This is a genomic window from Paenibacillus puldeungensis (assembly GCF_042678945.1).
Taxonomy (GTDB): Bacteria; Bacillota; Bacilli; order Paenibacillales; family Paenibacillaceae; genus Fontibacillus; species Fontibacillus puldeungensis.
Map to the genome: position 1 here is coordinate 1 of NZ_JBHTLM010000025.1, position 57,671 is coordinate 57,671.

Here is a 57,671-nt window from a genome sequence, read left to right on the forward strand (position 1 = left end):
GAACTGAAAGCTAAAGACCAAGCGAGCTAGTTTTTTTGTGAATAAGCCGCTTTTTCTGGTAGTGGGACTTTTTTTGCTTTCTCGCTTCAGTATAACCATATTTAGGAACTTTATTTTCGTATAAAAATACAGCTACTGCACCTCGACCTGGTGCAAACGCTCGCTTGATGAAATAAAGCTCCATTACATCCTCAAGTTGTTGAGGAGTAATGGAGCATCGCACTTTTTCCCATTACTTTTCAAATTTAAGAAACGGATCGGGGATGCTCAGCTTTTGCGCTTCCGCATCGCTGATGCCGGCATACAGCTCGGCCTTGCCGTCAGGGTGCCGGATGAGCCCGCCGCTAAACACAACGTCGACCAAATCCGGTCTCTTTGACGGACCGTCCAGGAAGTCTTTCCGTTCCGCAATGATCTCCATGTCGGTGTAGTCGCCGGTAGTCGGATCAAGCGCGAAAATCATCGGGTAGTAGTGACGCCCTCCCTGATTATCGAAACGAGCGATATGACCCAGCACGCCTATTTTTCCGTTCGAAAGGACGTGTATTTCGTTACACCCACCCCACTCCTCAGCCGAGAACTGGTCCATCAACGGTGCATGTTCCACCAACTCTGCTGTCAACTGACTCAAGTCGTCCACTTTTGTGAAGCCGATTTTTCCTCTTCCTCCCTTCTGTCCTTGCGGCCGGGTAAATACGCCGATCGTTCCGTCCGGCAGCTCCACCAGGCGCAAATCCTTCATTTGGTCGGGGCCTTGAAAGAACGGCGCAAGCTTGGCAATACAAGCACCTTTATAAAAAATCGTGCGCCAGCTTAACGCATGCTCAATCATAGGGTGCGGGAACGTCTGCACACCGCCAAACACGAGCTCCCCGCCGATTCGCGTATAGAACGGGTCCTGCAGCGTGAAGACTGGCGCACCCTCTCTGGGAACCCAGCTCTCCTGCCGCCGGACGAAAAACCGCACTTCCGATTCCTCGCTCTTGCGGTTCTCCGCCCGCCCGGCAATGACCAGCTCTCCTTCGTCCTCAAAAGGCGCCGAAATATTGTACACATCCCGGGTGCCTACGCCGTCGAACTTTATTTTTTCGACCGCTGCCGCTTTGTCCGCCTTATTTCTGTAAGCTTCGATCATGTCACTGCTAAATTGTACGCCGCCGCTTTTATATATCGCCATAACCCCCGCTATCCTTTCGTTTTCGAGTGATTTAATGCATCCATCACCTGCGGAAGACTCACCGATACGGACGCCACGGAATCATCGGATGCCCCGTAGTACATGATCACTTGGTCCCCGCTCACAATTGCGCCGCAAGCAAAAATGACGCTGTGGAAAAAGCCGCTCGTCTCATATTCGGCCTCAGGCACGATAAGCGGCCCCTCCATCCGGGCGATGACTCGATCGGGCTCCTCAAGCGACAACAGGGCCGCGCCCATGCAATACCGCTGACTTTGGTCAGCTCCGTGGTAGAGCAACAGCCAGCCTTCCTCGGTTTTGATCGGAACACATCCGGCACCCATTCGGGTATCGTCCCAATGCCCTTCCCGCAATCCCATCAGGAAGCGGTGATTTCCCCAATGCCGCAGATCCGGCGATTCCGCGATCCAGATTTCCGGCTTGCCAATCCCTTCGGGAACGGGACGATGGAGCATGTAGTATTTTCCGCCGATCGCTTCCGGGAAAATGGCTGCATCTTTATTCGTCGGCGCAAGAATCAGCCCTTCCCTGGTAAACGTGCTGAAATCTTCGGTGGTAATCCAGCCAACAGCGACGCCTCTCTCCGAGATGGCGCTGTAAGTGATATGGTACCGGTCTCCCATCTGCGTAATCCGCGGGTCCTCAATGCCCCAGCTTTCCAGCTCGCCCTCCGGCAAAATGCTCGGCTTCTCATCGATCACAAACCGCTGGCCGTCCCGGCTGCGCGCTACGCGCAAATGAGAGATCGAGGTCAAATACAAGGTATTCCCGCTGCAGTCCCGAATCACCCGAGGATCGGAAAGATCCAGATCGGCATCGCTCTTATCTATAGAAATCGTCTTCATGACGGACTCCACTGAATCCCCGTCCCTGCAGTCCAGATTAAGCACTGGCACCAGGACATGCTGCGGGTCGGTCTGCCGAGGCCGCTCCGCTACTCTCAACAGTAATATAATCTCATCCTGATACCGTGCCACACCGGCGTTAAATACGCCGAGCACCTCCCAGTCTGGATACGAGGGCGTCACATCGCGCGGGGTAATCAGCGGATTGCATGAAGATCGCTGAATCTCTATCATCTGTTCTATCATCTTGTACGATTTCCTCCTCTATTTTTAGTCTTTAATCCCCGTAAACGTAATACCTTCGATAAAATAACGCTGTGCCGCAAAAAACAGCAGGATGACCGGCAACGCCACAATCGTGGACATGGCCATCAAATAATTCCACTGAGGCGCTTCATTGACGCCTCCCATAAAGAAATACATTCCCACATTCAGCGTATAGAGCTTCATATCGTTCAAATAAATCAGCGGTCCGAGGAAGTCGTTCCAATAACCCCGAAACGCAAAAATAGCAACTGCCAGCAGCGCCGGTTTGACCTGCGGGAGCATGATGTAGAAAAACGTTTGAAGAAAGTTCGAGCCGTCAATTTCCGCCGCATCGTCCAATTCCCTAGGAAGCGTCATAAAGAATTGACGGAGCAGGAAAATGTAGAACGGTCCCCAGGCCGTCCAAGCGCGAAGCACAAGCGGATCGAATTGTCCGATCAAGCCGAATTTTTGCCAGATCAAAAACGTTGGGATCAGCGTCACGTGAAAAGGCAGCATCATCGTTGCCAGCAGCACAAGAAAAATAATTTCGCTGCCGGGAAAACGAAACCGGGCAAACCCATAGGCGACAATAGTCGTACTCGCCAGCTCCGCGATAATCCCAAGAGCTACGATAAACACCGTATTGAACAGAAACTGGTTAAAAGGCATGGCCGTCCACGCTTCGACAAAATTCTGCCATTGCGGCGGGTCCGGTATCCACTTTGGCGGCCAGGCAAAGATATCCCCCTCAGCCTGCAGCGCGGTGGAAACCATCCAAAAGAACGGAACCAAAATGACTACAGCCAGCAAGGAAACGATAATATAGGTCAATGCCTTGTTGAAGAGCTTTATTTGTCTGCCGGAAACAAAACCCGAACGGGCAGTCGTCGTATTTGCCATGTGTGCACCTCCTCTTTAGCGTCGTACATCTGTTTCATAGTGAACCCAGGCCGGGCTGGAACGGAAGACGAGCAAAGTGAGAATCAGGATAATAATGAACAGTACCCAGGCAATGGCCGAGGCTTCGCCCATATGCAGCTGCGTAAATCCGCGCTCATACACGAGCTGGTTCATAAATTTGCCCGCCGATGTCGTCGGCCGAACAAACATCGCCACCGTGAAAATTTGCAGCGCCCCGATCATGCCCATAATGACCTGCAGCAATATGACCGGCGAAATTTGCGGAACGGTAATATTTTTGAATTTGGCAAAGCGGCCCGCGCCATCGATTTCTGCAGCCTCGTACAGCGATCCGGGCACTCCCTGCAAGCCGGCCAGAAAGACGACCGTGTTCGTTCCGAAGATCCCCCATAAGCTCATAATGACAAAGGCCCCAAGCACATAAGTCGGATCCCCGAACCAATTGGGCTTATCGATGCCAAACAGGTTGAAAATCGGCGACAGTGCATAGTTGATAATGCCGGACTCGCTGTTGAACATCCATCTCCACAGCAAAGCCACAGCCACCTCCGGCATGACGGCCGGGAGAAAATAGATCGTCCGATACATGCCGATCCCCTTAATTTTTTTGTTCAGCAGCATCGCCACCAGCAACGCTCCGATTACGCCGATCGGCAGAGAAAAGGCCGCATAAAGCAGCGTGATTCGTATGGACGGCCAAAATTCCACATCGTTCGTAAACAGCTTGACATAGTTGCCGAGCCCGACCCACTGTGTTTTGCCGAATATTGAGGATTCGGTAAAGCTTAGATACAAGGAGTCAAGCAAAGGATACGCCGTAAAAATGATGAAACCTACGAGCCATGGGGAAACGAGGGCCAAACCAAGGGCCTGCTTTTTCTTCCAGCCCAGTCTTGAAAAAACGAAATAGATCACACTGCTGACCACGAGCAAGAAAGCTGGCACCAATAACCATCTAACCAGCGTCGCGACATGGTTCTCCATACCGTTTCCTCCCTTCTACGAAAGTGAGAGACACCTGCCTTCAAAAACAAAGAGAGGCAGGCACTGCCTCCCTATTCAGGTTCATGATGTTATTTCAAAGCACTCTCAAGCAAAGGCTTGACCTTTGGAATCAGCTTTTCCGGATCGGCGCCTCCGTTGACGATCGGATCCATCAGCTGCGTCGAATACACATTATCCCAGTTCGGATATTTTTCCGAATAGCGGTAAGGTCTTGCATACTCCATGGAAGCGATGATCGCCTCCAGCGATTGGGCTTTTTCCGGGTGCATCTTTTGCAGGGTTGCCAAATCAGCCAGCGACGAGCGCGGCGGCATGATCTTCCAGTGATGGATGGCATCGGTCAAATCAAGCAAAGCGTCAAACGCTGCATCCGAATGTTTCGTTTTTGCGTTGATCCCCATGCCGAGGATGTCGGCAAACGTAGCATGAGTGCCTGTCGGTCCCGCCGGAACCATATAGGCCTGCACGTTTTTCACCGTTGAATCCAGGTCGTCGGCAGCGCCGCCCATGAACATGGCTACCTGGCTGTTGCGGAACATCTTGTCGAAGCCGCGGTCACGAATAATTTGCTGCGTCGGAACCAGTGGTCCCTGAATCAAATCGCTATAAAATTTGAGCGCCTTCACGGCTTCCGGAGAATCGATCGGCGACTTGCCGTCCTCCGTAATGACCTCGCCGCCATTTTGCCAAATGAACATTTGTGAAGGCGGCCAGCCGTTTAACGAAAAGCCCCATTGAGCGGTCGATTTGGCATCAAAACCGGCTTCGCCCGGATGCTTGCCGTTTTTATCGATCGTCAGCTTTGTAGCCGCATCAGTGAATTCCTTCCAGGTCCAGTTTTTGTCCGGATAACTTACTCCCGCTTTATCAAAAAGTGCCTTGTTGACGTAAAGCACCACCGGCTGCTGAAGCCAAGGAAGGCCATAAATTTTATCGCTGTTCATAAACGGCTGAAGCGAAGCTTTGTAGTAATCGTCGATTTTTGCCGCAGCGTGGCTGGACCCTTTCAAGCGATCCGTAATATCGAGCATAACGCCTTGAGCTGCAAACTGAGCCGCCCGCTGTGCGTTAACCCAGAACAGATCGGGACCGGAATCCCCACTTAATTGCGTAATGATCCGCGTGTCAAATTCCGCCGGGTTGGAATCCTGAATGATGGTGTAGGTCTTCGACTTCTTGTTTAGATCGTCCAGAATCTTCTGCAGCTCCTTGGCTTCATCGGCGCCGGCCCAGGTCGACAAATGAATCTCTACCTTCTTTGCGGCTCCGGAATCCCCGGCATTGCCCTTCTGATCTCCTTTGGCCTCTCCACCACCATTGCCGGAGCATGCGGTCAGCGCCATAGACAAGGCAAGAACCAAGACCATTGCAAATGAGAAACTCTTTTTCAAATGAATGACCTCCCTGAGTAAATGATTTTTTGTGTTAGGAACACCTAACGACACGCTGTATGTCGATCCTTAATCATTCGTTATCTCCCTCTTCCCTCCTCCCATTAATTACTCACTTGGAAAATGACAAATCCTTAAAAGTAATTATTTTGTAACGTTATTATTTGGATTACAAATACATTATCTTCTCATTTGGCAGCGCTGTCAAGTATGTTTTCCCGAAAACAGAGACGGAATTTCGTTATTTTAAAGTCGTTATTTACATTACAAAAATAATAATGTATATTAATTTTGTAACGTGACAAATTATCAATATTGAAGAAGCTGTAGAGAGGATAAATGAGATGAGTAAAAAAGTCGTTATGCAGGATATTGCAGACCGGTTGAATATATCCAAAAATTCGGTCTCTCAAGCGTTGGCCGGAAAAGACGGGGTCAGTGAGGAGACAAGAAGAAAAATTATCGAGACCGCTGAGGAGATGGGCTATCGCTATCCGAAGAAGGAATCGGATGACGATCAAAAACAAGTCAAGACCATCGGACTCATTGCCTCTGAATTCGCTTTTTCGATGAAGAACTTCTTTGGAGAGATTTATTTGTCCATCGAGCGAGAGGCTCAGCGCCACGGGATTAAACTGCTGATTCAATCCGTTACCCCGGAAATGCGGGATCGGCTGAGCCTCCCTTCATTTATAGAGGATAACCAGGTGGACGGCATTTTGATCCTTTCTCATGTCAGTACCCCCTACATTGAAAAGGTGCTGGCCCAAGACATTCCAACCGTCTTGATTGACCACCATCACCCGCTGCTGCAAACCGACGCGGTGCTGACGAATAACCGGTTCGGCGCCTACACCGCCGTTAAGCATCTGCTCGATCTGAATCATCGTGACATCGCCGTGATCGGTCACGTCGACATGTCCCCCAGCTATCAGGAACGCTGGGAGGGCTACTTGCTCGCTCTAAGAGAGCATGGCCTGGAGGCTCGGGAGGACCGGATGTTCATCCGCGTCAGCGAGGACGAGGCTTCTATCGACATGATTATTCGAGGTATCGCGGAGCAGCCGACCGCCTGGTTTTGCTTGAACGACGGGTATGGGTTTTACGTATGCTCCTCGCTGCGCAACCTGGGAATTCAAATTCCGGATAAGGTGTCGGTATGCGGATTCGACAACACCCATTTCTCGCAAATGTCCGTCCCGAAAATTACGACGATGGATATCGATCTGCCACTATTCGCTCACAAAGCCTTTGCCCAACTGCTTTGGCGCATCGGCCACCCGGACGAAGTCTACGAGGAAATACTGCTGCCCACCCATTTGCTTCAGCGTGAATCTACGGCAAAATGCAAACGTTAAGCGGCTGCAAACAACAAGTGCGAGCTCCAGGATCATTTATCCCGGCTGCTCGCACTTTTTTTTAAGGATCACTTATACAAAATATCTCCGCGCAAGGTTTCCACCTTTTCGATCGCCTGCGAAATATCCTCCTCCGACACACTGTAGTGGGCCAGCGCCGCCCGTAGATGTCCGACGATCGCATTGAAATGGACAGGCTCCAAATGCATCCCCTCATGTGCCTTTGCCATCGATCCGCCGGTGTATTGATTCGGCCCGCCCAGCGCAAAGCTTATAAATTGGGTCTGATGCTTTCGCTGTTTGTCCATATCCGTATGCTCGAAAAATTGTGAAACGGTCTGATCGGCAAGTACCAAATCATAAAAATAGTCCACTACTTTGGCAATAGCCGGCTCCCCGCCTACTTTCTCATAGATTGATGGCATTTGATCCGCAGCTCCCTTACTTTTTTGCTAATAGTTTATCCAAATATTGCCATAAACATTCTATTGCGATGTGAATTGTGTTGGGTGGAATAATGTGGACATATTGGGGAAATAGTACTCACATAAATTGAGGAGATGTGGGTCCTTTGAACGCCAAAAAACTATGGATCAGCTTAGCAACGGTGATTATCCTGTCTTTTGCCATATTGGGGTACTACGGCGGGGAAATTTACCACTCTATGCCCCCGATTCCGAAAAACGTGGTAACCACGGACGGAAGAGTTGTCGCTACAAAGCAAGATATTCTGAATGGTCAAAATGTGTGGCAATCCATTGGCGGCCAAGAGGTTGGCAGCATCTGGGGGCACGGCGCTTATGTCGCTCCCGATTGGTCTGCCGATTGGCTGCACCGGGAGTCGGAGCTTATTTTAAACCGCTGGGCTAAAGTTACCCCGCCAGATACGTATGAAAGTCTTGATGATGAAACGAAGGCAGTACTGCTGACCCGGCTAAAAAAAGAGATGCGCACAAACACCTATCAGCCGAACACCGGCAACCTGGTCATATCTGCTGACCGGGCGTTCGCCTATGACGAATTGAGTCGGCATTACACTTCTCTATTCGGAAATGATCCTGCATTCGATAAGCTAAGAGACAGCTATGCGATTCCCCGAAACGCGATTACAGACCCGGCCAGGCAAAAAGCGTTAAGCGCCTTTTTCTTCTGGGCTGCTTGGTCTTGTTCTACGGAGCGACCGGGCGATACGATTACGTATACCAACAACTGGCCTCACGAATCGCTAGTAGATAATAACATGACTGGGTCTATGGTTATCTGGTCAGTTGTGAGCTTTGTGCTGCTTCTGGCAGGCGTTGGTGCCTTGGCTTGGTATTATGCGGCGCAGAAGCATCATGATGGCGAGGAGCTCTTTCCGGACAAGGACCCGCTTCTCGGGTTAGCGCCAACCCCTTCCATGAAAGCAACGCTCAAGTTTTTTTGGGTCGTGACCGCTTTGGTGGTGGCCCAAGCCGCACTCGGGGTCATCACCGCCCATTATCAGGTAGAAGGCAGCAGCTTCTATGGAATTCCGATTGCAGAGTGGATTCCTTATTCGGTGACAAGAACATGGCACACACAGCTCGGGATCTTCTGGATTGCCACAGCCTGGCTGGCGACCGGATTGTTTGTAGCTCCGGCCGTATCCGGTCATGAGCCTAAGTTCCAAAGAGCCTTGATCAACTTCCTATTCGTTTGCCTGCTCATTATTGTTGTTGGCTCCATGGCCGGTCAATGGTTTGCAATACGGCAAAAACTGGGTTATACGACGAACTTCTGGTTCGGACACCAAGGCTACGAATATGTGGATTTAGGCAGATTCTGGAAAATCTTCCTGACCGTCGGCCTGTTCCTATGGCTCTTCCTGATGGCCCGTGCCATTTGGCCTGCGCTGCGGCGCAAACAGGAAGGAAAGCATCTGCTCGCTTTGTTCCTGCTAGCATCAACAGCCATTCCCGTGTTCTACATCCCCGGTCTAATGTGGGGACAGCATACGCATCTGGCTATAGCCGAATATTGGCGTTGGTGGGTTGTTCACCTCTGGGTGGAAGGATTCTTCGAGGTATTCGCCACCGTAGTGATCGCGTTCCTGTTTACGCGAATGGGGCTTTTGCGAATATCGACGGCTACTAGCTCGGTCTTGTTCTCGACGGTCATTTTCCTGTTCGGGGGCATCATCGGGACGTTCCACCATCTGTATTTCAGCGGGACGCCGATCGGAGTGCTTGCCTTCGGGGCTGCATTTAGCGCGCTGGAGGTTGTTCCTTTATGTCTCATCGGCTTTGAGGCCTATGAGAATCTGACGTTGACCCGGGCAAGACCATGGGTTAAAGCCTACAAATGGCCAATTCTCTATTTCGTAGCGGTGGCCTTCTGGAACCTGGTGGGTGCCGGATTGTTCGGCTTCTTCATCAACCCGCCGGTGGCGCTCTACTATATGCAGGGCTTGAATACAACCCCCGTACATGGTCACACGGCTTTGTTCGGGGTATACGGCACCCTCGGCATCGGACTGATGCTATTCTGCTTAAGGGGTCTGACTTCAAACAAAGAGTGGAAAACCGGTGTACTCCGTTTTTCGTTCTGGGCCATTAATATTGGCCTCGCTCTCATGGTGCTGCTCAGTCTGCTGCCGATCGGGCTAATGCAAACCTGGGCCAGCGTCGAGCACGGTATGTGGTACGCGAGATCCGCAGAGTTTATGGGCAGAGGGATCATTCACAATTTTGTGTGGATGCGCATCGTTGGGGATACGATATTTACGGCGGGGCTGTTGTCTTTAGGCTGGTTCGTCCTGGGACTCAAGACAGGTTGGTCTCTGAAAGACGATAGGGTTTCTTATTTAGGCGATAAAGGAGCACCGGCTAAAAAATAACGTTTCTCTACCGAAGCCAAGTGAAGTATTCATGTGGCTCTTCGGTAGCTTTTCAATTTTTTCATAAGAGGTTCTCAGCAAGCAGGTCCAATTTCTCCTTGAATTCCACAAAGCGGATAAATCGATCCTCTCGGAGGTATTCTTTCTGATCGATGAACATGAGCATCGTTGGAACTGAAAATACTAAAAATCGGCCCGCAACCTCCGGAACCTGATTGGCATCGATGTGTCCCAGGAAGATGGGCGGATAATCATCCAGCAGTTCCCCAAGCTTTGGCAGAATGGCGTGACATACGCTGCACTCGGGTCTGCTGACGTACAGAAAGCTCAGCTTATGATTTTGCAGAAACTCCTCCACCTGCTCCATCGAAGTTAACTCGTAGATTTCTTTCATCAAACCACCTCATTTCAAAAAAAACGGCGAAGCGCTAACTAATATAAGCGTCGCCGTTTTTTCTGATATTTATCTTAATTAGCTGCTAGTTTCATGATTTTTTCCTTAAGAACACCCTTCGGATTAACACCGATCATCGTATCGACCAGTTTTCCGTCTTTAAACAATAGCAAGGATGGAATGCTCCGGATACCAAACTGGCTGGCCAAATCGCTCTCCTCATCGACATTTACTTTAGCAATTGTGGCTTGCCCCTTCACTTCACCTGCCAATTCCTCGACAATCGGTGTTTGCATTTTGCACGGACCACACCAAGGCGCCCAAAAGTCCACCAACGTAACCCCCGATTGAATTTGATCCTGAAACGTTTCTTTCGTTAATACTGCTGTTCCCATGAGAAAAACCTCCTGTATATTTTGGAATATTTGCGACTGCTTAAATATTACGGTTCAACTATTCAATTAATTAATTGAATTATAATACGGATATTCACTATCGTCAAGTGGCTCAACATCCCACTCTATCCTTATACACATATCATACTGTTTGTTCTCAGTCACAGTACGGCATGTCTCATAGCAGCCCTGCGTCTCTGTACGACATGCATACTAGTCCCCTGCCTGCACGGTACCTCTAGATGTAAAAAGTACAGTTATTTCGCTCCATATCCCCAATTTTTGTGAAATAGATGTAAAAAGTACATTTAAACCAGCCCATATGGCATCTCGCGGCGCTTTGAGCGAATTTAGCTGCACTTTTTACATTTACTTCCTCACATTACGAGAAACCACAATAAATAACTGTAGAAAATACATTTAAACCATCGCGAGGTGCTGGCAACACTCCACAATACCTCACAACGCTTCACAACACGGTACAGCATCCGAGATGATGGCACCAAAAAAACACAGCTTGAATAGCTGTGTTTGCTCACTTTGCAGTCACTATGCGCTATGCTTAAATTAGTCATCTTCCTCAGCCCGCCACTCCTGCACGCCTTCTGCGATGCGGTAGGCTTTGAATCCCTTCTTCTGCATCGTTTCTACCGCTTGCGAGGTGTATACACAATATGGGCCTCTGCAATAGGCTGCTATCTCAGTATCACGAGGAAGGTCCAAAAGGTACTGATCTAATTCCTCCAGCGGTACCGATATAGCTCCATCAATATGCTCAAATTCATATTCTTCTTTGGGGCGTACATCTAGTACAAGAATCGTCCCCTCATTCATTCGCTTCGACAATTCCTCTTTCGAAATCGATGTTACGTCATGATATTGTTTGAGCATGTCCTCTTTGAGCCGCGGAACATCCGACAACTGATTCTCACAAATTTTCCACAGTGACATCAGGAAATCAGCCACAGCTGGGGTGGCTAACGAATAGATAACATAATTTTTCTGCTTGCTGAATTTAACCAGGTTGGCCTCGAGCAAAATCTGCAGATGTCGCGAAACGTTGGCTACGCTCATTCCCGTCTGCTGAGCGATCATCTCTACAGACTTAGGGCCGTTCGAGAGCAAACTTAAAATCTCCAGTCTTCTTTCGCTCGATAAGCATTTCCCGATTCTGGCATACTGCAAAAACAGCTTTTCCTGATATATTTGTACCGCTTGATTATCCTCCATCAAAGTATCCATCCTTTAGTATTCAACTGAATACTTGAATTATAAAATTTCAACCGATTCAATTCAAGTGATCTGTAAGTCTTATCACTCTAAGTCAAGATTGATATCATCACTGTATGTCCAATGACCGTTGACATTCTTCATGTAAATAAGGGCATTATATTTGTAATTGTTATCCTCTACATTTGGGTAAGTATCACTCCATTCTATTACTCCATGAACTACGGCTTCCTTCTCCCCTAAGAATACGACACGTTCACCAGACAATATGTATTTAGAATCGGATTTTTCAAAGTATGTACCGAGCTTCTCCACCCATTTTTTCGAACCTTCGGAACCACTCCATCTCTCAATGGATAAAGGAGAAGTATACTGAACTGTAAGCTCAAGATTTTTTTAATTAGTTTTGTTAATCACTTATGACCCAAAAAAGGCTGCCGCTCTTTTCGGCAACCTTTTTTTGGGTCATAAATTATGTTAATATGTTACGTTCGTTACGTCATGCTCTCCCCATACCCCAACTTCTTCATCAAAGCTCCCTTTGGAAAATTCATAAAGAGCGATGCCCACCGCGGTCGGCAAATTGAGCGAATCGATGAAGGAGCTATGAGGAATGACTACGCCGGTACCATACGTGCTTTCATCCGCCAGCAGCCCGCTCGACTCGTTGCCGAACAGCAGCGAATAATGCGGTTTGTTTCCCAGGTGAACAGCATGCTCCAGTGGTTCCTCACCATTCAGTCTGAAAGCATAAATATCATGTTCAAAATGCTGAGTATACTCCTCCAGACTTGAGAAAAATGAGAAATTCAGCTTAAACAAAGCTCCCATTGAACTGCGGATCGTCTTCGGATCGAATAGATCGGCTGCAGGCCGGATAATAACGATGTCTCGATAATTGAATCCCAGTGCCGTTCTAAGAATTGTTCCCAAGTTTCCTAAATTGCCGGGTCTGCAGAGTATGATGTGGTTCTCATCTGGACGCACCGGCTTCTCATATTTCCGGAAAATGCCGAGTAAATAGCAGTTTTCTTTGGGGCTTAGCTTGTCAATCAAGCGGTCATTGACCGTCCATGGGATATGATAATCATTGCACATTGTCTGAACGTCCGGTGAGTCCGGCGACGGCTGATACTGCGATGAGAAGACGACACGAACGATCTTTTCCGGAACAGAATGGAGCATTTCAATAGTAGGAAACATCCCAAGCGTGTATGAAAATTCATAATCTTTGCGATATGGCTTAAAATTCACGGTTAACACCTCAGTTATCTGTAAAGCACATGATTCATTAGGGCGTTCCAAATCTTGGAGCCTCCCTATTCTCCCTACATTAGTCCTAGATGCATCCTTAAACTGTTAATTCGATCACAACCAAAGATAAGTCCGACAATGGCAAAAAAATAAGCCGAGCACAACGCGAAAGCAGGCCTTCGCATAGCTCAGCTAGGAAACCGTTTTTTTTCTTAACGATTTGCATTATCTACGTAAACTTCAGCCTGATGTCCTCCGGCGTGCTCCTTCGCCTCTCCATGGCCCGGACCGAGCAGATTCAAGACGACGACGCCAACGACAATCAACGTAATGCCGATCACGCTGCCCGCATTGATTTTTTCCTTCCAGATCAATACCGAAATCAGAACCGTAGCTACAGAGCCTACCCCGGACCAAATGGCATAAGCCATATTTAAAGGGATCGTTTTAAAGGTCAGGGAGATGAAATAGAAGGAACATATAAATGCAAGGATACTAATCAGAGAAGGATACAGCTTCGTAAACCCTTGTGACGCCTTTAGCATCGAGGTCCCCACAAGTTCGGTGGCAATGGATATTGCCAGATAAAGATAGGCCATCATTTCTCCTCCTTTGTCCACGTTCTTAACTGCTCGATCACTTGCTGTTTGAGCTCGCCGTTTGGCGGAGCCAATCCAAACATTTCAGCAAACCATAGGCCATCGACGGCCAGCCTAATGATCGTTGCACGCACCGGATCGATTCCATCGTCTGCAAGTTTTTCCTGGATGACTGCGTATTCATCCTGCATACTTTTTAACATCTGGGGGTTCGAAAAAAGCGCTGCCGTAAGCGCTGTGCTAGGATCAAAAACTCCTTCGACGCATTGGTCGGAACTGGCTACATAGGCCCTGGTCCATTTTCCATGGTGATTTGCATCCAACTCTACCCTTTCGCCTAGCTCCGTGACATAGTCACGGGACAGTTTTTCAATCATGCCTGAAATCAATTCCTCTTTGTTAGGAAAATGGTACAGCAGCCCACCTTTGCTGATGCCTGCTTTTTTCGCAACGGCTTCCAGCGTTAATCTCTCCACACCTTCTTCATGCACGATCATTGAAGCAGCTTTTAGAATGAGATCTCTTTTGGAGTCTTTATGTACTGACGACATTTTTGGAATCACCTCTCATCTTTACTATACCGTCCGGACGGTATAATTTCAAGAGGAGAAAGATATATATTTTTTCTCACATTCTTAATTTTACCAAAGGAGTATAATATCACCGAAAACAATATTTTTCCACAATATGGTGATTATAATGGCTAAATTTACAGGAGATACCGCCAAAAAAATTTTAGCTAACGAAATCAATGTGCAAACATTGCTCCACCAACACCCGGAGTACCAAGAAGAGGTACTGAGAGAACTCAGCATCATGAAAGGGAGTTATGATTTAAAGCGAATTCAAGCCATGATGAATAAATATACATCAAGCGCTAAGCTGGCCGGTAACCTCATTTATAAAAGCGGTTTCAACGAAAAAACCGTAAATACTTTTTTGCCCAACATTATTAAAGCCCGAATGGCTCTTCATTTGCTGGAGCATGCGAGCATCGCTGCTTCTGCGCAAAGCCCAACCAAAAACGTACGATTTAATTTGTGGGACGGAATGGTTTTGCAGAGGCTTCTATTCAGCAAGGGCTTTGAAAGAAAGCCGGTATCGCTGGGCCTTTTTAACTTTTGCTGGAAGTTTGTTCTGAACAAAAAAATCCTCATGCCGTTAGTTAACCAAAAGGGGATTTATTGCTTCTACTCTAAAGCGTTGATTCGAGAGCTAATTCGCTTAATCGGGGATAAGAAGTGCCTGGAAATTGCCGCCGGCGACGGAACATTAACCCGGTTTTTGAATGACGCACATGCCCGGTGCAAGGCGACGGACGACTATAGCTGGGAGCACTACATCACCTATCCCGACTTTGTGGAACAGGCCGACGCCAAAGCCGCCCTGTTCAAATATACGCCGGAAGTCGTGCTTTGCTCTTGGCCGGTCCCGCAAAATACATATGAAAAGCATGTTTTCAAAACGAGCTCTGTAAAACTATATATCGTAATAGGAACCAGAAATCCCGCCTTTACCGGGGATTTTGGCGCTTACAACGAGGCGGAGCAATTTACGATGGAATTAAACGAGCGGTTGTCCTCTCTCATTTTGCCGCCGTCAAATGAAAATGCGGTGTATATTTTCAGGAGAAAAGAGCACTGATTAGCGTAGCACCGCCCGTTGATTGCGAGTGGAGTTAAGCCTTATTTTTCACAGGCCCGTACAAATTCTGTGAATAATTTATAATTAAAATCATCGCGCTCATAGCTGAACTCCGGATGCCATTGCACCGCTAACATAAACTTCTGCTCCGGCATAATCACCGCTTCAACGAGGCCATCCTCGGCGATCGCTACGGGCAATAATTGCTCAGACAGCTTCTTAATACCTTGATGGTGGCAGCTATTCACCTGGCAGACTTCGGTTTTGATGATTTCGTATAGCGGGTTGCCCTTCTCGATGAATACGGTGTGGATTGGCTGTGTATAAGGTGGCTCTTGTTTGTGAATGACTTTCCTTTCAATGATCCGCTGCGTGGGGATATCTTGATAGAGCGTCCCCCCGAGCAGGACATTAAACAGCTGCAACCCGCGGCAAATTCCAAACATAGGCTTATCCTGCTCTTTGACGAATTGGAATAGCAGATGCTCCATCTCATCTCTTTCATTGCAGAGCTCCCCGCAGTACTGTTCCTTCTTCTCGCCGTATAGCTCAGGGTTAATATCATGTCCGCCTGTAAAAAGAAATCCGTCGAACGTATGCGCCAAAGTCGCGATCATTTCCCCATCCGTCGTCAGAGGCAGCATCACCGGAATCCCGCCGGCAGCTTCGATTCCCTTCATGTAGCCCGGCAGCATCCAGTAGCTTTCCTTCGCCTCATCATATAACGGCAAAACGCCAATCATCGGTCTTTTCATAATTAGGGCCTCCCTTATTCGAATTCATGTCCACAGGTAAATTTCTTTAAGTTTACCACCAAAAGCAGCTGAAAAAAGCAACAACCGAACGAAAATCCTTCATTGGATTTTCGTTCGGTTGTTGCTTTATCGTATTTATATTTGAACAGGATTACTAATCTTTATACTTATTTAGCGCGTCACTAAAAATTTGATCCAATACTCTAGATGATTTTGCGGACTCCCCCATGTATTGCAAACTCTCAGGGGAAGCCTCATCTACGCTCTGAATTTTGTCCGCATTCTTTAGAGGCACTTTTCCATAATAGACCCCTTTGATGAAGTAAATATCGGGATCGGCTTCTACACCATATATCACGGTGCCATCTTCCGTTTCTTCAATCGCTCCATTTTCTTGAACGATCATTTCAGATCCCTCAGTTATATTTTCATCCGCTGTTTTATAGACTTTATTAATTTTTATCACTGATTTGGTTCCGTAATTTATCACTTCACCCTCAGAAGTTTTGTTTAGAATTCTTTCCATGACATGATCTTTCGTTCCTTTGACGATGAACTCAGCGGAGGTATCTAAATCTTTGAAATCTTGAGAAGCAATGATTTTTGCAGAGGACATGAGATATTTGGTGTGTTTATCGGCCTTACCTTCTTGGCTGTTTAGAAGCACCATGATGGAGACAGCAAGTAAAATCAATAAACCGATGAATCCAAAGTGGTTTCGTTTTTTCACGTCGGCCTCCTCCCTTGCGTTATTAGAAATATATTAATACTATAGACGTTGTTACTCATAAAATCGTTATACCATCTTCAGGAAAAATAAGAAAAACGCCTGACGGCAGTAGATGTATTTTACGCAGCTATTTCCGCATAAATTGAAGCTTTTGGAATTTTAGTTGCATTTCGTACATCTAAAATGAGGCAATTTACCTTGGCAGGTTTGTTTTGCTGATTTTAGCTGCACTTTCTGCATTTAAATGCTCAAAGGTTCTAAATGGGCGGGATTTAACTGTAGAAAATACATCTAGTTTGTAAATCCCCACGATAATTGCTACCGTAAGTAATTTTATACTTTCTGAAATATAATAAAGCTCTTGCCCGTCACATCGGACAAGAGCTTTACGCTTATTTGCCGCCCATCTGCGTTTTATACGCGTCCATCTGCTTCTGCAGCTCGGCCAGCACCTTGTCGTAGCCAGCCTGCTTCAGCTTGCTGCGGAACTCCTCCACCGCTTTGGCCGGATCGCCGGCCTTGCCAAGAACGATCGCCGGGCCCAGCTCGCCAGTCACCTGCGAAATCGCCGTTAACTCCGCTTCCACCGGGGTCTTGTCGAACACGAACTGTCCGTAAACGTACGGCTTTTTGATTTTGTCATACTCGGCATATAACGTTTCTTCGATTTGATCCCAGGTCGAGACGCTCGGAATTTCGAATTTATCGACCCGGCCACCCCAGAAATCGGCGTAAAAACCATCTTTCGCATCGTCGTATCCGGCCGGACGCGTCCGTTTGCCGTCTTTGAGCTCGTATTGTACGCCTTCAATGCCGTAATTGATCAGATGATAAATCTGCTCATTGTTGCGGATGAGGTCGTACGCCATTAGCGCCCGCTCCGGGTTTTTGCTGTGTGCGCCAACCGAGGTGCCGCCGTGTGTAATCGACAGCTCCATCAGGTTGGTGCTACGGGTGCGGGCAAACGGAAACATCTGCAGCTCCGAGCCCGGCTGAGCCTTATCCATATCCACGCGCAAGCCGGAGAACGTCTGTGTATGATGCTGGTCAAGGCCGGACAAACCCGCCTTCAAAGCATCGCGATTGTTGTTCTTGTTGTTAAGCGCATCCTCCCGCCAAAAGCCTTTATCGGCCCAGCTCTTCATCATCGTCGCATATTTCAGAAACACGTCCTCGAACACAGGGCTGGTGACAGTATATCTCTCGTCATAGGACTTCGTTGTGAACACAGGCAGGAAGCCGGTCGAGATCGGCAACTCCAGCTCATCGGTATAAGACTGGGTAAATCCACCCCATGTTTGAGTTCCCGAAGCGGCATCCCAAGGAATAACTTCCGGCTTGTGATCCTTGATGTACTGCAAATATTTCTCGATGCCTTCCCAATCCTTGATCGGCTCGGTAATCCCGGCCTCCTTCGCCCAATCGCCGCGATAGAAAAAACCGTGGTTCACCCATTGGGTATAGTCGTTTTCCGGGATGAGGACGATTTTGCCGCCAAACTTGCTCTCATCCCAGTCCTCCTTCGGAATAGATTTCCACGTTTCCTGCGCATATTTCGGCAAAAGATCGTCAAGGTTCATAAAAGCGCCGCGCTGCGCATTCCCCCAAGTATCCAGCCAATCCGTGCCGATCGTAATCAGGTCTACTGCTTCCCCGGAGGCGAGCGCTAGATTGTATTTCGTCTGCCAATCAGCCCATTCAATCCATTTCCATTCCAGCTCGGCGTTGATTTTTTCCTTCATGATCTTGTTTACTTCCGCAAGCACCTTTTCAAATTGGCCGTTTTTCGGCTTGTCGCCGAGCACCAGGTAGCTGACTTTTACGAACTTCGAGGTGTCCGCTCCCTTGTTTGCCGATGTTCCCTTACCGTTGCTTGCGTTTCCCCCGCTTCCGCTTCCCGCTCCTTCTTTCCCGCCCGAGCCGCACGCCGCCAGCACAAGCATCATGACTCCGACAAGCAACAGGGATAAAGCTTTCTTCCAATGGGTCATCACATTGAGCCCCCTTTTTCAAAAATCATCCTTTTACCGCACCTACCGTAATGCCTTTGATAAAATACCGCTGCACAAACGGATAAAACAGGATCACCGGCCCCGTCGCGACGATAGCCGTTGCCATCTTCATCGATTCGAGGGGCACATCGCGCAGCTCCACGTTGGAGGATGCCGCTGAATTGCGGATAAAGTCCGCACTCGTGATGACGTTGTAAAGAAACAGCTGTAGCGGGCGATATTTCATATCCGCGGACAGGAACAGCATCGAGTTGTACCACTCGTTCCAGTAGCCAAGCGCAATGAACAGGCCTATGGTCGCGAGTGCCGGGGTTGTCATCGGCAGAATGAGTCGCACGAAGATCGTGAAATCGCCGGCCCCGTCGATTTTGGCCGATTCAGTAATGGCATGCGGGATCGAGCGGACGAAATTTTTCATCATGATGATGAGAAACGGACTGAGCAGACCCGGCAGCAGCACGGCCAGATAATTGTCCTTCAAGCTAAGGTATTGCGTGATGAGCAGGTAAAACGGAACCAAACCGCCGGAGAAGAGTGTGGTGAAGTAGATGAAGAAGGAGATCCGGTTGCGGTAAGCAAAATCCGGCCGCTGCAGCGCATAGCCCGTCATGGCCACAAGAAACAGCCCGAGCGCCGTGCCGACCGCTGTGATTCCGATCGTGACGAGATAGGAGCCGAGGATAAGATTCGGGTTTTCAAAGACGATTTTGTAAGCAAATGTGCTGAACTCCCTGGGCCAGAAATTGAAACCAAACCGCTTGATCGCCGATTCCGACGTAAAGGACGTTCCGAGCACGAGCAGGAAAGGCAGCAGACAGCAGATCGAGAAAAAGCCGATAAACACGTAGCCGACGAGTTTAACGAATATGCTGCTGGCATCCGTTCGCACGCTTCGAGTTTCGTTCTCGTTTGCTTCATCCATGCATAACGCCTCCTAGAAAAGAGAGTTGTCGGGGGAAACCTTTTTGACCAGCCAGTTCGCCGTGATGACGACGATAAACCCGAACACGGACTGGTACAGACTGACCGCACTGCCGATCGAGAAGTTGAAATTCGTCATGAGCGCGCGGAACACATACGTTTCGATGATGTCGGTCGTCGCGTACAGCGCCGTGTTGTTGGCCCCGACCAGGTTGAAGAACAAGCCGAAGTTGCCGCGAAGAATCCCGCCCAGCGAAAAGAGCAGCAAAATGATAAAGGTCGGCTTCAGCCAAGGAAGGATGATGTAGCGAATACGCTGAAACGCATTGGCGCCGTCGATCTCCGAGGCTTCGATAATTTCGTTGTCGAGACCCATAATCGCCGCAAAATACACGATGGAGCCATATCCCGTCGATTGCCATAAATAAGTCAGCACGATGATGAAGGGCCAGATGTTGGCGTTGGAGTATGTTTTCACCGGGTCCATGCCGAGCGTTGTGAGAATCCCGTTCAATAGCCCGTAATCATAGCTCAGCACATTGTAGGCGATCAGGCCGATCAGGACCGCCGAGATAAAATGCGGCAGGAACATCAGGGTTTGGGCCGCTTTCTTGAACCATTTCCGGCGAATTTCGTTCAGGAAAACGGCGACAACGATTTGCAGAACGTTTCCGAGCAAAATGAACCCCAGATTGTAAACGACCGTGTTGAAGGTTAGCCGCCACAGGTCGCCGGTCATGACGAGGAATTTGAAATTGTCGAAGCCGACGAACGGGCTTTTGAAAATGCCGTCCGAGTAGTTGTATTTGATAAAGGCCAGATATAAGCCCGGCATCGGCAAATAGGCGAATATGATAAAAAATGCAATGGCCGGCACGCACATCAGCAGCAGTGTTTTGTTGTTCCAGAACCGCTTCCAGCGGCTGCCGGGCAACGTATGCGGCTTCCGCTTTCGCGTCTCTGCAGCAATATTCATCGTTTAGCATCCCTCCTAGAAGTAAATTTCGTTTTGTGAAAGATTTATAGCATAGGCAAATTAATGTAAGGGTTTTCATGAATAGCCTGGTCTAGCAGTTAAAATAACGTTTCATATATCGCCTCCTGTCTTTTTCCTCTAGATCCCCTCACTTACACTTACGCCAGTGAAGTCGGATTCTTAAATAACCGGCTCCAGCCAAGGCAAGGTCATCTGTCTTTGCATTTCCCCTGATCATTTGGGTAATTCATCATATGCAAAATTTTCGCAGCGGTACAGCAGAGTTGATTGGCCCTTGACGAGATGAGCAGCGAAAACTTATCGTTAATGTTCTGAGAATCTGCAAATAAAAAAAGGCCGGCCTAAATACTTTAGGCAAGCCACATTTCCGACATCAGTCGAGCGGTATTCCTTCTTTCGCCAATGCCCTCTTCTGCTCCATTACCTGTTTATATTCGGCATCCAGCCTCTGGTATTCTTCATCGCCGGGCTGGTATTTGCAGATTTCACCAATGAGGAAAGCCAGGCGGTTCTCCAGCATTAACTGATCCTCGAGCCGCTGCATTCCAGCGGAGGACGGTTCCTCCGCGCGTTTTTGGCCTTTTTCCATGTAGGCCCTAAAGCCATATTCCAGCCGCCTGATTCGACCGCCCTCGATGACGAGCAGTTTATCGCAAATTTTCTCCAAAAAATAACGGTCATGCGAAACAACTAGCAGCGTACCGGAATAAGCAGACAACGTATCCTCCAACTGTTCCCGATAGATCAAATCCAGGTGATTGGTAGGTTCATCGAGCACCAGCATATCCTGCTGCTGCATGACCAGCATCGCCAAACGAAATCTCGTTTTTTCACCGGGACTTAGCTCGGATAGCCGCCGCTGGAACAACTGCTCCTCAAATCCCATACTAACTAGCAGGTTTAACGCCCTTTTCTCCTCCTCCCGAAGGTGGAAGCTTTGCTGTACCGCGGCTTTCACCGTCATCTGCAAATCCGGATTCGAAACTTCTTGCGTTAACACCGAAAAATACGATTGAGGACTTACCCAAAGAGCTCCTTCGTCAGTTGGCTCAAGTCCGCCGATCATGCTGATGAGGGTCGTTTTGCCGCTTCCATTGGGCCCAATGAGGCCTACCTTCTCCCCGCGCTGAATGTAAAATGAGCTATCCTTGAACAAGGATCTGCTTCCAAACCGCTTCGCGATTTGGTCTGCGATGACCAGGCGTTTTCCACGTTTTTCGGGCGTGCTCCAATCAAACTCAACCGTCGGTTCCTCTTTAGGCCTGCGAACGCCTTCGATTTCGATTTTCTCCAGCCGTTTGATCCGCGATTTGATCTGCTTATCCATTTTCTTGGCCTTGGCACGGTAAAATTCCTTAACGCCGGCGCGCATTTCCGCCATCTTCCCTACCTTTCCTGCCTCCCGGTGGGCCTTCGACGACCAGTCCTTCAATCGCGCAATTTCCGCGTTGATTTTGTTCTGGTATTTCGTCTGTTCCGCGTAAAGATGCTTCTGGGTCTCCAGTCTTTGCTGCTTTTCCTCGCGATAGGTTGTGTAATTCCCTGCAAAATTCGTTAACGTTCCGTCTTCCAGTTCGACGATTCGGGTCACGGTCTGATCCAGGAAATAGCGATCATGGGAGATGATGATCGTAGTGATGTCATGGCTCCTCAGCTCCTGCACCAGCCACTCGATGCCTTGAAAATCAAGGTGATTAGTCGGCTCATCGAGAATGAGCAAATCCGGGCTTGCGGCCCATACTTGCGCGATGGCGAGCTTTGTTTTTTCGCCTCCGCTTAATCCCTTGGCTCTTTCTGGAGTCCAATCACGCACTTTGTTTAGCCCGAGATGGCTGGATACCTCCAAGAAGCGTTTTTCATCCTTCTCCTCATGTTGATCGGGTTGATCCAGCGTATGGACGAGATACAGCGACGACTGCAATAGATAACCAATCCGTAATCCTTGCGTATGGGGAATGATCTCTCCCCCGTCCGGAGAAAGCTGACCGGAGAGGATGTTCGCTAACGTCGTTTTGCCAGCCCCATTCAGGCCAACCAGCCCAATATGATCCTTTTTCGCAATGTCCAGATTTACCTTTTGAAGAACGGTTTGTTCCCCAAAGCTCTTGCTTATATTTCGACAGCTTAATAATGTCATGTCATCACGGCCTTCCGCTTTTTAGGTTAACGTTGCTTACGGACAACGGACATGTTCAGCCTATGTTTATGCAGCCGGAAAACGGCAAAAAATCCACAGGCTTAGCCTGTGGACTCGGATGATCATATGGAAAAAAGAAGGGCGTAACAGCAAACAAGCCGTATCCCGGTCTTGGGTATGGTAGACCTTCTTTTAGACATACTTATCCTATTTCCGCTCACTCATAGGCTGAGCATCACACATCGTTTATGAACTTCGATGGTTGAATTACGGAATTAGGACCACATGATGTCTAAAATGGATACCTCCTGTGCTTGGAAATTATACACATTATAATAAACTACTTGTAAATAAGCAATGAACTTTTCACGTTATGTGATGCCCGGCTTCAGATTGGCTCCAGCAGTCCCATCTCCAAACAGGCGTCAATCGACAGGGCTTTCTCCCCCTTATCAAACCGGACAAATACCCGGTCCGCTTCGATCTTGACGATTGTTCCCTCTCCGAAAGACCGATGCAGCACTGCCTTGCCGGAGGTAAGCTCCATTTTGCTGCGGATGGCGTTCGGATTAGGCGGAAGCTTCGCCGCACGTTCCAGCTTTACACCGCTTCCCGTGCGAGAATCGCGCTCGCTGCGGACGTTTGAAAATGCTGGCTTGCGTACTGCACCGTTCGTCGTACTGCCTTTTCCAACAGCCGCCATAGACTCATCATCCTCCGGCGGATTCAGAATGTTTCTAACGTCCGTGACGAACTGGGACTCGCTTGTTTCTTTGCCGTCGCGGTTGTTGTAGACGACCATTTCCAGATGCTTCTTCGCCCGGGTCATGCCGACATAGAACAGGCGGACGGATTCTTCCAGCAGTTCCTCCGAATCCGCCTTGAGGTCATCCGAGGAAGGAATGATGCCGTTTACGAGGTCGATCATATAAACCCGCTCGAACTCCAGCCCTTTGGCGCTGTGGAAGGTCGAAAATGTCACTACATTTTGGCCTTTCCGGTGTTTGGCTTTTTTCAATAGCGTCTCCAAATAATTCAGCCGGTTCGCAAAATCCTCCATCGTCTCCAGCCCCACCGCAATCTCCTCCAGCGTGTTCAAAATCCCAAGCAGATATTCTTTGCGGAATCCGAGCCGCTCGCACATTTTTTCCAGCGCCTTCTCATAGCCAAGCCGCCCCCGAATGACACGAATGGCAGGCAGCGGCGGCATACCGTTCATTTGCTGAAAAGTATCCTTGCTGTCCGCGATCAGCTTCACCTGATAATTTTGCAGCGGAACAAATTGCAGCAAATTGTCGAAGACCGATTCGCCATTCTGGATATGCCTTAAAGCCGCCATCTGTTGTTTACTGATGTAGCCGTTGAATTTCAGGTGGATTCTCTCCAAAATGTCCACTCTTCGGTCGGTGTAGGTCATCCGCATAAAGTTTAATATGTCCTCCACGACCCAATGCGAGAAAAAGCGGTTATCCGCATCCTTCATGTAAAAAGGAATCCCCGCCCGGTCAAACTCGTTCATGAGCGCGATTGATGCCGAATTGTTGCGGTACAGCACAGCGACCTCGGACAAATTCTCTACCTTTTGGATTTCTTTGACCAAATACTTGGCCTGATAGATATAGTCGGATAGGCTTCTGATTTTGATCGGCCGGCTGGACGGATTTTTGGTGAACATATTTTTGTCGTAGCGGTTTTTGTTCCGCTTGATGAACTGATTGGACACGTCCACGATGTTGGAAGACGAGCGGTAATTTTGCTCCATAAACAAGGTGACCGCATTCGGATACACCTGCTTGAAGTTAAGCAAGTAAGACGGCTCCGCTCCCCGCCAGCTGTAGATCGACTGGTCATCGTCTGCCACGACGCAAAGATTGCGGTGCCGCTGCACCAGCTTTTCAATGATCGCATGCTGAACGACCGAGGTATCCTGGCTTTCATCGGTGAGTACGTAATCGAAACGCTGCTGGTATTTGCGAAGCAGTCCGTGATCGCGTTCCATGACGTCGTTAGCGATCGTCAGCATATCGTCGAAATCAACGAGCAGCTTGCTGTGCCCCGTCCGCTTGAAGCTCTCATACTCCTGCAAAATCCGCGACGCTTCCGGCACGTCCACCTTGACCAGAGACCATTTGTCCGGCGGAATCATCTTATTCTTGACGTAGCTGATATAAGTAAGCAGCTCCTCCATCTGGTCATCCGTGATATTTTCAGAGACTATAGATCGAAACAAATTCCGCAAAATGATTTTTTTGTGCAGCGGCAGTTGGTCCCGGGCAGCGGTTCCCTCGACCCCCTCCGTCTCCTCCTCTTCCGCCTCCAGCTCGCCTTCGATGATTTGATACGCGATGCCTTTTTTCCAAAAATGCTCCCGCATCACCTCAAACGCCAAGCTGTGAATCGTTGAAAAATCCACGGGCTCCATGTGAGGGAAAAAACGCTTGAACCGCTCCTTCATATCGTTCGCCGATGCCCGGCTGAAGGTGACCGCCTTGATTCTTGAGGGCTTCACCCGCTTGACCTCGATCAAGTAGCCGATCCGCATAATGATAGTGGTCGTCTTCCCTGATCCCGGCGAAGCCAGCAGCAGCAACGGTCCATCCGTTTGTCTAACCGCTTTTTCCTGCACATGATTCAGGGATACGCCCAGTTCGCTTTTGCATCTATTAAAAAATTGTTCAGTAACCTGCTTCATAACCATTTATCTTAACCCTTTCACTAAACCAAATACCAAAAACGCCTGGCGGCGTTCTTTGAGTCACTCCACCTAAGTGTATTTTGTACAACTATTTTCGGACAAATTGCGGATTTCTGAATTTTAACTGCATAACATACATCTAAAATGGACCAAACCGGGTAGAATGGGCGATTTGCCCAATTTTAACTGCACTTTTTACAACTACATCTCTATGACTGCCGTCATGGCAAGAATTAAATGTATAAAATGCACTTACTACGTGCGAGGAGCCTATCCGACCGCAATAAGCGCGTAGTTTTTCTGGCGATTAAAGAATTGTTCAGCGCTCTGTATTATAACATTGGTTAGGTATCCATCGGAAAAGGAATTGTTTGGAGAGGCAAAATAGAGCCGGGAACCTTCAGGCGTACCTACCTGAAATTCACCGGCTCATCCGATCATGATCCCATGTATTTATCTTTCAAACTGAACAAATTCCTCAGGATGGTTGCGAACATATTCGCCGAGCTCTTTTCGTACTACACAAGTTACTTCACAGAAGGCGGCATATAGCGAGAGTATGGATTGTTTAAGCAGAGCATCCTGTTGGATATCCTCCGGTGAAGCATCAAAGGTATCGAAGCTTCTGGGATGATTGTGCCGCCGAAGAACCTCCTCGGTCTCTTTCAGTAGCCGAACAAAGTCTTCAGATCCGGCGTCGCCCAGCCTGGTACCCAATTCGGACCATAGCTTGGGTTGAGCCAAATAGTAAGCACTCCACCAATAAAACTCTGGCGCTGATTTAACCGCATGGTTATAAAATGCGTAAAACATAAAGAGACGCTGCTGACTGGATGTTAATTCAGAATAGGCCTTTGATTTTACGGCAGGGTTTTTGCCTCGAAGCGGCTCCATGATCGGTGCCATGCATGCCCATCCAAGATCGATGGCGTCAAGCGATTTAAAAGACTGTGAATCCATACTCACTAGCAAATAGAAAAACCTCCCATCGCTGTGATTATAAGTGATAGGAGGCGTTTTTGGCTAGAATCGACGATCCAATTAATATATTAAGCCAGGCTATCAACAATTTGTCGCAAAGCCTCGGTCATTGGTGTTAATGGACGGCCAAGCAGTTTTTCGAAATCGTTGCTTTCAATTTCCAGTGTATGCTCGCGAATTCCTTCTTGAATGCTTACGAGCATCGGAATGACAAAGTCGGGCACTCCGGCATTTTTCATAATATCGGCATAAGTTGCGTCATCTACCTGCTGTACAGGTACCTCCTTACCCAAAACCGTACCGAGGGCGGAGGCCAGTTCTTCTTGGGTAAACAGCTTGCCGGACAGCTCATAGATGGTATTCTCATGTCCATCTCCAGCCAGCACGGCTGCTGCGGCTGCCGCGTATTCTTGCTGCAGAGCCCAGCCAACTTTGCCTGCTCCGGCAGACGTCACCCAAGGTGCTCCGGCCAGTACGCCTTGAATACTTGAAGCTTCATTCTCTAAGTACCAATTGTTCCGCAGGAAAGAATAAGGGATTCCGGTTTTCAAAATAGCTTGTTCAGCAGCTTGGTGCGGCGGAGCCAGGAACATCTTCGTATCACTGGCATTGGCCACGCTCGTATAGGCGATAAAGCTAACCTTCGCACGGGCCGCAGCTTCCACCGCATTCGTATGCTGGCGAATTCTCGTTTCATTGTCCCCGTCAGCCGAGATGATCAGCAGTCTGTCGATTCCGGCAAAGGCAGCGTCCAGCGTTTCCGGGCGATCAAAATCGCCATGACGAACATCAACGCCACGAGCGCGAAGGCTTTCGGCTTTCTCCGGATTGCGAACGCTAACCGCAAGTTGACTTGCCGGTACCTTTTTCAACAACGCTTCTACTACTTTAGAGCCTAGTTTACCCGTTGCTCCAGTCACTAACATTTTCATGATTTCATTCCTCCATGTATCGTTGTAATTTAACCCGTTATAACTTTTATAGTTACAACAAGGATATATATAAAAGCTCTTTAAAGAGCTTTTATTTATTTGAACTTGTCGATCAATTGGGCTAATGTCGTTTGCGACAGCCTATGCTCCATCACGGATTGGGCGTCTCTCAATTCCGTTTGGAGAACTTGCTCTATGTTTCGCCCAACCAGGCACTCAATATTCGGTTTCTCATGGATGCGAAACAGTTGATGCTCCTCCGCTACATCCACCGCACGGTATATATCGAGCAGTGTAATATGTTCAGGTTCCTTGAGAAGCGAAGCCCCTCCCACCCCGGGCCTTACATCTATAAACCCTGCCTTCTTTAGCATCCCCATAATTCTGCGGATCACAACGGGATTCGTATTGACGCTGCTGGCGATGAAGTCCCCTGTACAATCATTAGGATTGATTGCGATAAGAGAAAGAGTATGCACCGCAATCGAAAAACGTGAGCTGATTTGCTTCATTTGTATCACCACCGTTGTAACCATTATAGTTACATATGATTTATATGTCAACACCCTATGATGGGTATCGACATGCCGTTATTGCCGCTTATTTTTGGTCAGAAAATCCGTCGCCTGTTTCTCGACCTCGGCCTTCACCTTGTCGATCCCGGCCGCCTTCAGCTTCCTGTTCAGAGTTGCAAAGGCTTTATCCACATTATCGACCGCTCCGATAAAAATCGGCTGAGCATACTGGGTGGACACGTTCGCCATGTTCGCAATTTCTTCCTTGACGTTCTCGGAGTTGAAAGAGAAGCCGAGATACGTAAATGGCTTCAGCCAATCCTCAACCTTATTGTTCAGTTCGATATAGCTGTCCGTCCAGTTGGCCATCGGTTTGAACAAATCCTTATTCACGAACCAGATGCCGGCGGCATCGGGAGGATAGGTGTTGGACTCCGCCGTTACGCCCTCCGGCAGATCAAGCTTGCCGTCACTGGTTACCACATAATTTTTACCTTCAATCCCATAGTAGGCGAGGTATGCATAGGACGGATCTTCCATAATCAGATCCAGAGCTTCGAGCGTACGTTCCGGGTTTTTCGAGTTGGCAGCGATTGCTGCGCCATTGTTGAGCCAACTGGTTTGAGACGCATGCCCGGTCGGTGACAGCATTGGCTTCACATATACATCAATACCCCTCTCCTTGGCACTTGTCATGATCGAAGCGACGTCGATGGAGTTGCCAAACGCAACCGCGGTTTTGCCTTGAACAAAATTGTCCTTGGAGCGCACTTTATTGGCGTACGGATTTTTGTTAATGTAGCCTTTGTCATACCACTTCTTCATCGTCTTTGCCGCATATTTTTGGGCACTCAGGTAAGGCTCCTCCATCATACTGACGATCCTGCCTGTAGGGTCCTCGTTATCAAATGCAATTCCTTCCGCCTTGGGATCGCCGGAATCGACCGGTGCTCCGATCCAGGCGATTTTCTCGTTCAACAGGTATTGATACGGTGTCGGCAGGTCATACTGCGAATCGAGATTCATCGGAATCATCTCTGGAAAATCCTTTTTCACTTCCGCCAGATAAGGTTCAATGTCCGAAAATTTCCTGATTTCCTTCATTCCCGCTTTTTCCATAATATCTTTGCGGAACAGCGCCACATTGACCTTGCGGTCCGGCGTCGAGGTGGGTACCATATACACATTTCCGTTTACTTTGGCGGAAGTCAATGCAGCTTCCGGTAGCTTGGCCATATGCCTCGGCATATAGGTCTTCAGCATATTTTCATCCAGCTTCAGGAAGGCCCCTTTGGATGCCTCGGAGACATAGTAGTTCCAATCGGCAGCGAATACAAAATCAACATCCTCGCCGGAAACCAATAAGAGTGGATATCTGGAGGCGACGTCGCCCCATCCGATATAGTTGATTTCCAGCGTGGCATTGATGTCTTTTTTCAGCTTAGCGTTAATCGCGTCCAGCACTTCCGGCATTCCTTTAGGCGCTTCCCCCAGCAAATATCCAACAATTTTGACTTCTTTGGAGTGGTCGGGTCTATCCGCCTTTCCCGCTGCAGTATCGGTGAGGAATGTTAGCCCGCCATCGTTGGCGGACTGTTTATTTGACCAGCAGGCCGGCAGTACGATCAAGGAAGCCAGCGCGAGAGTCAACGCGAAGAGCATGATTTTTCTGACTCTTTTCAACTTCTGTACCTCCCTTAAGATGACCAGCCTGGAATCACGTTTTCTTATGACACGGCAGTTTTAGGGTAACGGTTGTCCCCATCCCTGGTGCGCTGCGAAAATCAAGTCCATATGAGGGCCCGTATGCCAACTTCAGCCGTTCCTGAATGTTGTGAACTCCATAGCCTCCCCCCTTGCTGCTGTGCGGACGGGTAAAAATATGGCTGAGCTGCTCCTCATCCATGCCAATTCCGTCATCCGACACTTCAAGAACAAGGTCGCCGTCTTGCACCGAGGCACTGATGCGAATCGTCCCTTCTTCGGTCTCGCCTTCCCGGATACCGTGCAGGATACCGTTCTCTACGAGCGGCTGGAGCAAAATCTTGGGAACCTGACAGTCATACAAATCGACGGGAACCTCAATATCTAATCTGATGCCTCCGCCAAAACGCATGTTCTGAATGCTGACATACGCCTCGGTATGCTTCAGTTCGTTTTCCAGCGTAACATATTCTTTTCCATTCGACAGACTCAGCTTGTAAAAAAGGGCCAGCTCCTCAACCACCTCGGAGATATCTTTTCGCCCTGCCTCGATCGCCATAATATTAATCAGATCCAGCGAATTGTACAAAAAATGCGGATTAATCTGTGCTTGCAGCGCCTGTAGTTCCTTGTTCTTCACTTCTCTGCCAAGAAGATAGGTCTCGTCCATCAGGTTAGTAATATTCGTCGCCATATCGTTAAAATTTCGCATCAGTTCGCCGACCTCATCCTCGCTCACAGGGAGCAAGGAGAACTGGAAGTTGCCGTTTTTCATTTTTCGCATATGGGTGATCAACTTCAGAATACGTTTGGTGGCCCGCTTGGTCACCAGATAGGATACCGGCAGCATCAGAGGCACAACGAAAAGAAAGATCCAGATAATCCGGGTTGTTGCCCGTTTGCTTGATTCCAAAATATCCGAATAAGGCACCAGCATCGCGATCTTCATATCGGTATGGGCAATATCCTGCACGCCGAAAAGATATCGCTGGTTGTTCAGCAAATAGCTGTCATTCCAATAATTGATATCATCGGACTTGAAGTGCCTCGTGATCTGTGCGATCTGGGCCGATGTAAAGGGAACTTTTGTCGATGTGCTCAGCACATCTCCCGAGGAGTTGAAGAGCAGCACTGATGCATTCGGGGTGAGCACGGCATGGTTCAGCACCGACTGGATGCCGCTTTTTTTAACTTGTGCCTTGACCATCCCGTTAAACTGCTGAATATTATGAACGCTCGGAATTTTCCGAAGCACGACCAGATCTCCCGAATCTTCCCCCATCTCTACCGTTTTGTCGGGCAGCCAGGTAAAGGCCGCATTGGACTGGGCGAACCGGATGAACCATCTCTCGGTCTCCACCTTCCCCATATTCAGAAAATCGGTGTTTTCCGTCGCCGCAGCCAGGCCCTGTTTCATATACAGCTGCATGAAATCGATATCCTCGTTGTATCGAAACTGATTGACAATCGCGTACAACCTCAGCGCATCCATATGCCACTCATTAACGTCCTCATAGAACTGCGAATCCGTATCGACGCTCTGCTGCACCAGTTTGTTGAAGGCCACAAAATTGAGTACCTCTGTGATGGCCTGGGCTTTGTACTGTAAATAGGAATTGGTTTCTTCCAGCATCTTGCGCGCCATTTGAAGGCCGGTTTCCTTGCTCTCCCCCCGGGTGGCATGAATGTTGATAAAGAGCAGCAGCAGAAAGGGAATCAGAATGACCAGAACGTACGATAAGAAAAGCTTGTATCGGATACCCTTATTTCTTAACGAGAAAATATGCATTCGTTTTTTCATTTCGCTGCGCCCCTCTTATCCTACCTTCTCTCTGAACTCTGTCGGAGTCATACCGGTGTTTCGTTTGAAGAAGGTGGTAAAATAATTCGCATCCGCAAACCCGAGGCGGCTTGCGACCTCGAACAGCTTCATATCCGGATCGCACAGCAGCTCCTTGGCCTTCTGAAGTCGCGTTTCGGTGATGAATTCCTTGATCGTCCGCCCGCACTGTTTTTTGAAATAAGAGCAGAGATAAGTTTCGCTAAGCTTGACATGCTCCGAGATCGCGTGAATGCCAAAGCCTTTTTCGTGAAAATGCGCATGTGTATACTGAATGATTTCCCGGAGCTTCTTTTTCCCGGTTTCCTCGGAATCCGACTCCGGGTCGAGTGAATCTACGGAGGATAGCAAATATTCCTCCAGCAGATCAAGGCTCGGCAGCCGATCAATTTCCTTCCAGATATAGCGCCGTTCCGCACTCTGTGAACGTTCGGCGAGATTGAGCTGGATAGCCGTTTCCATAATGGCCAGCAGCATCTGGAAGAAGGTATCCTTCACCCGCACGATATCCGGGTCGAGCGCTGAACGGGCATGCTGAGTCCAGCGTCCGATCGAAGCCTTGACCTTTTCAATATTCCCCGTTCGCAGGTCTTCCCGAAGATGGCGAATTTCCTCCCAATCGGTAACCAGGGGCACGCTGACCCGGGGAGCATCGGAAAAGATAGGCGAGGCCCCACTGCCATAAAACTGAAGGCATGAGGCTTCAACCGCCTGCTGATAAGCCTCCGGGATATCCAGCAGCGCTTGAGCGGTTCCGCCAACGCCGACACGAATCTCGATGGTGGAGCTGACGATATTTTTTATTTCAGCCTGTATTCGTTCGATGGTTTCTCTGCCGTCTCTGTAAGAGCTTCCGAAATACCCGGGGAAAAGCAGCACGAGAAACTCTTTGGAGTCAAATCCAGCCAATACCTTCAGCGTTTGAAAGAAGGAGTGGCGGTTTATCATATCCAGAATGGTTTCCTGAACGGTTACAGGATTATCCGGGTGATCCGGCGGAATCCAAAAGAGAGATACTGCCACTGCGGTGTAGGGCCCATGAATCGGCAGCAGAAAGGTATCCTCTTTTTGCAGCGCCTCCAAGGCATGACCGGCTGAAGGATTAGTAATCAGCTTGCGTACCATTTCCTGCCGGAGGATCGACAGGCTGCGGTCCAGATCCTGCTGGAGAAAACCAACGGCCTGAAAGTTTTTTTTCTCTTCTTCACACAGCCGAACGGCTTCCTCAACCGTTTTTCGAACTTCATCCAAATTAATGGGCTTTTCAATATAGGAGAAGGCCTTGAGATGAATTGCCGACTTCAGATACTCTTTGTCCGAATACGCGCTAAGGAAAATGATTTTGCTGACGGAATCCTGCTTTCGATAAGCGGTTGCAAACTCAATGCCATTCATCTTCGGCATTCGGACATCGCACAGAATAATATCCGGATGTAATGCCGATGCGACATCCATGGCGGAAAGGCCGTTTTTTGCACACTCTACCTGCGAGATGCCGATTTCCTCCCAAGGCACGTATTTTTTTAACAGTTCACGGGTGCGGCTTTCGTCTTCAATGATAAGCAGTTTCATAAGTGGAGACCCCCCTCCAGAATTCCTCAGTCATGAACTATATCTATATTATAAGAATATAAATAAAAGCGCTTTCTCGAAAGAGAAGAAGCCTTTGATTTCTTTCGATTTTCTTTGATTTTCACATTATTGTACCATAGGCCAACCCGTTATTGGGGCAGGGTAAATTTTACAAAGAAAGGCTAAACAGCGCGATCCGTTGGAAAACACCTTCACGCGCTGTTTACATAAGTTGCATTAAGTTCGTACTGGATTACGCCTTGATCATAGACATGTGGATGCGTGCCCCCATATGATTGGCATCCATCTCCAGCACCGATTCCAGTTCCTTCTTCGCTTCATCCATTCGGCCAAGGCCAAGCAGTCCCAAACCTCTCATAAACCGGCAATGGATTCTGTTTCGTCTGCTGAGATCGTCTTCGAACACGAGAAAATCGGGAAGCGAAACTGCGAAATAGTCAAATTTTACCGTATCGTTCAAATGCTTTTCGGCATAATCAATGAGCTTGTTGAATCTGCGTTTTGCTTGCGAGTGCACGCCCAGCTTCATCCAAGCCAGCCCCTGGTAAAAAATCATTTCCGGCGGCTGATCATTGTAATACATCGCGCTGGCCGGTTCCTCAAGACCCCGAGAGGCTTTTTCAAAGCATGTTTTGGCTTCCTCCCATTTTCCCATTCTTTCGTAGACAAGCCCCATATAATAGTGAATATGATTTTCCTGGGCGCCTTCCAGCTTGCCTTCTCCCAGATTTTCCGGATATACAAGGGCGGCCTGCAATTGGCGAATTGCTTCTTCGTTACGCCCTCCGGCCATATCAAGCTTGGCCATTTCCACATGCCCCAGCACGTGCTGGCCTGTCACCTTGCCTTCTCCGCCTTCCCACGGGTGGAAGTTGCGGCTCTCCAGTGCCCGAAGTGCTTCTTGAGGCCGTCCCAAAATGTTAAGGAGCGTAACATACTCCAGGTACAGGTCATCCCGCTTCTCTACCAACTCCTTATTGGTTTCCAGAGCAGCAAACCTTTTCTCCGGGGAATAGCCCAGTTTCTTGTATAGCTGATCGAGCTCGTAATAGACTCGAGCATCTGCCTTCCGCAGGGCGAATGCGCGTTCCAGAGATTGCAAAGCCCGTTCCGAGTCGCCAAGCTTGTTATAGTAAGCGAGTGCCAAATTACGATGGACCGTCGGAAACTCGCTGTTGGCCTCGCGGGAAGCCTCCCATGCCAGAATGGCGTCATGGTGCCGCTTCTTGTCGTAATACCAGTTGCCCAAATAATAATTCGCCTTGTCATCCGAAGCATCTGTGCTGACCGCATGTTCCAGAGCTAACAGTTCGAACAAAGTATTCGGGAAGCACCGATCCGGCACCGATGCACATCCTGCCTTCCGGTGCTGCTCGGCAAGCTGCTTGTTATCGGCCAGATCGTGCAAGTACCCTAGTCCGTAATGAGCCATCGGGTAAGCCGCTGTCTGAGCATCCGGCACAATTTGGTTCAATACATGTATAGCTTCATCAAAAAGACCAGCAAAGGCATAATCGGAAGCCAGGTTCAGATAATTGTGAACGTCTCCCCGCATCAAGCGATGCAATTCGCTGCGTGCTGCCTCGGCTCCTTCAAGATCGCCAGCTTCGGCCAGTATCAAAACGCGTTCGTAGCCGGCTCCAAAATCCGCGATATCGATCGACAATGTTTCCTGTACGTATGCAGCAGCTTCAGCAAAACGTCCCAGTCTGCGCAGCAGCGCCGCTTTCAAGTGGCGAGCCTTGAAGTTATGGGCATTTCGCACGAGAGACCGCTCCGCAAGCTCCAAAGCCTCTCGCGCCGAGCCTTGGGCAGTGGCGATTTGCGCCAGTGTAAAATAACCGGCATCCTGCCAGGCTCCTGACCAGGTCGACTTATACAAGGCTGCGAACGCTTCTTGATTCCGTCCCTGCAGCTTCAAGGCCAATCCAAGCTGATAAAAAGCTTCCCCGTCGTACGGGTTCGTATTGCGCCAGGTCAGCGATTTCACCGCGGTGCGGAAATGTTGTTCTGCCTTAGAGAACTGCCCTCTCCGCAGCAGCAGCGTACCGTAAGCGATATTAATGCGAATATCGTTCTTGTCACGCTTAAGCCCCTCCAGGTAGTAGGCTTCCGGTTCGAAGGTAGCATGTCTGTACTGCTCCAGATGCAGCCCTGCCAAATAAAGCTGTTCGTTCGTTCGCAGTTCTTCCGGCTCGGGCAGCGGCTTGGCCGCCTCGGGAACTTCTTCAATCGATGGCGGAGCAGGCTTGTACGATACCAGCAGCCGTCCGTCAGCGCTTCGTATGGAAAGGATCAGGTCATGCGCCTCGTCGCCATCTTCCAGGGAGACAACGGACTCAAACGTCGATACCGGAGACAGCAACACGGTTTCCTTGATATAAGTCGTCCGCTTCCCTTTCAGTTCAATGACCGCACCTTCAAGGTTTGCGGTCGCGTAAGCCTGAGCAACCGCCTTTCGTGTCAATTCGTCGATCTCCAGATTGATTGCAGCGTCAATGGAAGCGTTCTTGACCACACCGATATTTTTGTAAGGCATGAAATATTGTGTGAAGGTTTTCTCCTCGTAAGGAGCCAACCAGGTGAAATCCGGCTGATTGTCCGTATAGACTCCGGTCATCAGTTCAATATAGGGTCCGTCTTCATCGGTCAGATTGCGATCCCATGCCTTGCCGAACTCGCCGTTCCCCCAGGTCCACTGCTTCTTGCCGGGCGAAACATGGTGGTTCGCCACATGCAGAAGGCCAGCCCCAACGCCGTGATCATACCCTCCGACAAAATTATAATCGGACTTATAAGCCATGTAGGAGGTCGGCACAGGGATATTGCGATAGCGGGAAATGTCCACGCCGGCGGAGTAGTCGATTTTGTAATAGGTGCCCGTTGCTATGGGGAACCGGGATACGTCACGTTTTCCGTGATCGAAGACAGCCGTTACATCCGGCGGAAACACGGATTGCGTATGATCATTAACGGCAACCGCAGGATTCGCCCACCACAGGAAGGTTTGCGGCTCCGGCGTTCGGTTGTAGAGCCGTGCCGAGATTTCAAGATAGGCCTTGCCCGGATGCAAAGTAAAGCCCGCTGTCACCTTGGTGCCGTACATCCGGTCAATCTCGCTGATCCATACCGTCGCGCTTCCATCCTCATGCGCTTCGAGCTTGTATTCCACAGGCCCATAAGTGTTCGGACGGTGGTGCTGCGGCCAGTTGAATTCGATCCCCCCGGAAATCCACGGACCTGCCAACCCGACAAGAGCGGGCTTGATCACGCGATTGTAATAGACAAAATCATACTGGTTCGTCTTATCGAGAGCACGGTAAATCCGGCCGCCAAGCTCCGGCATCATCTCGATCCGAATAAATTCATTCTCCAAAATGGCCAAGCGGTAATGCTGCGGCCGTTTCTCGTCTTCGATCCGGTCAATCACCGGATGGGGATAAACCTTGCCGGAGCTTCCCTGATACACCCGTTTCTCCAGAAACATAGGATTAGGGTCCGGCTCTCCAACACCGTATGTTGGGATGAAGACATCCTCCTCCCAAATTTGAACCTTCCGGGCGGATTTTTCCGTTCCTGAATACTGTGCCACATGTACCCCTCCTTTTAATGATAGTCTTACTTTACTTCTATAACAGCCTTTCGCCAATTGACTTAATTCGGTTTATGATGGACAATATTCTTATCTTATTATTGAAAATTGGAGAGTGCTCTTTCATGGAAATTCTGCAAAAAAAGCAAGAAGGATTCCCGGAAGAAAAACTGCTGGTGCTGCCGGATTATTTGACAACCGAATTGTCTCAATACGAGTTGACCCGCGGGCTCTTTATCAGCGATATAGGCTATTTCCCTCATGCCAAATATCATTACCGGGACCGCCCCGATGGGTGTGATGCCCACATCCTGATTTACTGTGCGGAAGGTTCAGGGTGGGTGGAAAAAGAGGGGCGTCTCTCCCCCCTGGAGAAGCGGCAGCTCGCTATCATTCCCGCCGGAATGCCCCACCGGTACGGTGCAGACGCCGATACTCCATGGAGTATCTACTGGTTCCACCTTCGCGGGGACCAGGTTCTATCCCATCTGCGGCTGTACGGACTCGAAAACGGTCCGGTACCTGTTCCGCTCGGTCTCGAAGCCCGCATTCTAGAGAGCTTTGAGCTTTGTTACAGCCTGCTTATGGAAAAGCCCTATTCCATGCCGGTCCAGGTTCATGTCTCCCAGACGATCGGTCAACTGCTTGGATCGATCGGCCTTGGAGCCGGGGGCTCCGCCCGTGATCGAAAACGAGAAAACGATCTGGGCCAGGCCATCCGTTATATGAACGACCACGTGCATACGAGTTTGACGCTGCAGGAGCTTGCCCGGCACACCGGGCTTTCCAGACAGCATCTAATCTACATGTTCAAGCAGGAAACCGGCTTCCCGCCAATTGACTACTATTTGCGGCTGAAAATGCAAAGAGCCGGACAGCTCCTAAGTCTGTCCGGCTTGTCGGTCAAAGAAATCGCCGCATCTGTCGGCGTTTCCGATCCTTATTATTTTTCCAGAGTGTTTAAAAAGCTGATGGGAGTGTCCCCTACGGAGTATCGCAACATCCCCAAAGGGTGAGGCCCCCTCCTTCTACTCTAAATCGAACCCGGCTTGAATCCCCCCGGTTCCCAGCGAAACCGAAAGCGACCATTCTATGGTCTGACCGGGTTTGATCACCGGAGCCGTTCCGTTGCCGATGGCACGATCAAGTCGATCATAGTAGCCAATCGATGGTTCCAGCGCAATAACGTTGCGGTCGTTGCCCATTCCTTCATCAACCCATATGCCGAGATAGGGAACCTTCTTCGGATCGGTACTCATACGGAGCCATTCGCCGCTATTCGCTCCGACCAGACCGCACCATCCTTCCTTATGGATGCCGGGAATGTAGTATTTTCGCCCATCCCCCGTCTGTGTTTCTCCGACCATGGACAGTTCTTTCCATGCGTAATGCTTCCCTGTGACTTGCGTATTCCCTCCAAAAACACAGACCATTTCTTGAACGGTAGATGGCAGCACGATATGGGTCGGCTCCGAAACCCAAAACTGCGGATGCGGTACCCAGATAAACGGCAGCGGCTCCGTGCCATGGTTAACGACGCAGTAGTCCATCTGAAGCTGATCTGTTGCTGGAAAGCTCAGCTTCCGCGTTAGCCGATAAGGTCCGGCCACTCCTTCTACCGAGCAAGAGACTTCCCTTTCGGTGAATTCGCAATCCCAGGATAACGGCCACACCTCCCCGTGATCGGGCAGCGAATGCCCTCCATAGCCGGGAGCTTCGCACGGATCAATGGTCGGGAACACCTCGTCCCATCCGCTCATATCCGCTTGACCAAAGGATGAACCATACTTGGGCTGAACAAGTTTTCTTCCGCCGGCATCCACCAGCCATTCTTTATCGGTTGGCTTATAGCAAAGCGAGACGATCTTGGCTCCAAGGCCAGGAATGATTTCCGCGCGAATATACTCCGTTTCCATGACAAACGATGACCAGTTTCGATACCGGGATGTCCCTATCTGTACAGCCAAACTGATCTCCTTCATGAGCGATCAACCTCTGCTCAGAATAAGCTCATATACCGGCGCGATGGAGATATCCCCCAGCTCGGAAATCAGCTCCTTCGCGTTTTCACTCCAACCAGCCATCGTAGTGTTGCTGTTGATGGTGCTTCCTTTGCGAATCGGAGAAATGTACAGATACATCCCTTTCTCGATCAAACGTTCACTGAACTGTTTAAGTCCGATCTCCCAAGTGTTGTTGTTCGAGAAGTTATCGTTGATCAGCTCCCCGTCAATAAAGGCGTAGCCAATGTCTCCTTGATAGTTGATCCGCAATAAGGCTTCCTTCATGCCCTCAAAAGCATCCTTCGAAAATGAGAGCACGGCCCGATCCTTGCTTACCCGCTTGAGATCAAATCGAGCTGCACGGCGTGGTATGCGGAACCGGTAGGCCGTAAACAGCCCCTCCTGCGTCCGCTCCAGCAGTTCTCCTCCGCTGATAAGGGATAATCCGTCAACGCCAGGGAATATGCGGAAGCTGATTTCTTCGGTATCCGTAGTCTCCAGCTTAATCTGGTTGCTATCTACGAGTAAACTTCCGTCGGTCAGGATGACACGCTTGCGACCTAAAATATCTTCCGTCCAAAAATTGAGGCTCTCTTCATCCGTAAGAGTGACCAGCTTCACGCAACGGCCGTCAGCTGCAGTCAAAGTGATCGGTCCCAAATCCCCAATGACAGGGCGAACAACAGTGACGTCCCCGACCTGGAACAGCTTCGCCGCTCCACTGTCCATACTCGCGAAAGACGAAGAAACAAATGCGTATTCAGGCGGCATACCTTTGGGTGAAACAAAGAAATAGTAGATGGTTCCATCTACTTCTATCCGGGTGATCGGCTGCGCCATCGCCAGTTTAAGCATGACGCCGTCCAGATCGAAGCAATAAGGCAGCATCGCGTAGCCATCCTTGCCAAGCGTTAAAGCACCCTTTGCCGGAAAACGAATCTCCTCATGTTCAGTTACGACCGTCACGCCATCCTCAACCACCATGTCATGGGTCTCGGCATGATCCTGATAGTTGTTCAGGAACAGAAGCCCCGAGCCTTCCGAAGCCCGGACCGCATAACGAAGCGTATCCGTGTCACTAGGATCCATCGCAGAGGTGTCCCCCGGTAAAATCGTTTTCGTCAGGCACATCCATTTCTCAAATGTTTGGAAAAAATAGTGCTGCAGACGCGTCCGGTGATACGACTCACGCAATTGGCCAAACTCTCCGATACAAGCGTTAAAATCATACGAAATTTTCGGCGTTGCCAAATCGTTCAGGAACACGTCCCTTTTTCCCTTAGGGTTAGAGCCCCCATGGTACATGTAATAGCCGAGCAGATTGCAGCCTTCTGCTACCTTGATGCCCGTCATCGCCGGTACGCTGATATAAGGGAAGTCGAAACGATATTTGTAAAAAGGTGTCATCCCGCCGCCCATCTCACAGCAGGCATACGGATAATCCTCGGGAGTATACGTCGGCTCAAAGTTGTAGCTCGTAGGAATGGCATTGTTATGCTTGTCGCGGTATATATATTCCGGTGTCGCCGGATGCTCGCGAACCCCTTGATATCTATCAACCTCGTAGTATATCCACGGCCAATGAGAATACCCGCCCCACAGCGGCAGCATCTCGGCGGCGGGCGCGTTAGCTCCTCCCCAGCCCGTGCACGTATATAGAGGCGTTTCAATGCCGGCCTGAATCGCCATTTCCTTAAGCTTCAGCAAGTGAGCTTCGCCATCTTCACCCTGGGTCATCCATTGGTTGCTGATCCCTGTAGTTAAAGCCCACTGCGCAGCGGAGTGGCCGTGCTCGTTCTCAATTTGCGTACCAATGATCGGTCCGCCTTGCTTATACAGCAGCCCTTGTACCTGCAGGCTAATTTGCTCATAGAGCGCCTTGACATACTTCAAATATTCTTCGTTATTGGAGCGCACCTCGAAAGGACGGCCAAACAGCCAGTCCGGCAGCCCCCCGTTGCGCATTTCCCCATGATCAAATGGGCCGATTCGGATAATCACGTACAATCCATGCTTCCCGCACAGTTCCACAAATCGGCGAAGATTCCGGCGCCCCCCCCATTCAAAGACACCTTGGATTTCTTCATGAACATTCCAGAAAATATAGGTGCTGACAATGTTGATGCCGCCCATCTTGATTTTGATAATCTCGTCTTCCCATCGGTTCTCATCATAGCGGCTGTAATGAAATTCACCGCAAATGCCAAAAAAAGGCTCGCCGTTCTTTTGCATAAAATAATTCGTAAATCCTAAACGTTCGCCGGACGGGTTCTCTCCCTGCATATATTTTTTCCCGTAGTCGATTGCTTTTCGGTCCTTGCTCGCATCGATGCGATAAACAGACATGATAAGCTCCTCCTGTACTCTTTACATATAGGAAAAGAGAGAACTCTCCCGCATTCGAGAGAGTCCCTCCAAAAATCGGCAGCACTTCAGCTTATTGCTTCTTACTTGCCAAGAAATCGCCTGCCTGCTTTTCAACCTCGGCCTTAACCTTATCGATACCGGCCGATTTCAGCTTTTTATCGAGCAAGTCAAACGCATCGTCCACGTTTTTAAAAGCACCGATAAAGATTGGCTGTGCGTACTGGGTGGATACGTTTTTAATATTGGCAATTTCGGTCTTTATGTTTTCAGAGTTGAAGGTAAAGCCTAAATACGTCACCGGGGTCAGGTAGTCCTTGATTTTGCTTTGAAGGTCGATATAGCTGTCCGTCCAGGTTGCCATTGGCTTGAACAAGTCTTTATTCACGAACCAGAAGCCGGCGGCATCCGGAGGGTACGTATTCGTGTCGGCCGTTACGCCATCCGGCAAACCAATTTTGCCATCGCTCGTCACTACATAGTTTTTGCCTTCAATACCAAAGTAGTCAAGGTATACATATGACGGGTCTTCCATTAGCAAATCGAGCGCTTCCATGGTACGCTCCGGATTTTTCGAGTTGGCGGCAATCGCTACGCCGTTGTTGATCCAGCTTGTTTGAGCCGCATGACCGGACGGGGACAGCAGCGGTTTCACATAAACATCGATGCCCTTCTCCTTGGCATTCGTCATGACGGAGGCCACGTCAATAGAGTTACCGAACGCAATAGCGGTTTTTCCGTTCACAAAGTTATCTTTGGAGCGCACTTTATTGGTGTACGGATTCTTGTTGATATAACCTTTATCGTACCAGCCCTTCATAATATTCGCTGCATATTTTTCGGCGCTCAGGTACGGTTCCTCCATCATGCTAACGATCTTGCCTGTCTTATCCTCGTTGTCATACGAGATTCCGACAGCCGTAGGGTCTCCGGAATCGGTAGGAGCGAGCGGATAAGCGATTTTCTCGCTCAGCAGATGTTGAAAAGGTGTAGGCAGGTCATATTGCGATTCCAGGTTCATCGGAATCATTTCCGGGAAATCCTTCTTGGCTTCCGCCAGATATGGTTCGATATCTGAGAATTTCTTGATTTCTGTCATTCCCGCTTTTTCCATAATATCTTTGCGGAACAGCGCCACATTGACCTTGCGGTCCGGTGTCGAGGTTGGGATCATATATACATCCCCGTTTACTTTTGCAGCTGTCAAGGCAGCTTCCGGTAGCTTGGCCATATGCTTCGGCATATAAGTCTTCAGCGTATTTTCGTCCAGCTTCAGGAAGGCACCCTTGGAGGCTTCGGAAACATAGTAGTTCCAATCCGCGGAGAAAACAAAGTCTACATCCTCTCCGGAAGCCAGCAAGAGCGGATATCTGGAGGCCACGTCCCCCCAACCGATATAGTTGATTTCCAGCGTAGCGTTGATGTCTTTTTTCAGCTTGGCGTTGATCGCAGCCAGTACTTCCGGCATTCCTTTAGGGGCATCTCCAAGCAGATACCCGACAATTTTGACTTCCTTGGAATGATCCGGCTTGCCATCGGAACCCGCGGTTTGCGCAGTTGCGTTAGACTTGTCTGAGCCGCTCGAAGCATTGTTGCTTGATGAGCAGGCAGACAGCAGCATGGTGATCATCAACACGAGACACACGGATAACAGCGAAAACTTCTTCAGATGTTTCAAGATAAGACCTCCTCTTTTTTTTAGAAGACTTGGTGTTGATATTTATAAATCCCCTTGCGGGAAATTTATCGGGTCCCTTATCCCTTCACGGCACCAATCGTAACGCCTTTGACAAAGTATTTCTGAACAAACGGGAATACAATGGCAATCGGAACTGTCGTGATGACCGTAAGAGCAAGTTTAAAGGTTTCTTTCGGGCTGTTATCTGTTACGTGCTGAGCAAAGGTAGATGACAGGTTAATCGATGACAGCATCTTGTATAACAAGTACTGAAGCGAGACAAGCTGCGTCTTGTCCGTAAACATCATGGCAGTCCACCAGTCATTCCAATAAGCGAGAGCCGTAAACAGCCCTATCGAAGCCAAAGCCGGTTTACTCAGTGGGAGAATCATTTGGAAAAATATCCGGAAATCCCCCGCCCCATCAATACGAGCGGACTCAACAAGCGGCTCCGGAATGCTTCCGGAAATGAAGCTTCTCATGATCAGCACATACATGACGTTGAACATCGGAACAAGAACCAGCACGAGATACGTATTTTTCAGATGCAGGTTGTTGCAAACCCACAAATAGTAAGGAGCAAGGCCACCGTTAAACAGTGTTGTGAAGTACAGGAAGAAGGCCAGTCCATTGCGGTACTTTACTTCCTTCCGATAGAGGACATAAGCGGCCATCGTCGAGATAAACAAGGAAAGCGCTGTACCAATTACGGTAACTGACAGCGAAATTTTAAAAGCGTTCAATACGTCCGCCGGATAGCGGAAAATAAAATCATAAGCTTGGAGGGAAAAGGACCGCGGCCAGAACCAATAGCCTTCCTTAAGCACCGATTCCTCCGAAGAGAACGAGCCCGCCAGCATGACAATAAAGGGAATCAGACAAAAGAGGGCAATGAGCGCCACGATCGTATAGGATATCGCCTCAAATATCCTGTCATTTTTGGACTTTCGTATTTTTACGGATTTATGTTTCACCGCCGGAATAGTGCCGTTCATCGGCTGAATATTCGATTCCATTACAAGATCACTCTCTTTCCGCAGGTTAGAACCTAGAATAGGGCTTGATCAGGCTCATAACGCTTAACTAGATAGTTGACAGTCAGGATGATAACCAAGGTAAGTACGGATTGATAGAAGCCTACCGAAGATGCCATACCAAAGTCTAAAGATCCAACCAGAGAACGGAACACCAGGGTGTCAATAATGTCGGTCGAATCCATTAGAGTTCCGTTATTGCCGATCAACTGGTAGAACATATCGAACTCGCCCCGCATGATCCGTCCAAGCCCCAACAAAATGAGAATGATCATGGTCGGTTTAAGCAATGGCAGCGTAATTTTAGTGATCTTCTGGAACCGGGTAGCGCCATCGATCGTTGCCGCCTCATAAATTTCTTGATCGATGCCGACAATGGCCGCCAGGTACAACACGCTTCCAAAACCGACCCACTTCCACACATACAGTAACGGAAGCAGCACATACCAGTAAGAGGTGTTGGAGTAAATATCAATGGCCTCTAGATGCAAGTGAGTCAGTAACCGATTCACGATCCCGTATTCATAATTCAGAAAGTTATAAACAAAAGCAGATACGGTTACCCAAGAGATAAAGTAAGGCAGAAACATAAAGGTCTGGGCCGTCCGTTTGAACCACTTCTTGGTGATTTCGGAAATAAGTACGGCTGCCAATATAGAGAACACCGTATATGCTCCTAGAAACACCACATTGTAAAGAATCGTATTTTTCGTGACGAGCCAGGCTTTTCCCGAGGAAAAGAAATACTGAAAATTGTCCAAGCCAGTCCATGGACTCATGAATATTCCGTCCCGGTAGTTGAATTCCTTAAAGGCCATCACAACCCCGGCCATCGGCACATAAGCGAAAATAATGAAATATACCGCTATTGGCAGAAACATCAGATACAGCGGCCATCTTGCGCGAAGCTCTCGGATCACGCTCAAGTCCATCTCCCCCATCCTTGTTGCGTTTCTTATGTATTAATTGTATAAAGGAGCAGGGCTCACTTATAGCAGCAAAACCTATGATAACCTTTGAATTCTTACGCTTAGGTACTTGCCTCGCTTACCATCTACCACTAAATGTATTTAGTACATCTAATTCCGGGCAAAATGTGGTTTTTAAGATTTTAGATGTAAAATGTGCATCTAAATTGGGCCACTTTGTACTGGCAGGGTTATTTCATACCTTTTAGATGCACTTTTTACATTTAAATGCTCAATACTTCCAATACGGTGCTGTTTAACTGTACTTAATGCATTTAATAAGTTTACAGAAACTCTGCGATACCCATTTTCCACTTGTTGATCGACACATTTGTTGATTGCCTGTTGATCGCCTACAAGGAATGAGAGTGATGGCCGGTTATTGTTTTATTGTTCCTTATATTAAAAAGAACCGGATACACGCCCATATTGCTTGGCGTTATCCGGTTCTTTGAGTAGAACGGGTGTTCAGTTTTTTGCGACATATCGCAATCGACCATTCTCCTCTGCCAGCTCGTAGATGACAGGGCGTTCCAAAGGCTGGACATTCGGTGAATGGATCGTCATCCGCAAATGACCGTTCAGATCACGAAAAATCATACCATGGCCTCCGTCTTCGGCGAACAATGGCTCCGGGTCCTGTGACCAAGGCCCAGTGACCTTACCGCTGGTTGATCTGGCAATGCCCATGGTGTAGCCTTTTGCACCGCCCGTTGACCAGAGCATGATCAGCTCTCCACTCGCCATTTTGTGCAGAAAAGGACCGTCCGTCACGTATTGCCCCTGCTCCCCCGCCTTGGACCACGGGGCATCTGAAGCGCGAAACAGCAGCTTTGGTTCTCCTTCGGCGGCGTCAAGCCCCGGCTTCAAAGGAACAGCATACATTTCACCATCAGTCACCTGTAGCCATTCCCTGCAAAATACCATCCAGTGCCTGCCATCCTCATCCGTATACAAGGTGCCGTCCAGGCACTCCCAATCCGGAGGAGTAAGGGGACGATCACCCAGGGGACGAAACGGCCCCAGCGGATGATCGGAGATTAAGGCTTCTGTCCCCCGGCAAACATGGTCCGCTTTAAAGGAGGCAAACATCACATATTTTTCCCCGAACGCATACACCTCCGGCGCCCAATAATGATGATCCGACCAAAATCCTGGATTCGGGCGAAATACGGGATAAGGTCCATCCCAATGAATCAGGTCCTCGCTGACATATGAATCGAAGCCGACAGGTTGTCCCGACCAAGCGGTAGAACCTTCTGTCCCGTAGAGATAATATTTTTTATCCGTTGGAACCGTTAGGATATAAGGATCTCTTATATGAATTTCGGATAGCTTTTTAACCATCATTCATTCTCCTCATTTCGGGGATTCCATGGTGAGCTCAAAAGGCTCATTACGGTCACAAACGAGTACCCCATCACGTACGTCAAGGCGAGCAACCTGAACACTGGAACGCCGCTGTTCATAGGTTGACTTGTCCTCCGACGCTGCAGCATTCGTTTTTCCCGGGTGGGTGAAATAGAAGATGTAAGCAGAGTCGCCCGATACGACGACATCCGCATGATGACCGATTCCCCCATCATCCGTTCGGGTGCCCGGTTGATCCAAAATCATGTTGTTTCGTTCCCAATGCTCCATGTCATCGGAACGATAGACGGCCTGCCCTCTCCACTCGTCGATGATCATCCAATAGCTCTCTTTGAAATAAAAAACATTTGGTCCTTCATGTCCGCGATGGGTCAGAACGGGACCAACAACCTCCCACTCGAATAAATCTTCGCTGTCGGCAGCATAAGTAAAAGATCCGTTTTCTTCGTCTTTATACCACATGCGGAACCCGCCATCTTGTTTTTCGTGAATACACGCATCGATCACCCGATTCGAACTAAGCTGCAGCGGACCTTGCAGCTCCCAATTCAGCATATCCTTACTCGTGTAGTGAACAATATGACGTGGACCGGTCCAGTCTATCGGTACTCCCGTAATATAGCTGACATACATGTGATAGATCCCCTGATGCCATAGGATTTCCGGCGCCCAAAACGTATTTCTTCCCCATTCAAAATCAAGCCCGGACAAGGTGCCGCGGTAGAGCCAATTTATCCCTCCGTCCGAGGATACTGCAACACCAAGATCGGTTCCATGAACCCATGCTACACCGGGACCTTCCGCAGATGCTCTGCGGCTCGTATATATCATCCACCATTCCTGTAACTCCCGATTATAAATGACGACCGGATCGGTTGCTCCGTCATATATCGGATCTCTGTACAATGGACTTTCCACTGACTACCATCCCTCTTTTCATTATAGTTAAGAAAAAATTTCCTGAGGATGCACAATCTTATCTTACAGGAATAGCCCAAAGCCCAACATGGGAAGAAGTTACGTTTATCTTTGAAAAATTACGAAAGCACATCACATAACAATTTCATCACACCTGCGCAAAAAAGGACCGGTCGGACCGGTCCTTCACTCAATCATATGGTTTACAAAACTTCACCATTCGTCGCAATTACTTGCTTGTACCACTGGAAAGAGTCTTTTTTCGAGCGTTTCAATGTGCCGTTGCCTTCGTCGTCCAAGTCTACATAAATAAAACCGTAGCGTTTGGACATTTCGGAAGTGGACATGCTCACAAGGTCAATCGGGCCCCAGCTCGTATAGCCGATGAGGTCAACCCCGTCCTTGATCGCTTCCTTCATCTGAGCGATATGCTGGCGGAGGTAATCGATCCGATACGTATCATGAATGGACCCGTCTTCCTCTACCTTGTCGTACGCGCCCAATCCATTCTCAACGATAAAAAGCGGCTTTTGATAGCGGTCGTAAAAATTGTTTAGCGTAATCCGTAAGCCCACCGGGTCAATCTGCCACCCCCAGTCGGAAGCCTTAAGATAAGGGTTCTTCACCCCGCCGAACAAATTTCCTTCTGCACGATCCCCGCCCAGCTCTGACGATACGGTCAAAGACATGTAGTAGCTGAAGGAGATATAATCGACCGGGTACGCCTTAAGAATCTCGTCATCTGAGGCGTCTTTCTCAATCACGATGTTATTTTCTTCAAAGTACCGGGTCATGTAGCTCGGATACTCGCCGCGCGCATGCACATCCGTAAAGAACAGGTTCATCTGGTTCTCATGCTGGCTCTTGCGCACATCCTCCGGATTGCAGGTGGCCGGGTACGTCTCCATCCGGGCCAGCATACAGCCGATCATGGCACCCGGAATGATCTCATGGCACAGCTTTGTCGCTAGGGCACTGGCTACAAACTGATGGTGCAGTGCCTGATAAATCGTCTGCTGTTTATTTTGCACGCGATCAATCACCACGCCCCCACCTGTAAACGGGCTGATCGTCATCATATTGATCTCATTAAAAGTCAGCCAATACTTCACTTTATTTTTGTAGCGGCGAAATACTGTTTCGGCATAGTTCGTGAAATGCCCGATCACTTCGCGGCTTGCCCAGCCGTTATATTTTTGAGTCAAGCCAAGCGGGGTCTCGTAGTGAGCCAAAGTCACCAGAGGTTCGATCCCATATGTGTGCAATTCATCGAACACATTGTCGTAAAATTGCAATCCGGCTTCATTAGGCTGAGCGTCGTCGCCATTCGGGAATATCCGCGACCAGTTTATGGAGATTCTGAATACCTTAAAGCCCATTTCGGCAAAAAGGGCGATGTCTTCTTTATACCGGTGATAGAAGTCAATCCCATGCCGCTTAGGGAATCGTTCGTGGTCCAGCTTACCGGACAAAATTTTGTCAATCTGCTCGGATGTGATTTCAATAGCATGTCCACCGGTTCGCTTTTCTTTAGGCACATAAACTACCATGTCCGCGCTGGACAAGCCTTTTCCATCTTCATTATATGCGCCCTCTAATTGATTGGCTGCCGTTGCACCGCCCCAGAGAAAATGTTCTGGAAATCCTTGAGATGATTTTGGCATGTTCTTTACCTCTTCTCTAAATTGATTACACAACCGTTGTCAGCAGGTAGTCTCCTGGCTTTACTTCCTTCTCTGTGGTCTTCAGCACGTCCAGGTAATCTGCCGTGTTAGTGACAATGACCGATGTTGAAGGATCATACCCGGCTGCTTTAATCTTCTCAACGTCAAAGTTCAGCAGCAGTTGCCCACGTTGAACCTTGTCCCCTTCCTTAACCTGCTTATCGAAAAATTGCCCCTTCAGTCTCACGGTGTTGACACCAACGTGAATAAGAAGCTGGACACCGCCGTCAGAGGTGATGCCGATGGCATGGCCTGTCGGGAAAACCGTTGTGACCACCCCATCCACAGGCGAAACCAACCGGCCTGATTTCGGCTCGATAACAAGTCCTTGCCCCATTGCCCCTGATGCAAAAGCTTCATCGGAAATGCTGTCCAGCGTATGAATATTTCCTTGCAGTGGACTTTCAATGATTTCTTTAGCAAGAAGCGATTTTGCCTCTTTGCTGCACTCTTCTGTAGCCGCAGTTGAGGCAGCAGGTCTTTCTTGAACTGTATCCTTGTCAACAGGATCAGCAAATCCAAGCGTCATGACCAAAAGCATGGCCAGGGCAAAGGCAACGACGATGCCGGTAATCACCCACAGGAACCCAGGTCCGATATAGGACGGAATAGCAAGCAGGCTCGGCAGGGCAAAGGCGAGTCCCTTACCGTGGCCCATCCCAACGATTCCCCCGCCAATTGCCCCGGAAACACAACCATAAATGAACGGTTTTTTTAGTTTCAGGTTGACCCCGTAAATACTAGGCTCCGTAATGCCAAATACTGCAGCAACTGCCGCTGAGCCGGATAAGGCTTTGAGTTGTCCGTTTCTGGTTTTCAGCAATACTCCCGTAACCGCCCCAGCTTGAGCCAGCACTGCCGCAGCCAACATAGGCAACATGGTGTCGTACCCGAGCGTCGTCAAATTGTTGAGCATCACAGGAACAAAACCCCAATGCACGCCAAAGATGACAAATACCTGCCAGAAACCGCCTGCAATCAGCCCCGCCACTAAAGGACTCAGATTATATACCCATGTATAGCCTGAAGCCAGACCTCCGCTGACCGCATTTCCCACCGGTCCAAATAAGAGGAAGGTAAGTGGAACGAGAATAATCAACGTTAGCAAAGGAACAATAATATTTTTTAACGACTGATGAATAAACGAATTGAAGAATCTCTCCACATAGCTCTGAACCCATACCGCCAAAATAATTGGAATAACGCTTGAGGTAAATGTTACAAATACGATGGGAATGCCCAAGAAATAGAATGGGGTACCGCTGCTCATGGCAGTCGCAATCGCCGGATATACCATCGCACCCGCAATGGCAATAGAAACGAACATATTTGTTTTAAATTTGCGCGAAGATGTTACGGCCAGAAAAATCGGCAGAAAGGTAAAGATGCTGTCCGAAGCCGCATTGAGAAGCAGATAGGTTCCGGAAGCATTGTTCATCCAGCCAAGCGTTAAGAAAAGCGCCAACAAGCCTTTCAGTACCCCGGCTCCAGCCATAGCCCCCAAGAGCGGCGAAAAGATGCTGGAAATAATGTCCACGGCTTTGCCGAGAAAGCTGGACTTTTCATTGGTTTCTTCCTTCGGATCCGTGTTCTCTGTCTTGAGGTTAGTTTGTTCCATTATGCCTTCGAAAACTTGGGCTACGTTATTGCCGATTACCACCTGGAATTGTCCGCTGCTTTCAACAACCGTAATGACGCCAGGGGTATCAAGCAGCGCCTTTTTATTCGCCTTTGTTGTATCCTTTAGTCGAAATCTTAATCTTGTGGCGCAGTGAAAAACAGAATTGATATTGGATTCTCCACCTACTAGCTCAACGACTTTTTTGGATAGGTCTTTATCTCTGCTTCCCATCAAATATGTCCTCCTTCTAATGATTTATATCGTTCAGGTTCACTGTCGCAGATGTTTTTAGAATGCACTGACATGCTTCCTTCTACCCTGCTAAACAAGAAAAACCTGAACTCGTGGTAAAATACACTCCAAAAAGAGCGCATGTTTTCACCACCAGTTCAGGTTTTGCCTGCATTACCAGTAACACCCTGTATACTGTATTCCGTTAACATTGCTTATTTTGTTTATTCCATGCTGTTTCGTTCGGTAACCCGTTGAATGTGAATCGTCAAATACACATATTCATCCTTGCTAAGCGATACGTCGTAGGTTTTTTCAAGAAAATCGTTAATTTTAGACACGCACTCGAACGCTTTGACATACGTCTTCTTGATCTGTGAATAAAGGAAATCCTCGCCCGTCTCATGCACCTCCTTATGCAGCACCCGCATCGAGAAGTATTGCAGATGTGTAATAAAACGAGAATAACTCAATGTGGATTCGTCCAATACAATCCCGTAGTGATATGTCACAATGTTCAGAATAGAGTGCACCATTTCCGTCATCTTCAGCGTCGACGTCATCTCGGTGCTGTCCATCCGGGCATTGACAATATGGAGAGTGATAAATCCGGCTTCATCTTCACCCAGTTTGATCCCCAGAGTATCCTCAATGATCTTCAGCGCATCCAATCCTATCGAAAATTCTCGCTTATAGAAGCGCTTGATTTCAAACAGCATCGCATTTTTGAGCAGAATCCCTTTGTTTGCCCTTTCAATCGCAAAGGTAATATGATCGGTTAACGATAAATAGATGTTATCGCTCAGTTCCGTCCCCAGTTTCTCATTAGCATGCTTTACGATGTCATTTACGATTTCCAAATGAGAGAGGGGAATATTATTTAGAAGCTCGGCTAATTTTGCTGTAAATTCATGTTCATGAAGCATGAAAACCTTATCTATTTTGTGCTCATCGACTGGATCTCCAATGGACTTATTAAAGGAAATACCTCTGCCCATCACGATCATTTCTTTACCCTTCTCGTTTTTGGTTAGCAGGACGTTGTTGTTCAGTACTTTCTCAATGATCACCTGGCTCAACTCCTCTCATACACCTATAGTGCATAAAAAAAGCCTAAGTTTATTCAAACACCACAAAATACATCATGGTATCTAATAAACTTAGGCATTGCCCGCATAACCGGTCACAATCCTGTTTGTTTGTTGAGGTTATTGTAGCACAGGAAATAAAGCGGTTTCAAGGGTTTAAAATTTACACTTTATACCAACAGCCGACTTCTGTTCCTATTATGAATTCCTACCGGCATTTCTTGTTTATATTTCGCCATGTCTTTGGAGATTTGCGTGGTGTATTGCTGATACAATTTACTTTAGGCTTCGTATTTGCTCCAAGCCTGATGGATCCATTTGTTAACTGCTGCCAGTGCAGAACCCTCCGGTAAAAAAAGGCTAGGGCCATAAGCAAAAAGCTTAGGGCCAGCAGCGCTCCTTTACGTATAAATGACCTCTCCCTCTTGTATTTTTTCCAAATATGCTTCCCGTCCCAATAGTCCGCGAAGTCTATGAACCTTTGAAACTACATGTGCACATATTTCACGATATGAAAAGAAGTCCTTCATGTGGTATTTTACCGTAATGATATGAATATTGAGCAATTATTAATCTCTCTTCAGCCATTGTACATGCTCTTTAGAAATCTGCATCCCCGCCTTCTGATGAAGCAGAATCGACGGTTTATTGGATTCACTAATTTGTGAGTAAGGGATCTTGTGATGTTCAAGAAAATAACGAATCATAAAGTTCATGAGTTTGACCCCATAGCCCTTTCTTCTATGCTCTTCTACCACAGCCAGGAGACCTATAGAACCTTCATCATGAATTCCTATGAACCCAACAATCTGATTATTGAAAAAGCCTCCGAACAGCGCGTTCGCCCGAAGTCGTGACATCACATACGAAAGATTATGCGCGGGATAAAACTTTTCCACATGTGGATAATCCTCGCTGGGAACAAGATTCTCACATTTAAGTCACAATTCTGAATAACTTGTGGATATTCATTTAAAAAAGCCGCTTGAACATAGGTATCTTTATGAGTTAAATGATACTTACCCTGAACAAAACCTCCCGCCCAGCTCTGAAAAACCTCACACTCGTTCATATTATCCACACCTTGCAGCAATCTCATATAATCCTCTATAGTATCGCAACTGATCATATGCGTCTCGCTGGAGATATCTAGCATCACAACTCCATGTGGATCAGATTGAATGATATGGGCTTGGTTATACTTGATGCTCTCGATCATGTTTATGTGATGAAGTACGTTTTGGTATAAATAGTATTGTAATGAATCAGTTAGACACTTAATAACTCAGTTACAATGTTTATTTTTCAGTTAGAAACAACATTTTCGCTTTTGCATGGAACAACCGTTCCAAACCGTAAATGCTACTGACTCGCTCAATAAACTCCTCCTGATTCCACGCTATTCGCTGATGAATTTTCATTTTCTTCATAGGCATCTACACAATCATATAGTTATTAACCTACATATTTGTAGAAACAGGGTATTTGACTTAAGAATAGGGGATGTTTAATTTGTACAGACAATTTCAAAATCATACGTATGATAGCTATACTCATTCCAGAAGCATTACTTTGCTTGATATGAAGCAAGGAGATGTAAATGGGGATGGAATAATGGATAACGTGTATTTATACGGAAATAGACTCGATGGAATCTTTGCAGATAACATTACACTTATTATTCAAGATGGACATTCTAACAAAAGTACAACGGTAAATCTTCAAAACAATGCGGGATATAATGCTAGGCTATTCCTTGGGGATTTTTCTAAGGATAACGTAAAGGACATTTTAGTAAGCATAGATTCTGGAGGAAGCGGCGGATATGGTATATTTTATATCTATTCCTTCAAAAATAACATTCTACACGAAATGTTTGATGTTGAAAAATATAATAATGAGTATAAATTCAATGTGAATTATGAGGAGTTCTACAAAGTGAGTGTAGGGAGTCCTCAACTTGACGTGCTATTTACAATAGACATTAGTTATAAAGGCTATGACTATTTATCACAATATTACCTCGAAAATGGTAAACTCAAACAACCAATCAAGGGTGAGGTTCTTGCTTTAGGTGCATTGTATCCCATAGTTACAAACGAGAAAAGCATGGGTTATGATTTACTTGCTGTTCAACGTATTATTGGTACTTCTAACTCCGGCACATTAGGGTATGTCGAAAACCTTATGACATGGAATGGCACTCAATTTACATCCTCAAGATTGTCAGTTGCCATACTTGGTACGAGGTTAATCAGCCTTTACTAATCATTTCTGCGTCCAATCCATCAAAATTCATTCCTATGCATATCTAGACTTTTTCTTTATTTGTTGAACTCTAAACGGTCAAATTCATTAACCTTTTGTCCGGACAACAATCACAAATTTAGATCACTTCATAGTTGCATTAGGAATGTTACTAAGTTCTTGTCACTCGACAACTAACTTTAATTTTTGTCAGCCATCTAAGTCCATGCCCAGAAGAAGCCGTCGCGGTCCCAGGCGATTCTGCCTTTATGCTGCTTGCGGAAAGCTTTCTTGACCTCTTTCTCCAGCGAGACATTCCCGTTCTCGTTCACAAAGATATACTGCTCGCCGAAATGCTCTTTCACATGCGCGATCGCTTCTTCCTGGCGCAGAATCCCCCTGAATTTAGTCTCGTTAACCATCCATTCGGCAATTTGCTTCTCGGTTGTTGTTTCCACGTTTCAAGTACGACCTCCAATTTCCTGGTTGACGTTATTATACCATTGTTGGATTAACCGCAAACAAACAGAAATTCATATTAGTTCTTCTTTAATATTGGCTTCAATATACTCAACAGTCCGTTCGACATCGTTACTGTAGTTCAATATTGCATCGTTTCCTTTCCCCGTACGGTTGATTATATTATAGCAACGTCTCAAGCTCCCTTTTGTTCCTGCATTGCTCTAATGCACTGGGAACCGCCCCAGACGAAGGTTGTTCCTTTCGTTAGAACGAAAAAGAGGACTTTACTCATCACAAGTAAAAGTTCCCCTAATTTTCAAAGCTTTCTTGTATTTTGTTGAACTAACGTTTCCCGTTAGCGCAACACGCTATTCGCTGAGGAATCTCCTTTATGGGCATCTGCACAATCATATAGTTATTAACCCACATAATACTGTAAACACAGGTTATTTGACTTTACGAATAGTGCATTATCTTTTTAAAGCAAAAGGAGGTATTGTATGACAAATTTTTATTCTTTTCACGGGACTATCACTATGATTAATGATTTTTTTACAGGTCAAAATGGTGAAGGATGTTATAAATTAATATCTGTAGACAACGGATTGGGAGCATTAGTAAATTTCGTGGTATCACCCAAAACTTATTTTGTAGACCATGTAATGGTGTCAGTAGGAGATCAAGTGACTGGATATTATGACGGAAACGCACCTGCTCTTCTAATTTACCCTCCACAGTATCAAGCAATTGTCATGGTAAAACATAGCCCATATCAGAATGTAAAAGTAGATTATTTTAATACTGAGTTGGAGAGTAGTGATGGACGATTACGATTAAATATTTCTCCGTATACTCAAATAGTATTAACAAATGGGCAACACTTTTCAAGAACCCCTGAGAACCGAGATCTAATTGTTATTTATGGAACTATAACAAAAAGTATCCCCGCCCAAACCACACCTTATAGAATTATAGTTTTGTGTTAGGGGGCATTATAAAAAATTCCTGTTCAGAACATTAATTGGTATATGAAACCACAAAAGACTCGTTCGGCTTAAGCAACCGTTATACATCCTTGCAGCCAAGCTGACAGAGGATGGAATAATATTCAGAATTCCTTGGTTCAACTAATCTGCCCGTTCGCTTAATGGCGCGTTTTAGTCTAATACTTCATTTTCTCAGTCTACAACTCTATTTTCCGAGTCTAATACTTTTTTTTAGTCCAACAGCAGGGGGGTCAAGATAAGAGAAAATGAAGCGAACGATTATCATGAAGTTGTTTTCTTATGGAGTGATGTACTCGGCGTTCTTCCTGAAGATTGATAGTAATATATACCCGTTTGCTCGGCGCGGCAAGGGCAAATGCTCAACAGCACGTCTATATAGCTAGACGTGCTGTTGAGCGCCTGTTCTTGTTAAATGAGGGTTTTTGGCAGGAACATTATCACTGACGGACAGGTGGTGCGAAGACTGGAGCCAATCTAGACGGATGTACCTTTGCCCCGATACCATAAAACTCACAAAAGTTCATTATTAACGGATTCCACTTATCTGGATCGATATAATTCTCCTCTCCATCCATCAATATCTGCTCGTTAATGTGCGACTTCACAATTTTAACTTCAATAGCAGCTAATGTACTTGGATCCTCTCCAAAATCATGAACATGTTTGACGATTGCTTCAAGTTGAACAGGGCATTCCTTAACACATGAAGGTTTTACTATATCTGATGGTGTTTGAGTCAATTGGGCCGTACCAAATTTGTCTGGTTCGTACCTATACCCCTGTCGTACTTTGTAATCAGGAACAGGATTACGTCCGGTGAGAAGAGCCAATCGATCCACAGCGTGAACAAGGTCTACGGAAGGCAGGTTTAAGACACACTCGCGTTCACGCAGAAGATTTTGTACTGTTTGAGATCGGTTACTTATTCCAAGCATAAACGACTGATGTAGCGACCATGCAGATGAAATTGGGGCTAAATTTACCGAATTATCCTCGTTTAGAGTGCTGATAAGTACGACTGGTGTTCCGAAATAGAAAATTTTAGGTTCTACAATTTTATGCATAGATAAGCTCCTTCACCTTCGATTTTTTTCATTGATTGTAACAAGGGAACGAGATGGTGATCTTTCGAAATCTTGTTGTCTCATTCAAAAATCTTTAGGGGTGGATAGATTGTGAGTTATAATAAACATGTGAGGAGGATCCACTTATCATGCATGAAGAACACTGGCAAGCAATTACCCAATGCGATAGTTCATACGATGGGAAGTTTTTTTATGCGGTAAAAACTACTAGGATATTTTGTAGACCATCATGTAAATCACGAGTTCCAAATCGTGATAACGTTGATATATTTATGTCTGTAGATGATGCTATTCATGGAGGTTACAGACCCTGTAAGAGATGTAGACCAGACCGGATTTTGTGTCCAGCAGAAGAATTGGTCTTCCAAATTACTGAATTTATAAATAAAAACTATAAAGAACACTTAACACTCAGCTTAATAGCAGGAAATTTGCACATCAATATGTATTACCTTCACCACACATTTAAACGTGTCTCAGGCATAACGATAATGGAATATGTCATGAAAAAACGTATTGAGAAGGCGAAACAATTATTGGAAAACTCAAACTACACTATAACGCATATTGCTGTCATTATTGGATTTTCTAGCGCTGCGCATTTTTCGACTACTTTTCGTAAACGGCTTGGAATATCACCTTCGGAGTATCGTACAAGTTACTGCATATGACGTATGCGGAGGAGACCTCGAAAAACTGGTGATTGAGTGATTACATCCTGCAACCATCGAACTATCGGGAAACGATAGTTAAACATAAAGGGTTCCACATATTAGTCATGCATAATATGTAGAACCCTTTATGTTATTTGATTTTCTTAAATTTAGGTCTTGATAATTTTCAGTCTAATACTTTATTTTCTTTTAACAACATTTGCAATACGCTAACCCCGATCCTACTCCACCGTCACGCTCTTCGCCAAGTTACGCGGCTTATCGACATCGTTGCCCCGAGCAAGTGCGGCGTAGTAAGCGAGTAGCTGCAGAGGTACAACAGACAAAGCCGGCGTTAATAGCGACAGCGTCTTCGGAATAGCGAGTGCTTTATCGACCGATTTCAGTAAACCAGGAACATGCTCTTCATGCGTGATGGCCATAACTTCGCCACCGCGAGCTTTTACTTCCTT

The 57,671-nt window shown here is 47.7% G+C and carries 49 protein-coding genes (1 of these 49 running past the window's edge); 7 read left to right on the forward strand and 42 right to left on the reverse strand.

The features are described from left to right. Nucleotides 1-232: 232 nt before the first annotated feature. From ACFQ3W_RS22740 to ACFQ3W_RS22760, 5 genes are all read right to left on the reverse strand, one after another. Nucleotides 233-1,135: an MTP-1 family protein gene (locus tag ACFQ3W_RS22740; protein ID WP_379321579.1), complete on the reverse strand. Its 903-nt coding sequence runs from the start codon at nt 1,133-1,135 to the stop codon at nt 233-235. Nucleotides 1,136-1,185: 50 nt separating this feature from the next. Beyond that, entirely contained in the window at nt 1,186-2,289 is a 1,104-nt protein-coding gene (locus ACFQ3W_RS22745; protein ID WP_379321528.1) for a glycoside hydrolase family 130 protein, read from the reverse strand. Between the two features lie 24 nt (nt 2,290-2,313). Next, nucleotides 2,314-3,192 carry a carbohydrate ABC transporter permease gene (locus ACFQ3W_RS22750; RefSeq protein ID WP_379321529.1) on the reverse strand — a complete coding sequence of 293 codons (879 nt, stop codon included), beginning with the start codon at nt 3,190-3,192 and terminating at the stop codon, nt 2,314-2,316. Nucleotides 3,193-3,207: 15 nt separating this feature from the next. Beyond that, a complete protein-coding gene (locus tag ACFQ3W_RS22755) occupies nt 3,208-4,197 on the reverse strand; it encodes a carbohydrate ABC transporter permease (RefSeq protein ID WP_379321530.1) in 990 nt (329 codons plus the stop codon). 89 nt (nt 4,198-4,286) lie between these two features. Beyond that, nucleotides 4,287-5,609: an ABC transporter substrate-binding protein gene (locus tag ACFQ3W_RS22760; RefSeq protein WP_379321531.1), complete on the reverse strand. Its 1,323-nt coding sequence runs from the start codon at nt 5,607-5,609 to the stop codon at nt 4,287-4,289. A gap of 344 nt (nt 5,610-5,953) precedes the next feature. Here ACFQ3W_RS22760 and ACFQ3W_RS22765 point away from each other — a divergent pair, with 344 nt between their 5' ends. Further along, nucleotides 5,954-6,967, forward strand: a complete 1,014-nt coding sequence (locus ACFQ3W_RS22765; protein WP_379321532.1) for a LacI family DNA-binding transcriptional regulator — start codon at nt 5,954-5,956, stop codon at nt 6,965-6,967. A gap of 68 nt (nt 6,968-7,035) precedes the next feature. On the opposite strand, the gene ACFQ3W_RS22770 is transcribed toward ACFQ3W_RS22765, so the two are convergent. Beyond that, on the reverse strand, nt 7,036-7,392 hold the full coding sequence (locus tag ACFQ3W_RS22770) for a group I truncated hemoglobin (RefSeq protein WP_379321533.1): 357 nt from the start codon (nt 7,390-7,392) through the stop codon (nt 7,036-7,038). 146 nt (nt 7,393-7,538) lie between these two features. On the opposite strand from ACFQ3W_RS22770, the gene ACFQ3W_RS22775 reads away from it, so the two are divergent. Further along, complete coding sequence (locus tag ACFQ3W_RS22775; protein WP_379321534.1) at nt 7,539-9,824, forward strand: nitric-oxide reductase large subunit; 2,286 nt, start codon at nt 7,539-7,541, stop codon at nt 9,822-9,824. A gap of 61 nt (nt 9,825-9,885) precedes the next feature. Here ACFQ3W_RS22775 and ACFQ3W_RS22780 read toward each other — a convergent pair whose 3' ends face one another. The 7 genes from ACFQ3W_RS22780 to ACFQ3W_RS22810 all read right to left on the reverse strand — a co-directional run bounded on the left by ACFQ3W_RS22780 (nt 9,886) and on the right by ACFQ3W_RS22810 (nt 14,247). Further along, nucleotides 9,886-10,218, reverse strand: a complete 333-nt coding sequence (locus tag ACFQ3W_RS22780) for a thioredoxin family protein (protein ID WP_379321535.1) — start codon at nt 10,216-10,218, stop codon at nt 9,886-9,888. Between the two features lie 74 nt (nt 10,219-10,292). After that, nucleotides 10,293-10,613 carry a thioredoxin gene (trxA, locus tag ACFQ3W_RS22785; protein ID WP_379321536.1) on the reverse strand — a complete coding sequence of 107 codons (321 nt, stop codon included), beginning with the start codon at nt 10,611-10,613 and terminating at the stop codon, nt 10,293-10,295. A gap of 567 nt (nt 10,614-11,180) precedes the next feature. Next, a complete protein-coding gene (locus ACFQ3W_RS22790; RefSeq protein ID WP_379321537.1) occupies nt 11,181-11,843 on the reverse strand; it encodes an ArsR/SmtB family transcription factor in 663 nt (220 codons plus the stop codon). Nucleotides 11,844-11,927: 84 nt separating this feature from the next. Further along, nucleotides 11,928-12,158 (reverse strand): hypothetical protein, encoded by a 231-nt coding sequence (locus tag ACFQ3W_RS22795; RefSeq protein WP_379321538.1) that lies wholly within the window; start codon nt 12,156-12,158, stop codon nt 11,928-11,930. Nucleotides 12,159-12,320: 162 nt separating this feature from the next. Then, entirely contained in the window at nt 12,321-13,097 is a 777-nt protein-coding gene (locus ACFQ3W_RS22800; RefSeq protein WP_379321539.1) for a TrmH family RNA methyltransferase, read from the reverse strand. 212 nt (nt 13,098-13,309) lie between these two features. Next, nucleotides 13,310-13,696: a DMT family transporter gene (locus tag ACFQ3W_RS22805; protein ID WP_379321580.1), complete on the reverse strand. Its 387-nt coding sequence runs from the start codon at nt 13,694-13,696 to the stop codon at nt 13,310-13,312. After that, a complete protein-coding gene (locus tag ACFQ3W_RS22810) occupies nt 13,696-14,247 on the reverse strand; it encodes a TetR/AcrR family transcriptional regulator (protein ID WP_379321540.1) in 552 nt (183 codons plus the stop codon). The genes ACFQ3W_RS22805 and ACFQ3W_RS22810 overlap by 1 nt, the downstream gene beginning before the upstream one ends. Before the next feature lie 148 nt (nt 14,248-14,395). Between ACFQ3W_RS22810 and ACFQ3W_RS22815 the strand changes: the two genes are divergently transcribed. Continuing rightward, the gene (locus tag ACFQ3W_RS22815) at nt 14,396-15,340 is read left to right on the forward strand and encodes a hypothetical protein (RefSeq protein ID WP_379321541.1); all 945 of its coding nucleotides are present in this window, start codon (nt 14,396-14,398) and stop codon (nt 15,338-15,340) included. 41 nt (nt 15,341-15,381) lie between these two features. Here ACFQ3W_RS22815 and ACFQ3W_RS22820 read toward each other — a convergent pair whose 3' ends face one another. The 14 genes from ACFQ3W_RS22820 to ACFQ3W_RS22885 all read right to left on the reverse strand — a co-directional run bounded on the left by ACFQ3W_RS22820 (nt 15,382) and on the right by ACFQ3W_RS22885 (nt 36,744). Further along, a complete protein-coding gene (locus tag ACFQ3W_RS22820; protein WP_379321542.1) occupies nt 15,382-16,095 on the reverse strand; it encodes a gamma-glutamyl-gamma-aminobutyrate hydrolase family protein in 714 nt (237 codons plus the stop codon). A gap of 154 nt (nt 16,096-16,249) precedes the next feature. Continuing rightward, complete coding sequence (locus ACFQ3W_RS22825; protein ID WP_379321543.1) at nt 16,250-16,825, reverse strand: hypothetical protein; 576 nt, start codon at nt 16,823-16,825, stop codon at nt 16,250-16,252. 392 nt (nt 16,826-17,217) lie between these two features. Next, nucleotides 17,218-18,816 (reverse strand): DUF3502 domain-containing protein, encoded by a 1,599-nt coding sequence (locus tag ACFQ3W_RS22830; protein WP_379321544.1) that lies wholly within the window; start codon nt 18,814-18,816, stop codon nt 17,218-17,220. Nucleotides 18,817-18,841: 25 nt separating this feature from the next. Continuing rightward, nucleotides 18,842-19,759: a carbohydrate ABC transporter permease gene (locus ACFQ3W_RS22835; protein ID WP_379321545.1), complete on the reverse strand. Its 918-nt coding sequence runs from the start codon at nt 19,757-19,759 to the stop codon at nt 18,842-18,844. 12 nt (nt 19,760-19,771) lie between these two features. After that, a complete protein-coding gene (locus ACFQ3W_RS22840; RefSeq protein WP_379321581.1) occupies nt 19,772-20,641 on the reverse strand; it encodes an ABC transporter permease in 870 nt (289 codons plus the stop codon). 487 nt (nt 20,642-21,128) lie between these two features. Further along, nucleotides 21,129-22,892: a ribosomal protection-like ABC-F family protein gene (abc-f, locus tag ACFQ3W_RS22845; RefSeq protein ID WP_379321546.1), complete on the reverse strand. Its 1,764-nt coding sequence runs from the start codon at nt 22,890-22,892 to the stop codon at nt 21,129-21,131. Between the two features lie 388 nt (nt 22,893-23,280). Continuing rightward, the gene (locus tag ACFQ3W_RS22850; protein ID WP_379321547.1) at nt 23,281-25,584 is read right to left on the reverse strand and encodes an ATP-dependent helicase; all 2,304 of its coding nucleotides are present in this window, start codon (nt 25,582-25,584) and stop codon (nt 23,281-23,283) included. Nucleotides 25,585-26,040: 456 nt separating this feature from the next. Further along, on the reverse strand, nt 26,041-26,559 hold the full coding sequence (locus ACFQ3W_RS22855; protein WP_379321548.1) for a hypothetical protein: 519 nt from the start codon (nt 26,557-26,559) through the stop codon (nt 26,041-26,043). 77 nt (nt 26,560-26,636) lie between these two features. Continuing rightward, nucleotides 26,637-27,500 (reverse strand): SDR family oxidoreductase, encoded by an 864-nt coding sequence (locus ACFQ3W_RS22860; RefSeq protein WP_379321549.1) that lies wholly within the window; start codon nt 27,498-27,500, stop codon nt 26,637-26,639. 95 nt (nt 27,501-27,595) lie between these two features. Further along, complete coding sequence (locus ACFQ3W_RS22865; protein WP_379321550.1) at nt 27,596-28,012, reverse strand: Rrf2 family transcriptional regulator; 417 nt, start codon at nt 28,010-28,012, stop codon at nt 27,596-27,598. A gap of 78 nt (nt 28,013-28,090) precedes the next feature. Continuing rightward, nucleotides 28,091-29,698 (reverse strand): ABC transporter substrate-binding protein, encoded by a 1,608-nt coding sequence (locus ACFQ3W_RS22870; RefSeq protein WP_379321551.1) that lies wholly within the window; start codon nt 29,696-29,698, stop codon nt 28,091-28,093. Between the two features lie 34 nt (nt 29,699-29,732). Continuing rightward, nucleotides 29,733-31,520: a sensor histidine kinase gene (locus ACFQ3W_RS22875; protein ID WP_379321552.1), complete on the reverse strand. Its 1,788-nt coding sequence runs from the start codon at nt 31,518-31,520 to the stop codon at nt 29,733-29,735. 15 nt (nt 31,521-31,535) lie between these two features. Beyond that, nucleotides 31,536-33,131 carry a response regulator gene (locus ACFQ3W_RS22880; RefSeq protein ID WP_379321553.1) on the reverse strand — a complete coding sequence of 532 codons (1,596 nt, stop codon included), beginning with the start codon at nt 33,129-33,131 and terminating at the stop codon, nt 31,536-31,538. Nucleotides 33,132-33,384: 253 nt separating this feature from the next. Next, a complete protein-coding gene (locus ACFQ3W_RS22885) occupies nt 33,385-36,744 on the reverse strand; it encodes a DUF5107 domain-containing protein (protein ID WP_379321554.1) in 3,360 nt (1,119 codons plus the stop codon). A gap of 125 nt (nt 36,745-36,869) precedes the next feature. Between ACFQ3W_RS22885 and ACFQ3W_RS22890 the strand changes: the two genes are divergently transcribed. After that, nucleotides 36,870-37,760, forward strand: coding sequence for an AraC family transcriptional regulator (locus tag ACFQ3W_RS22890; protein ID WP_379321555.1), 891 nt, complete (start codon nt 36,870-36,872; stop codon nt 37,758-37,760). A 12-nt stretch (nt 37,761-37,772) separates the two neighbouring features. On the opposite strand, the gene ACFQ3W_RS22895 is transcribed toward ACFQ3W_RS22890, so the two are convergent. The 12 genes from ACFQ3W_RS22895 to ACFQ3W_RS22950 all read right to left on the reverse strand — a co-directional run bounded on the left by ACFQ3W_RS22895 (nt 37,773) and on the right by ACFQ3W_RS22950 (nt 52,843). Next, nucleotides 37,773-38,726: a hypothetical protein gene (locus tag ACFQ3W_RS22895; RefSeq protein ID WP_379321556.1), complete on the reverse strand. Its 954-nt coding sequence runs from the start codon at nt 38,724-38,726 to the stop codon at nt 37,773-37,775. Between the two features lie 6 nt (nt 38,727-38,732). After that, nucleotides 38,733-41,093: a beta-galactosidase gene (locus ACFQ3W_RS22900; protein ID WP_379321557.1), complete on the reverse strand. Its 2,361-nt coding sequence runs from the start codon at nt 41,091-41,093 to the stop codon at nt 38,733-38,735. Between the two features lie 91 nt (nt 41,094-41,184). Further along, on the reverse strand, nt 41,185-42,789 hold the full coding sequence (locus tag ACFQ3W_RS22905) for an ABC transporter substrate-binding protein (RefSeq protein ID WP_379321558.1): 1,605 nt from the start codon (nt 42,787-42,789) through the stop codon (nt 41,185-41,187). A 77-nt stretch (nt 42,790-42,866) separates the two neighbouring features. Next, a complete protein-coding gene (locus tag ACFQ3W_RS22910) occupies nt 42,867-43,805 on the reverse strand; it encodes a carbohydrate ABC transporter permease (protein ID WP_379321559.1) in 939 nt (312 codons plus the stop codon). A gap of 32 nt (nt 43,806-43,837) precedes the next feature. Further along, nucleotides 43,838-44,755, reverse strand: coding sequence for an ABC transporter permease (locus tag ACFQ3W_RS22915; RefSeq protein WP_379321560.1), 918 nt, complete (start codon nt 44,753-44,755; stop codon nt 43,838-43,840). Nucleotides 44,756-45,259: 504 nt separating this feature from the next. Further along, the gene (locus tag ACFQ3W_RS22920) at nt 45,260-46,141 is read right to left on the reverse strand and encodes a glycoside hydrolase family 43 protein (protein ID WP_379321561.1); all 882 of its coding nucleotides are present in this window, start codon (nt 46,139-46,141) and stop codon (nt 45,260-45,262) included. 9 nt (nt 46,142-46,150) lie between these two features. Beyond that, entirely contained in the window at nt 46,151-47,080 is a 930-nt protein-coding gene (locus tag ACFQ3W_RS22925; RefSeq protein WP_379321562.1) for a glycosyl hydrolase, read from the reverse strand. A gap of 203 nt (nt 47,081-47,283) precedes the next feature. Further along, a complete protein-coding gene (locus ACFQ3W_RS22930; protein ID WP_379321563.1) occupies nt 47,284-48,744 on the reverse strand; it encodes a glycoside hydrolase family 1 protein in 1,461 nt (486 codons plus the stop codon). Nucleotides 48,745-48,769: 25 nt separating this feature from the next. Then, nucleotides 48,770-50,656 (reverse strand): beta-glucoside-specific PTS transporter subunit IIABC, encoded by a 1,887-nt coding sequence (locus tag ACFQ3W_RS22935; RefSeq protein WP_379321564.1) that lies wholly within the window; start codon nt 50,654-50,656, stop codon nt 48,770-48,772. A 224-nt stretch (nt 50,657-50,880) separates the two neighbouring features. Next, nucleotides 50,881-51,726 (reverse strand): BglG family transcription antiterminator LicT, encoded by an 846-nt coding sequence (licT, locus tag ACFQ3W_RS22940; RefSeq protein WP_379321565.1) that lies wholly within the window; start codon nt 51,724-51,726, stop codon nt 50,881-50,883. Between the two features lie 587 nt (nt 51,727-52,313). Then, complete coding sequence (locus ACFQ3W_RS22945; protein WP_379321582.1) at nt 52,314-52,604, reverse strand: GNAT family N-acetyltransferase; 291 nt, start codon at nt 52,602-52,604, stop codon at nt 52,314-52,316. Continuing rightward, the gene (locus ACFQ3W_RS22950; RefSeq protein WP_379321566.1) at nt 52,604-52,843 is read right to left on the reverse strand and encodes a hypothetical protein; all 240 of its coding nucleotides are present in this window, start codon (nt 52,841-52,843) and stop codon (nt 52,604-52,606) included. The genes ACFQ3W_RS22945 and ACFQ3W_RS22950 overlap by 1 nt, the downstream gene beginning before the upstream one ends. Before the next feature lie 482 nt (nt 52,844-53,325). Between ACFQ3W_RS22950 and ACFQ3W_RS22955 the strand changes: the two genes are divergently transcribed. Continuing rightward, nucleotides 53,326-54,012, forward strand: a complete 687-nt coding sequence (locus tag ACFQ3W_RS22955) for a VCBS repeat-containing protein (RefSeq protein WP_379321567.1) — start codon at nt 53,326-53,328, stop codon at nt 54,010-54,012. Between the two features lie 197 nt (nt 54,013-54,209). On the opposite strand, the gene ACFQ3W_RS22960 is transcribed toward ACFQ3W_RS22955, so the two are convergent. Further along, nucleotides 54,210-54,449, reverse strand: a complete 240-nt coding sequence (locus ACFQ3W_RS22960) for a DUF6953 family protein (protein ID WP_379321568.1) — start codon at nt 54,447-54,449, stop codon at nt 54,210-54,212. A 504-nt stretch (nt 54,450-54,953) separates the two neighbouring features. On the opposite strand from ACFQ3W_RS22960, the gene ACFQ3W_RS22965 reads away from it, so the two are divergent. Beyond that, nucleotides 54,954-55,439, forward strand: coding sequence for a hypothetical protein (locus ACFQ3W_RS22965; RefSeq protein ID WP_379321569.1), 486 nt, complete (start codon nt 54,954-54,956; stop codon nt 55,437-55,439). 458 nt (nt 55,440-55,897) lie between these two features. Here the strand turns inward: ACFQ3W_RS22965 and ACFQ3W_RS22970 are convergent, their stop codons facing one another. After that, entirely contained in the window at nt 55,898-56,524 is a 627-nt protein-coding gene (locus ACFQ3W_RS22970) for a flavin reductase family protein (RefSeq protein WP_379321570.1), read from the reverse strand. 149 nt (nt 56,525-56,673) lie between these two features. On the opposite strand from ACFQ3W_RS22970, the gene ACFQ3W_RS22975 reads away from it, so the two are divergent. Continuing rightward, nucleotides 56,674-57,216 carry a bifunctional transcriptional activator/DNA repair enzyme AdaA gene (locus ACFQ3W_RS22975; protein WP_379321571.1) on the forward strand — a complete coding sequence of 181 codons (543 nt, stop codon included), beginning with the start codon at nt 56,674-56,676 and terminating at the stop codon, nt 57,214-57,216. Nucleotides 57,217-57,440: 224 nt separating this feature from the next. Here ACFQ3W_RS22975 and glmS read toward each other — a convergent pair whose 3' ends face one another. Then, nucleotides 57,441-57,671, reverse strand: the end of a protein-coding gene (gene glmS, locus ACFQ3W_RS22980) for a glutamine--fructose-6-phosphate transaminase (isomerizing) (protein WP_379321572.1). 1,602 nt of this gene lie beyond the right edge of the window; 231 of the gene's 1,833 nt are visible here — the last part of the coding sequence; its start codon lies beyond the right edge, outside the window; it ends in the stop codon at nt 57,441-57,443.

Bases quoted from the DNA above. Each gene is read 5' to 3' on its own strand.
- ACFQ3W_RS22740 (WP_379321579.1), bottom strand. From the start codon at position 1,135: ATGATCGAAGCTTACAGAAATAAGGCGGACAAAGCGGCAGCGGTCGAA.
- ACFQ3W_RS22745 (WP_379321528.1), bottom strand. From the start codon at position 2,289: ATGATAGAACAGATGATAGAGATTCAGCGATCTTCATGCAATCCGCTG.
- ACFQ3W_RS22750 (WP_379321529.1), bottom strand. From the start codon at position 3,192: ATGGCAAATACGACGACTGCCCGTTCGGGTTTTGTTTCCGGCAGACAA.
- ACFQ3W_RS22755 (WP_379321530.1), bottom strand. From the start codon at position 4,197: ATGGAGAACCATGTCGCGACGCTGGTTAGATGGTTATTGGTGCCAGCT.
- ACFQ3W_RS22765 (WP_379321532.1), top strand. From the start codon at position 5,954: ATGAGTAAAAAAGTCGTTATGCAGGATATTGCAGACCGGTTGAATATA.
- ACFQ3W_RS22770 (WP_379321533.1), bottom strand. From the start codon at position 7,392: ATGCCATCAATCTATGAGAAAGTAGGCGGGGAGCCGGCTATTGCCAAA.
- ACFQ3W_RS22780 (WP_379321535.1), bottom strand. From the start codon at position 10,218: ATGAAAGAAATCTACGAGTTAACTTCGATGGAGCAGGTGGAGGAGTTT.
- trxA (WP_379321536.1), bottom strand. From the start codon at position 10,613: ATGGGAACAGCAGTATTAACGAAAGAAACGTTTCAGGATCAAATTCAA.
- ACFQ3W_RS22790 (WP_379321537.1), bottom strand. From the start codon at position 11,843: ATGGAGGATAATCAAGCGGTACAAATATATCAGGAAAAGCTGTTTTTG.
- ACFQ3W_RS22805 (WP_379321580.1), bottom strand. From the start codon at position 13,696: ATGGCCTATCTTTATCTGGCAATATCCATTGCCACCGAACTTGTGGGG.
- ACFQ3W_RS22810 (WP_379321540.1), bottom strand. From the start codon at position 14,247: ATGTCGTCAGTACATAAAGACTCCAAAAGAGATCTCATTCTAAAAGCT.
- ACFQ3W_RS22815 (WP_379321541.1), top strand. From the start codon at position 14,396: ATGGCTAAATTTACAGGAGATACCGCCAAAAAAATTTTAGCTAACGAA.
- ACFQ3W_RS22820 (WP_379321542.1), bottom strand. From the start codon at position 16,095: ATGAAAAGACCGATGATTGGCGTTTTGCCGTTATATGATGAGGCGAAG.
- ACFQ3W_RS22830 (WP_379321544.1), bottom strand. From the start codon at position 18,816: ATGACCCATTGGAAGAAAGCTTTATCCCTGTTGCTTGTCGGAGTCATG.
- ACFQ3W_RS22835 (WP_379321545.1), bottom strand. From the start codon at position 19,759: ATGGATGAAGCAAACGAGAACGAAACTCGAAGCGTGCGAACGGATGCC.
- ACFQ3W_RS22840 (WP_379321581.1), bottom strand. From the start codon at position 20,641: ATGTGCGTGCCGGCCATTGCATTTTTTATCATATTCGCCTATTTGCCG.
- abc-f (WP_379321546.1), bottom strand. From the start codon at position 22,892: ATGACATTATTAAGCTGTCGAAATATAAGCAAGAGCTTTGGGGAACAA.
- ACFQ3W_RS22850 (WP_379321547.1), bottom strand. From the start codon at position 25,584: ATGAAGCAGGTTACTGAACAATTTTTTAATAGATGCAAAAGCGAACTG.
- ACFQ3W_RS22860 (WP_379321549.1), bottom strand. From the start codon at position 27,500: ATGAAAATGTTAGTGACTGGAGCAACGGGTAAACTAGGCTCTAAAGTA.
- ACFQ3W_RS22865 (WP_379321550.1), bottom strand. From the start codon at position 28,012: ATGAAGCAAATCAGCTCACGTTTTTCGATTGCGGTGCATACTCTTTCT.
- ACFQ3W_RS22875 (WP_379321552.1), bottom strand. From the start codon at position 31,520: ATGAAAAAACGAATGCATATTTTCTCGTTAAGAAATAAGGGTATCCGA.
- ACFQ3W_RS22880 (WP_379321553.1), bottom strand. From the start codon at position 33,131: ATGAAACTGCTTATCATTGAAGACGAAAGCCGCACCCGTGAACTGTTA.
- ACFQ3W_RS22890 (WP_379321555.1), top strand. From the start codon at position 36,870: ATGGAAATTCTGCAAAAAAAGCAAGAAGGATTCCCGGAAGAAAAACTG.
- ACFQ3W_RS22895 (WP_379321556.1), bottom strand. From the start codon at position 38,726: ATGAAGGAGATCAGTTTGGCTGTACAGATAGGGACATCCCGGTATCGA.
- ACFQ3W_RS22900 (WP_379321557.1), bottom strand. From the start codon at position 41,093: ATGTCTGTTTATCGCATCGATGCGAGCAAGGACCGAAAAGCAATCGAC.
- ACFQ3W_RS22910 (WP_379321559.1), bottom strand. From the start codon at position 43,805: ATGGAATCGAATATTCAGCCGATGAACGGCACTATTCCGGCGGTGAAA.
- ACFQ3W_RS22915 (WP_379321560.1), bottom strand. From the start codon at position 44,755: ATGGACTTGAGCGTGATCCGAGAGCTTCGCGCAAGATGGCCGCTGTAT.
- ACFQ3W_RS22920 (WP_379321561.1), bottom strand. From the start codon at position 46,141: ATGATGGTTAAAAAGCTATCCGAAATTCATATAAGAGATCCTTATATC.
- ACFQ3W_RS22930 (WP_379321563.1), bottom strand. From the start codon at position 48,744: ATGCCAAAATCATCTCAAGGATTTCCAGAACATTTTCTCTGGGGCGGT.
- ACFQ3W_RS22935 (WP_379321564.1), bottom strand. From the start codon at position 50,656: ATGGGAAGCAGAGATAAAGACCTATCCAAAAAAGTCGTTGAGCTAGTA.
- ACFQ3W_RS22945 (WP_379321582.1), bottom strand. From the start codon at position 52,604: ATGTCACGACTTCGGGCGAACGCGCTGTTCGGAGGCTTTTTCAATAAT.
- ACFQ3W_RS22950 (WP_379321566.1), bottom strand. From the start codon at position 52,843: ATGAGATTGCTGCAAGGTGTGGATAATATGAACGAGTGTGAGGTTTTT.
- ACFQ3W_RS22955 (WP_379321567.1), top strand. From the start codon at position 53,326: ATGAAGCAAGGAGATGTAAATGGGGATGGAATAATGGATAACGTGTAT.
- ACFQ3W_RS22965 (WP_379321569.1), top strand. From the start codon at position 54,954: ATGACAAATTTTTATTCTTTTCACGGGACTATCACTATGATTAATGAT.
- ACFQ3W_RS22970 (WP_379321570.1), bottom strand. From the start codon at position 56,524: ATGCATAAAATTGTAGAACCTAAAATTTTCTATTTCGGAACACCAGTC.
- ACFQ3W_RS22975 (WP_379321571.1), top strand. From the start codon at position 56,674: ATGCATGAAGAACACTGGCAAGCAATTACCCAATGCGATAGTTCATAC.